Source organism: Streptomyces sp. NBC_00029, assembly GCF_045160505.1.
In the GTDB taxonomy this organism is placed as follows: domain Bacteria; phylum Actinomycetota; class Actinomycetes; order Streptomycetales; family Streptomycetaceae; genus Streptomyces.
On record NZ_CP108292.1, the window covers coordinates 113,453 to 169,127 of the forward strand.

Annotated in this window: 54 protein-coding genes (2 of these 54 cut by a window edge); 21 read left to right on the forward strand and 33 right to left on the reverse strand. The window is 72.1% G+C overall.

Annotated features, from left to right (window positions below):
- Nucleotides 1–3: the final stretch of a GYD domain-containing protein gene (locus OG753_RS00505; RefSeq protein ID WP_327260104.1), read on the forward strand. 330 nt of this gene lie to the left of the window's left edge; 3 of the gene's 333 nt are visible here — the last part of the coding sequence; its start codon lies off the left edge, out of view; the stop codon is at nt 1–3.
- A 142-nt stretch (nt 4–145) separates the two neighbouring features.
- Here the strand turns inward: OG753_RS00505 and OG753_RS00510 are convergent, their stop codons facing one another.
- The 4 genes from OG753_RS00510 to OG753_RS00525 all read right to left on the reverse strand — a co-directional run bounded on the left by OG753_RS00510 (nt 146) and on the right by OG753_RS00525 (nt 3,072).
- Nucleotides 146–463, reverse strand: a complete 318-nt coding sequence (locus OG753_RS00510) for a hypothetical protein (protein WP_327260105.1) — start codon at nt 461–463, stop codon at nt 146–148.
- Between the two features lie 209 nt (nt 464–672).
- Nucleotides 673–1,467, reverse strand: coding sequence for a HisA/HisF-related TIM barrel protein (locus OG753_RS00515; protein WP_327260106.1), 795 nt, complete (start codon nt 1,465–1,467; stop codon nt 673–675).
- A gap of 142 nt (nt 1,468–1,609) precedes the next feature.
- A complete protein-coding gene (locus OG753_RS00520) occupies nt 1,610–2,146 on the reverse strand; it encodes a hypothetical protein (protein ID WP_327260107.1) in 537 nt (178 codons plus the stop codon).
- Complete coding sequence (locus tag OG753_RS00525; protein WP_327260108.1) at nt 2,143–3,072, reverse strand: class I SAM-dependent methyltransferase; 930 nt, start codon at nt 3,070–3,072, stop codon at nt 2,143–2,145. The genes OG753_RS00520 and OG753_RS00525 overlap by 4 nt, the downstream gene beginning before the upstream one ends.
- 192 nt (nt 3,073–3,264) lie before the next feature.
- On the opposite strand from OG753_RS00525, the gene OG753_RS00530 reads away from it, so the two are divergent.
- Nucleotides 3,265–3,804: a hypothetical protein gene (locus OG753_RS00530; RefSeq protein WP_405786624.1), complete on the forward strand. Its 540-nt coding sequence runs from the start codon at nt 3,265–3,267 to the stop codon at nt 3,802–3,804.
- Here OG753_RS00530 and OG753_RS00535 read toward each other — a convergent pair.
- From OG753_RS00535 to OG753_RS00545, 3 genes are all read right to left on the reverse strand, one after another.
- Nucleotides 3,801–4,184, reverse strand: a complete 384-nt coding sequence (locus tag OG753_RS00535; RefSeq protein ID WP_327260110.1) for a toxin Doc — start codon at nt 4,182–4,184, stop codon at nt 3,801–3,803. The two genes, OG753_RS00530 and OG753_RS00535, sit on opposite strands and share 4 nt — an antisense overlap.
- Nucleotides 4,185–4,649: 465 nt before the next feature.
- Nucleotides 4,650–5,198 (reverse strand): nuclear transport factor 2 family protein, encoded by a 549-nt coding sequence (locus OG753_RS00540; RefSeq protein WP_405786626.1) that lies wholly within the window; start codon nt 5,196–5,198, stop codon nt 4,650–4,652.
- Between the two features lie 576 nt (nt 5,199–5,774).
- Nucleotides 5,775–6,230: a transglycosylase SLT domain-containing protein gene (locus OG753_RS00545; protein ID WP_327260112.1), complete on the reverse strand. Its 456-nt coding sequence runs from the start codon at nt 6,228–6,230 to the stop codon at nt 5,775–5,777.
- A 549-nt stretch (nt 6,231–6,779) separates the two neighbouring features.
- Between OG753_RS00545 and OG753_RS00550 the strand changes: the two genes are divergently transcribed.
- Nucleotides 6,780–7,226, forward strand: coding sequence for a hypothetical protein (locus OG753_RS00550; RefSeq protein ID WP_327260113.1), 447 nt, complete (start codon nt 6,780–6,782; stop codon nt 7,224–7,226).
- A gap of 52 nt (nt 7,227–7,278) precedes the next feature.
- Here OG753_RS00550 and OG753_RS00555 read toward each other — a convergent pair whose 3' ends face one another.
- Entirely contained in the window at nt 7,279–7,881 is a 603-nt protein-coding gene (locus OG753_RS00555; RefSeq protein ID WP_405786627.1) for a TIGR03086 family metal-binding protein, read from the reverse strand.
- A gap of 135 nt (nt 7,882–8,016) precedes the next feature.
- Between OG753_RS00555 and OG753_RS00560 the strand changes: the two genes are divergently transcribed.
- Entirely contained in the window at nt 8,017–8,421 is a 405-nt protein-coding gene (locus OG753_RS00560; protein ID WP_405786628.1) for a hypothetical protein, read from the forward strand.
- A gap of 51 nt (nt 8,422–8,472) precedes the next feature.
- Here the strand turns inward: OG753_RS00560 and OG753_RS00565 are convergent, their stop codons facing one another.
- Nucleotides 8,473–9,018, reverse strand: coding sequence for a hypothetical protein (locus tag OG753_RS00565; protein WP_405786629.1), 546 nt, complete (start codon nt 9,016–9,018; stop codon nt 8,473–8,475).
- Between the two features lie 289 nt (nt 9,019–9,307).
- Nucleotides 9,308–10,723, reverse strand: coding sequence for an MFS transporter (locus tag OG753_RS00570; protein ID WP_327260117.1), 1,416 nt, complete (start codon nt 10,721–10,723; stop codon nt 9,308–9,310).
- A 241-nt stretch (nt 10,724–10,964) separates the two neighbouring features.
- Between OG753_RS00570 and OG753_RS00575 the strand changes: the two genes are divergently transcribed.
- The 9 genes from OG753_RS00575 to OG753_RS00615 all read left to right on the forward strand — a co-directional run bounded on the left by OG753_RS00575 (nt 10,965) and on the right by OG753_RS00615 (nt 20,572).
- Entirely contained in the window at nt 10,965–11,549 is a 585-nt protein-coding gene (locus OG753_RS00575; protein WP_405786630.1) for a hypothetical protein, read from the forward strand.
- A gap of 313 nt (nt 11,550–11,862) precedes the next feature.
- Entirely contained in the window at nt 11,863–13,083 is a 1,221-nt protein-coding gene (locus OG753_RS00580; protein WP_405786631.1) for a cytochrome P450, cyclodipeptide synthase-associated, read from the forward strand.
- Nucleotides 13,084–13,206: 123 nt separating this feature from the next.
- Nucleotides 13,207–13,599 carry a nuclear transport factor 2 family protein gene (locus OG753_RS00585; RefSeq protein WP_327260120.1) on the forward strand — a complete coding sequence of 131 codons (393 nt, stop codon included), beginning with the start codon at nt 13,207–13,209 and terminating at the stop codon, nt 13,597–13,599.
- A gap of 41 nt (nt 13,600–13,640) precedes the next feature.
- Nucleotides 13,641–15,638: an ATP-binding protein gene (locus tag OG753_RS00590; protein ID WP_405786632.1), complete on the forward strand. Its 1,998-nt coding sequence runs from the start codon at nt 13,641–13,643 to the stop codon at nt 15,636–15,638.
- Nucleotides 15,639–15,760: 122 nt separating this feature from the next.
- Complete coding sequence (locus OG753_RS00595) at nt 15,761–17,284, forward strand: MFS transporter (RefSeq protein WP_405786633.1); 1,524 nt, start codon at nt 15,761–15,763, stop codon at nt 17,282–17,284.
- Between the two features lie 85 nt (nt 17,285–17,369).
- Entirely contained in the window at nt 17,370–17,810 is a 441-nt protein-coding gene (locus OG753_RS00600; RefSeq protein ID WP_327260123.1) for an SRPBCC family protein, read from the forward strand.
- A 33-nt stretch (nt 17,811–17,843) separates the two neighbouring features.
- Nucleotides 17,844–19,208, forward strand: coding sequence for a carotenoid oxygenase family protein (locus OG753_RS00605; RefSeq protein ID WP_327260124.1), 1,365 nt, complete (start codon nt 17,844–17,846; stop codon nt 19,206–19,208).
- 85 nt (nt 19,209–19,293) lie between these two features.
- Nucleotides 19,294–19,905, forward strand: coding sequence for an ABC transporter permease (locus OG753_RS00610; protein ID WP_327260125.1), 612 nt, complete (start codon nt 19,294–19,296; stop codon nt 19,903–19,905).
- A gap of 169 nt (nt 19,906–20,074) precedes the next feature.
- Complete coding sequence (locus OG753_RS00615; RefSeq protein WP_327260126.1) at nt 20,075–20,572, forward strand: DUF1772 domain-containing protein; 498 nt, start codon at nt 20,075–20,077, stop codon at nt 20,570–20,572.
- Nucleotides 20,573–20,630: 58 nt separating this feature from the next.
- Here OG753_RS00615 and OG753_RS00620 read toward each other — a convergent pair whose 3' ends face one another.
- From OG753_RS00620 to OG753_RS00655, 8 genes are all read right to left on the reverse strand, one after another.
- On the reverse strand, nt 20,631–21,248 hold the full coding sequence (locus OG753_RS00620; RefSeq protein ID WP_405786635.1) for a DUF1772 domain-containing protein: 618 nt from the start codon (nt 21,246–21,248) through the stop codon (nt 20,631–20,633).
- A gap of 141 nt (nt 21,249–21,389) precedes the next feature.
- Nucleotides 21,390–22,808 (reverse strand): adenosylhomocysteinase, encoded by a 1,419-nt coding sequence (gene ahcY, locus OG753_RS00625; protein ID WP_405786636.1) that lies wholly within the window; start codon nt 22,806–22,808, stop codon nt 21,390–21,392.
- Between the two features lie 5 nt (nt 22,809–22,813).
- Nucleotides 22,814–23,776, reverse strand: a complete 963-nt coding sequence (gene metF, locus OG753_RS00630; protein WP_327260129.1) for a methylenetetrahydrofolate reductase [NAD(P)H] — start codon at nt 23,774–23,776, stop codon at nt 22,814–22,816.
- Between the two features lie 28 nt (nt 23,777–23,804).
- Nucleotides 23,805–27,299 (reverse strand): methionine synthase, encoded by a 3,495-nt coding sequence (metH, locus tag OG753_RS00635; protein ID WP_405786638.1) that lies wholly within the window; start codon nt 27,297–27,299, stop codon nt 23,805–23,807.
- Nucleotides 27,296–28,276, reverse strand: a complete 981-nt coding sequence (locus OG753_RS00640) for a carbohydrate kinase family protein (RefSeq protein WP_405786640.1) — start codon at nt 28,274–28,276, stop codon at nt 27,296–27,298. Before OG753_RS00640 ends, metH begins: the two co-directional genes overlap by 4 nt.
- Before the next feature lie 128 nt (nt 28,277–28,404).
- The gene (metK, locus tag OG753_RS00645; protein WP_327260132.1) at nt 28,405–29,613 is read right to left on the reverse strand and encodes a methionine adenosyltransferase; all 1,209 of its coding nucleotides are present in this window, start codon (nt 29,611–29,613) and stop codon (nt 28,405–28,407) included.
- Between the two features lie 47 nt (nt 29,614–29,660).
- Nucleotides 29,661–31,856 (reverse strand): condensation domain-containing protein, encoded by a 2,196-nt coding sequence (locus tag OG753_RS00650; RefSeq protein WP_405786642.1) that lies wholly within the window; start codon nt 31,854–31,856, stop codon nt 29,661–29,663.
- A 147-nt stretch (nt 31,857–32,003) separates the two neighbouring features.
- The gene (locus OG753_RS00655) at nt 32,004–33,467 is read right to left on the reverse strand and encodes a multicopper oxidase family protein (protein WP_405786643.1); all 1,464 of its coding nucleotides are present in this window, start codon (nt 33,465–33,467) and stop codon (nt 32,004–32,006) included.
- 266 nt (nt 33,468–33,733) lie between these two features.
- Between OG753_RS00655 and OG753_RS00660 the strand changes: the two genes are divergently transcribed.
- From OG753_RS00660 to OG753_RS00675, 4 genes are all read left to right on the forward strand, one after another.
- Nucleotides 33,734–35,128, forward strand: a complete 1,395-nt coding sequence (locus tag OG753_RS00660; RefSeq protein ID WP_405786644.1) for a pyridoxal phosphate-dependent decarboxylase family protein — start codon at nt 33,734–33,736, stop codon at nt 35,126–35,128.
- A gap of 93 nt (nt 35,129–35,221) precedes the next feature.
- Complete coding sequence (locus OG753_RS00665) at nt 35,222–35,812, forward strand: hypothetical protein (RefSeq protein ID WP_401282520.1); 591 nt, start codon at nt 35,222–35,224, stop codon at nt 35,810–35,812.
- Nucleotides 35,809–36,444: a DUF6875 domain-containing protein gene (locus tag OG753_RS00670; protein ID WP_327260136.1), complete on the forward strand. Its 636-nt coding sequence runs from the start codon at nt 35,809–35,811 to the stop codon at nt 36,442–36,444. The genes OG753_RS00665 and OG753_RS00670 overlap by 4 nt, the downstream gene beginning before the upstream one ends.
- A gap of 191 nt (nt 36,445–36,635) precedes the next feature.
- Nucleotides 36,636–37,784, forward strand: coding sequence for a polyprenyl synthetase family protein (locus tag OG753_RS00675; protein ID WP_405786646.1), 1,149 nt, complete (start codon nt 36,636–36,638; stop codon nt 37,782–37,784).
- A 69-nt stretch (nt 37,785–37,853) separates the two neighbouring features.
- Here the strand turns inward: OG753_RS00675 and OG753_RS00680 are convergent, their stop codons facing one another.
- The 12 genes from OG753_RS00680 to OG753_RS00735 all read right to left on the reverse strand — a co-directional run bounded on the left by OG753_RS00680 (nt 37,854) and on the right by OG753_RS00735 (nt 48,963).
- Nucleotides 37,854–38,699, reverse strand: a complete 846-nt coding sequence (locus tag OG753_RS00680; protein WP_405786648.1) for an alpha/beta hydrolase — start codon at nt 38,697–38,699, stop codon at nt 37,854–37,856.
- Nucleotides 38,696–39,418: an indole-3-glycerol-phosphate synthase gene (locus tag OG753_RS00685; RefSeq protein WP_327260139.1), complete on the reverse strand. Its 723-nt coding sequence runs from the start codon at nt 39,416–39,418 to the stop codon at nt 38,696–38,698. Before OG753_RS00685 ends, OG753_RS00680 begins: the two co-directional genes overlap by 4 nt.
- Nucleotides 39,415–40,155 carry an N-(5'-phosphoribosyl)anthranilate isomerase gene (locus OG753_RS00690; protein ID WP_405786649.1) on the reverse strand — a complete coding sequence of 247 codons (741 nt, stop codon included), beginning with the start codon at nt 40,153–40,155 and terminating at the stop codon, nt 39,415–39,417. The genes OG753_RS00685 and OG753_RS00690 overlap by 4 nt, the downstream gene beginning before the upstream one ends.
- A complete protein-coding gene (locus OG753_RS00695) occupies nt 40,152–41,297 on the reverse strand; it encodes an acyl-CoA dehydrogenase family protein (RefSeq protein WP_327260141.1) in 1,146 nt (381 codons plus the stop codon). The genes OG753_RS00690 and OG753_RS00695 overlap by 4 nt, the downstream gene beginning before the upstream one ends.
- Before the next feature lie 65 nt (nt 41,298–41,362).
- On the reverse strand, nt 41,363–41,737 hold the full coding sequence (locus OG753_RS00700) for an ectoine synthase (RefSeq protein WP_030721055.1): 375 nt from the start codon (nt 41,735–41,737) through the stop codon (nt 41,363–41,365).
- A gap of 69 nt (nt 41,738–41,806) precedes the next feature.
- Nucleotides 41,807–42,670, reverse strand: a complete 864-nt coding sequence (gene trpA, locus OG753_RS00705) for a tryptophan synthase subunit alpha (RefSeq protein ID WP_327260142.1) — start codon at nt 42,668–42,670, stop codon at nt 41,807–41,809.
- Nucleotides 42,663–43,703: a hypothetical protein gene (locus tag OG753_RS00710; RefSeq protein ID WP_327260143.1), complete on the reverse strand. Its 1,041-nt coding sequence runs from the start codon at nt 43,701–43,703 to the stop codon at nt 42,663–42,665. The genes trpA and OG753_RS00710 overlap by 8 nt, the downstream gene beginning before the upstream one ends.
- Before the next feature lie 50 nt (nt 43,704–43,753).
- Nucleotides 43,754–44,011: a phosphopantetheine-binding protein gene (locus OG753_RS00715; protein ID WP_327260144.1), complete on the reverse strand. Its 258-nt coding sequence runs from the start codon at nt 44,009–44,011 to the stop codon at nt 43,754–43,756.
- Complete coding sequence (locus OG753_RS00720) at nt 44,008–45,591, reverse strand: AMP-binding protein (RefSeq protein ID WP_405786650.1); 1,584 nt, start codon at nt 45,589–45,591, stop codon at nt 44,008–44,010. Before OG753_RS00720 ends, OG753_RS00715 begins: the two co-directional genes overlap by 4 nt.
- On the reverse strand, nt 45,588–46,436 hold the full coding sequence (locus OG753_RS00725; RefSeq protein ID WP_405786652.1) for a MaoC/PaaZ C-terminal domain-containing protein: 849 nt from the start codon (nt 46,434–46,436) through the stop codon (nt 45,588–45,590). Before OG753_RS00725 ends, OG753_RS00720 begins: the two co-directional genes overlap by 4 nt.
- Complete coding sequence (locus tag OG753_RS00730) at nt 46,433–47,686, reverse strand: beta-ketoacyl-[acyl-carrier-protein] synthase family protein (protein ID WP_401282547.1); 1,254 nt, start codon at nt 47,684–47,686, stop codon at nt 46,433–46,435. The genes OG753_RS00725 and OG753_RS00730 overlap by 4 nt, the downstream gene beginning before the upstream one ends.
- A 65-nt stretch (nt 47,687–47,751) precedes the next feature.
- Nucleotides 47,752–48,963: an aminotransferase class I/II-fold pyridoxal phosphate-dependent enzyme gene (locus OG753_RS00735; protein WP_383201703.1), complete on the reverse strand. Its 1,212-nt coding sequence runs from the start codon at nt 48,961–48,963 to the stop codon at nt 47,752–47,754.
- Between the two features lie 326 nt (nt 48,964–49,289).
- Here OG753_RS00735 and OG753_RS00740 point away from each other — a divergent pair, with 326 nt between their 5' ends.
- A complete protein-coding gene (locus OG753_RS00740) occupies nt 49,290–50,192 on the forward strand; it encodes a BTAD domain-containing putative transcriptional regulator (RefSeq protein WP_405786654.1) in 903 nt (300 codons plus the stop codon).
- 235 nt (nt 50,193–50,427) lie between these two features.
- Here the strand turns inward: OG753_RS00740 and OG753_RS00745 are convergent, their stop codons facing one another.
- From OG753_RS00745 to OG753_RS00755, 3 genes are read right to left on the reverse strand one after another with little or no spacing between them, the layout of a single operon-like run.
- Entirely contained in the window at nt 50,428–51,180 is a 753-nt protein-coding gene (locus tag OG753_RS00745; protein ID WP_327260151.1) for an SDR family NAD(P)-dependent oxidoreductase, read from the reverse strand.
- Nucleotides 51,177–52,163 (reverse strand): ketoacyl-ACP synthase III, encoded by a 987-nt coding sequence (locus OG753_RS00750; protein WP_327260152.1) that lies wholly within the window; start codon nt 52,161–52,163, stop codon nt 51,177–51,179. Before OG753_RS00750 ends, OG753_RS00745 begins: the two co-directional genes overlap by 4 nt.
- A gap of 11 nt (nt 52,164–52,174) precedes the next feature.
- Entirely contained in the window at nt 52,175–52,429 is a 255-nt protein-coding gene (locus OG753_RS00755; RefSeq protein WP_030390264.1) for a hypothetical protein, read from the reverse strand.
- A 206-nt stretch (nt 52,430–52,635) separates the two neighbouring features.
- On the opposite strand from OG753_RS00755, the gene OG753_RS00760 reads away from it, so the two are divergent.
- The 3 genes in view from OG753_RS00760 to OG753_RS00770 are tightly spaced (at most 13 nt apart) and all read left to right on the forward strand, a layout consistent with a single transcriptional unit that may run on beyond the window.
- Nucleotides 52,636–53,532: a class I SAM-dependent methyltransferase gene (locus OG753_RS00760; RefSeq protein ID WP_327260153.1), complete on the forward strand. Its 897-nt coding sequence runs from the start codon at nt 52,636–52,638 to the stop codon at nt 53,530–53,532.
- 10 nt (nt 53,533–53,542) lie between these two features.
- Entirely contained in the window at nt 53,543–55,105 is a 1,563-nt protein-coding gene (locus tag OG753_RS00765; RefSeq protein WP_405786657.1) for a flavin-containing monooxygenase, read from the forward strand.
- A gap of 13 nt (nt 55,106–55,118) precedes the next feature.
- Nucleotides 55,119–55,675 carry the 5' portion of an FAD-binding protein gene (locus OG753_RS00770; protein WP_327260155.1) on the forward strand. 970 nt of this gene lie beyond the right edge of the window, so 557 of the gene's 1,527 nt are visible here — the first part of the coding sequence; it begins with the start codon at nt 55,119–55,121; its stop codon lies beyond the right edge, outside the window.

Sequence of the window (55,675 nt, forward strand, 5' to 3'; positions counted from 1 at the left end):
TGACCGGGGCCCCGGGGCGAGCGGCCTCCCCTGACGGGAGCTGATGGGTCCGGGCCGCCGGACGGCGGGGCACGGGAAGGGGGCCGCCGCCCCGTCCGGGGCGGCGGCCCCCTTCCCTGCCTGCATCCGTGTCCGGTAGCGGGGGCTAATTGCCGATGTTGCCGGTCCACTGGCCGGCAGCCCGCATCAGGGCCTCGTTGCTCATGATCTGGGTTCCGGGCAGGCTCGCCATGCCGATGTCCCCGGCCGGGGCCGCGCCGTTGTGGGAGCCGACCGTGTTGTCGCGGCCGGCGTTGAAGACGTCGTCGCCGGCCACCTGGCTCAAGTCACCGAAGACGATCGAGTACGTGTTGGTCACCGGTGCGTAGACGGTGAAGGCGTCGTCGGCGGAGGCCGCGGACGCGCCCGCCAGGATGATGCCACCGGCGGCGAGAGCGGTCAGGGCGCAACGGATCGATCGCACGGGTACTGCCTTTCGTGGAGGGGTGTGGGAGCAGTGCGAAGGTAGGCCGCTTCGCGCGCCGAGACCCCGTACCCGCCGCCGTACGGCCCGAGTCCATCCGTACGGCGCAGCCTCCCGGGCGCGGGTCCGGCCGGACCGCGCCCGGGGTCCGCTGGGGGGTATCTGGTCGATCAGGCCGAGCCCTGCGTGATCGGCAGGACACCCCCTAGCTAGGGGCCGGTGGCCACGCAGGCGAGTGCCTGGGCGAGGGTGAAGGCCCCCGAGTACAGGGCGCGGCCGATGAGGGCGCCGTCGACTCCGTGCGGGGCCAGCGCGGCGACCGTGCGCAGATCGTCGAGGGTGGCGATGCCTCCGGCGGCCAGTACGCCGCCGGTGGTGCGGCGGCACACCTCGGCGACGAGTTCGAGGTTGGGGGTGGAGAGGCTGCCCTCCCGGCTGACGTCGGTGACCACGTAGCGGGTGCAGCCGGCCTCGTCGAGAACGGTGAGCGCCTTCCACAGGTCGCCGGCGTCCGTGCCCCGGCCCGGCCCGGCCAGGCGCGGGCCGTGACCGGTCAGGTGGACGGGCAGGCTGACGCCGATCCGCCTGCCGTGCCGGGCGATGGCCTCGGCGCACCAGGGGAGGTCGGTCAGCGCGCTGCGGCCGAGGTTGAGGCGGGCGCATCCGGTGGCGAGGACCCGTTCGAGGGTGGCCGTGTCGTGGACGCCGGACCGGCACATGAGCTGGACGTCGATGGTGAGGGCCTCGATGATGCGGCGGGCCTGCGGGAGGTCGAAGCCCCCGTCGTCCTCTTCGGCCATCACCAGGTGCAGCCAGGTGGCTCCCTGGTCCTGGAAGGCCAGCGCGGCCGCGACCGGATCGCTGCGGTCGGGTTCCGGCACCTGGCCGTCCCCGACCAGGTGCACCACCCGGCCGCCGGCCACGTGCACCGAGGGGAACAACTCGAACCCGGTACCGGTACCGGCCTGCTGTACTGCGACCGCGTCCTTCGAAAGGCGCGACATCCCACCACCGTCCCTCTCGTACGTCCAGCCGGGAACCCCCGCCTGCTCCGCCCGCACCGTAGGAGCACGCGGGCCGGGCGTATACGGCGCGAACCCGCCACCGCGGCCCGGCCGGTGGCCCGCCCGTCCGCGCGGGGGCGGGTCATCGTTGCGGGGCGGCGTACCAGCGGCGGTGCACGAGCGGTTCGACGCACAGGACGGCAGCGCCCGCGGCCGCGCCGACCAGGAGTGCGGGCGCGCCGCCGCCGGAGGCGAGGGTTCCGGCGCAGGCGGCGGCCAGGACGAGCGGGCGCAGCAGGGTCAGGGGGCCGAGGCCGGCCACCAGGGCCAGGGTGCTGGCGCGGAACGGCAGCACGAGGTACGCGGCGAGCGACAGCAGGACGGCCGTGGTGTAGCAGGCGAGGGGGACGAGGAATCCGATGGCGCCCTCGGCGAGTGCCGCGTACGTCCGGTCGCGGTCGGCGGCGGCCAGCAGGACGGCGCCGGCCGTGAGCACGGGGGCGAGCAGCAGGCCGGCTCCGACGGCCAGGCCGCGCAGGGTCGCCCGTACGACGGCGCGGTGCTTGCGGATCCTGGCGTCCCGCCCGGCGTGGGCGCGGAAGCCGCTGAAGGCCGAGTCGACCAGGCCGAGCGCGGTGAGGGTCACGGCCAGGGCCGGTGCCGCGTCCTGCGGGGTCACCGCGCCGCTCCGGCGAGGTGTTCGGGGCCCACGAGGCGGCGTGCGGAGCGGCCCATGGCCCGGCGCAGCGGTGCCTCCAGCTCGGGCCGGATCCCGATGACGGGGCGCAGGGTGGTGCAGAACGGGTTGGCCAGGCCCCGGGGTTCGTAGAGCAGCGGCCGCATCCCCGGCGCGGCCGCCGCCTGCAGCAGGGTCTCGTCGGTGTGTGCCCGGCGGGCCGAGGCGACACCGTCGTGGCGGCCGAGCGGGTGGCGCATCCGTGACCGGTGGAACACCCAGGCCCCGATGGGCGCGAGCCGGGTGGCGGCGATGTCGAAGTGGCAGAAGGCGAGGGCGGGCGAGGCGGCCTGGGCCCGGAAGAACCCGGCGAGGTCGGGGCCGCGGAAATGGTGCAGCACACCGGTGGACACGTACACGGTGGCGGCCTCCGGCAGGTCGAAGGCGTTGCCGTGGACGAAGCGGCAGTCCAGGCCCTCGGCGCGGGCCAGCCGGGCGGCCTCGCCGACGAGGGCGGCGTCCAGGTCCACGCCGACGAGTTCGACGTCCGGGCCGAGCGAGTGGTGGGCGGCGAGCCAGCGCACGGCGTATCCGAGGCCGGAACCGACGTCGACCAGGCGCAGCCGGCCGGTGGCTGTCGCGCGGACGGCTTCGAAGACCGGGCCGAGGATGTGGACGAGCCGCTTCCCGAGGCGCAGTTCCTCGCTGAGCCGCTGCAGTTCGGTGTGCACGCCGATCATGAGGCGGTCCACGGCGTGGGGGTCGAGCACGTCGTGCCGGTCGGCGGGCAGCCGGGCGACGATGCGGGCGGCGTGCCGGTCGCCGGCCTCGCGGAGGCGGTGCACCACCTCGGCCCTGCGCACGGGCAGGCGCGCTCCGGTGCGCGGGTCCGTGGCGGTGATCAGGTCGGATATCTCGAGGTGCGGCACGATCGTGAACCCTAACCGCTGCCGTTCCGCCCCCACCCCGGCCCGTTCCGCCTCACCCCGGCCCGGTCCGGCCGTGCCCGTTCGGCGCGCGGCCCGGTCCACGCGGTGCCGGGCCCGCGCGGTGCCGGTGCCCTGCCCGTCGTGGCGGTATATGGGTGGAGCCGGTCGGGCGGGCGCCGCAGGATGGGGCGCATGAGTCTGCCGAGCGCCCCGCACCAAGTCGAGTTCCTGCACCACCCCTGCCCCGACTACCCGCACCTGACCGCCTGGGGCATCCGGGTCGACGGCACCGACCTGCGCGTCCTCGTGGCGGAGGCGACGCGCGCGCTGTGGGGCCGGGAGCTCGAGGAGGAGGACGACGACACCCCGCAGGAGCGCGAGGAGTTCCTGCTGCGCCAGCACGCCCCGCTGTACTTCGACGACGCCGACGGCGCCCTGGCCCGGGCCCACTTCCTGGGCGGGGCGCAGCCGGAGCTCCTCGACGGCGACCCCGGCGCCCTGTACCTCCTGGGCTGCCGCTGCGGGATCGACGCCTGCTGGCCCCTGTCCGCCACGGTCCGTGCGACGGCCACGGAGGTCACCTGGTCCGGCTTCCACCAGGTCCACCGGCCGCAGTGGGGCGAACTGCCCATGGGGCCCTATGTGTTCGCGCGCCCGGCCTACGACGCGGCCCTGGCGGCGCCGGTCCCGCTCCCCCAGGACCCTGTCGACGCGCTGCTCGGGGAGGGTTAGGGGTTCGGGTGCAGGGAGCGGAGGCGGTCGGCGACGTCGTGGACGGTCAGGCGCAGGGCGCGGATGTCGGTGATCAGGTCGCGCCAGGGCCCGAAGGCGGTGTCGACGTCCTGGCCGGAGGCTTTGATGTAGGCGACGGCGACGCCGTAGCCGAAGTACTCGTTCCTGGCCGGCAGTGGGCGGGTGAGCACGATCTGCTCCAGCAGCGCGGCCGCCCGCCAGTACGCGTCGGGCTCGTCCGTCCCCCACGACGGGGTGTTGACCCGGTGCCGGGCGACGGCGGCCACCAGACCCGAGTAGTCCAGGACTCCCAGGTTCTTGCCGCCCAGGAGTTCTTCCTGACGGTCCAGCAGCCACCGGATGTCGATGCGCAGTTCCAAGGTCAGGCCGCCCCGCTCGCACCCGGGGACAGGGACCGGGACGGGGGCAGCGGTCCGCCGGGGGCGGCCGTGGAACGGTCCCGCGCCCGGGAGTCGGCCTTCATCGCATCCGCCATGCCCCAAGTATGCATCCGTGCATACCTTTACGAATACCCGCGCCCGGCCGCCCGGCCCGTGATCCGGGGAGCGGGTGGTGCCCGGCGCGGTGGCCGGCGGGCCGGGCAGTGGCGCCGCCCTGTCCCGGACGAGGGGCAGGTGCGTCTTCCGGTCCGCCGGCGGTCCGGCGAGGTCGACGTCCGCCGTGTGCAGGGGCTGTTCGCCGCTCGCGGCCCGGTCCAGGGGGTGCTCCGCGGCGCCCGCGCCGGGGTTCGACTATCGGCTCGGCTGAGCGGGCGGGGGCGCTGGGGGGGGCCGGCCGGAGGTGGCCGCGGTGCGGTAGCCGCCCCCGGCCGGCCCGGGGGTGTGTCAGGTGGTGGGCGGGGTCCAGTCGGCGGGCAGGCCGGACTGGGCGAGGACCGCGGCCAGGCTGTAGTGGTCCTTGTTGGAGACGATCCGGCAGTGGTGCCTGTCGAGGTCGATCACCGTGGTCATCGGTACGGCGAAGGGCTTGGGGGCGCCCTTGAGGTGGCCGGAGTAGACGGACCGGACGGTGATGCGGTTGCCGTCGCTGCGGGTGGTGCGGATGGTGACGTGGACGTTGTCGATCAGGGAGTCGGCGCGGGCCTTCCACCCCGAGATCTCCTTACGGCCGCGGAAGGTGGCCGCCACGGCTTCGTCGGTGTAGGTGCCGTCGGCGGTGAACAGGGCGCCGAGCGCCCGGGGTTCGCTGCCGTTCCAGGCGCGGGCCCAAGCGGTGACGATCCGCGGGACGCGCCGGTCGGCGGCCTGTGCGGAGGACGCGGCGGCGGTGGCGGTGGCAGGGGTGGTGTGTGCGGCGTAGGCGGTGGGGGCGGCGCCGCAGAGGGCTGCGGCAGCGGTCAGCACCGTCATGGCACGGAGGGTGCGGGAGGTCATGGTTGATGCTCCTTCAGGGGCGGATGCGGCCCTGCCGGCGACGGCGCCGGGCAGGTGGGGCGGGGCCTTCGGCCACGGGGCGGGCAGGGAGCCGTTCCGGGCCGCGGGCATGGGCGCTGCCTCGTCCGTCCGAGTACGTGCAACGTTCATGGCGCACAGACTCACGCGGGGCGGTGTCCACTCTCCAGGCCCGGCAGGGGCCTGTGACTGTCCAGCACTGCCCACCGGTGTCCACCCGCAACTGCCGCGGGGGCGCATGCCGTTCGTCCGGCAGGGGTGGTGCGGTGGTGCCGATGGCGGTGCCCGCCGAGGCTGGGCCGCATCCGGTGCCCTCGCGGTGTGCGCGTGTCCGCGCCGGGCGGCTGTCCGCCGTGGTCACGGGGCCGTCCCCGCGGCCGGGCCGGTCGTGGTCCCGGCCGGCGCGGCCGGTACGGATCCCGCATTCGTGCCGGACGGGTCCGTGATGCCCTGCTGGAGCGTCGGCCGGGCGGGCGCGGCGGCCGCGTACACGCACGAGCGCCCGGCCGGGTGGTCCCGGCCGGGCGCTCGTGCGTATGCGTGCTGTCCGCTGGCGGCTTAGTACCAGTGGTTGTTCTGCCAGAAGTTCCAGGCGCCGACGGGGCTGCCGTAGCGGTCGTTCATGTAGTCCAGGCCCCACTTGATCTGGGTGGCGGGGTTGGTCTTCCAGTCCGCGCCGGCCGAGGCCATCTTCGAGGCCGGCAGGGCCTGGGCCAGGCCGTACGCGCCGGAGGAGGCGTTGGTCGCGGTGTGGTTCCAGCCGCTCTCGTGCGAGATGATCTTGTCGAAGGCGGCGAACTGGGCCGGGTCCTTGATCATCTGCTGCGCGATCGCCTTGGCGCTCATCGGGGCCGCCTGGGCGGGAACCGTGGCAAGCATGGAACCGGCGACACCGAGGGCGACGACGGTGCCCGCGAGGGCCTTCTTGGAGGTGGCGATGCGGCGGATGATGGCGTTGGACACGGATGGACCTTCCGACGGGGACAAGGGCGGTCGCACGCATGCCGAAGACATGCGTGAGCCACTCACGCAAAGGAGAGGGGTTCGTCGGCGGCGGGTGAAGTACCTGAAGTACCCCTGCCGCCTTGCGACTCATCCAGTTCTACAGACGCCCCGACGGCCTGGCAACGACCCCGCTTACTAGGGACCTTCGCAGTCGGGGGCCGACGGGCCTTCGGGGGCCCGGGAGGCGCGGCATCGGGCCTGCGGTGGCTACTATCCCGGTTCGTATGTGACGTGGGCCCTATGGGGCGGGTCACCAGCGGGACGCCCGAATCTCACCGATTGTCACCGGCTGTACCCCTTTGAGGGAGCCATCTCGATGCCCGAATTGCCTAGTTATCGAAGGAAATGGGTGGAGTGGAGGCTGTCTCTCCTCCGTGGGGGGGCTCTGAGGCCGGTGGCGGGCGGGTGGCCGCCCGCCGCGTGCGGCCACCCTCCGGCCCGCGCGCGCGTCCATCCGGGCGAAGGTTCCGGGAAACCCTGCCCGTCGCGCCTCATGGCGGGCCATGGTCGCTTCCAGGAAGAACGGCACGGAGAACAAGGATGGGGACATTGCATTTCTTGAGGCGCACCGGAACGGTCCTGGGCGCGGCTGCGCTGACCATGCTGGCCGTCCCGGCCCCCGCTCACGCCGCGGCGGTCGCGTGCGGCGGGGGGACGTCGACCGGCCGGGTGGCCGTCAACGGCTGCATCAGCGCCCAGCGGGGATCCGCCGGCAGGTTCCCCACGCGGGAGATCACGGCGCACATCAGGGCACGGAACACGGGAGCGAAGGGGCTGAACGTCTCCTACGAGGCGTTCTTCCGCGTCGTCGACGGTGGCCACTGGGAGAAAGTGGGCAGCGGCCGCACCCATGTCCGGGCCGGTGAGTCGATCGGCCCCCTCGAGGTGGGAAGCACGACCCGGGTGTGCGGTCCCGTGAAGGTCGAGATCCGGGTACACGCCCGGGCCGACGGCGCCGCCTGGAGCGGCTGGTCCCCCGCGGCCACGAAGCAGTGCCAGACCTGAGAGCCCGGCGTTCGCGTGCCCCCGGGCGGCGGGCCGGGGCACGCCGCCCGCGTCACGGGGATGCGGGCGGCGTCCAGCCCGGGTCGCGGCCGCTCAGTGCGAGCGTCCGGTCCAGCAGCGGGGCGTCGTCCGGTACGGGCACGACGGGTCCGAAGATGCCGTCGCCGCGGTCCCCCTCCTCGGCGGCCGCCAGCAGGAACGCGTGCGAGGAGCGGAGCGCGGCGTGATCGGGCGCGTACTCCTGGCCGGTGGCCCGGGCCAGGTCCCATCCGTGCAGCACCAGCTCGTCGGCCGCCACCGCACCCGCGATCCCGCCGGGCAGGTCCACGCCGCCGGCGCGGGTCATGCCGGTCCAGGCGGCCGGGTCTTCCCAGGCCTCGGCGAGTTCGCCGAGGACCCCGGGCAGTTCCTCGCGCCAGCGGGCGGGCAGGGAGGGCGTGGCCGAGGTGGGGTCCGTGTCCGTCGTGGGGCCCAGGTCCTTGCGGGCGGCGTCGCGGAAGGCGACCGCGAGACCCGCGAGGTGGCCCAGCAGGTCACCGACCGTGTAGGCGGGGCAGGGCGTCCGGTCGGTGAGCCGGGCGTCCGGGACGGCTGCCGCGAGACGGGCCACGATCCGCGCCTGCGGTCCGAGATCGAAAGCGGTCGTACCGGTCATCTGCCGCTCCTCCTGAGAGTGGGTCTGAAGGGTAGACCGGCGGCGGGGCCCGTACTCATCGCGACGCGGCGCGGGATGTGCCGGGCGCGTCCCGCTCGACGGGCACGCCGGCGCGGCGGAGGATGGGGCACTGTGATGACGGTCCTGGTGGTCGGCATACCGGAAGGCGTGGAGCTGGAGGTGCTGCGGTCGCGGATCCAGCGCAATCCCCACTTCCAGGTCATCTCCCATGCCCGCACGCCGGACGTCGCGCTGGCGCACGCCCGGGTCCTGCTCCCCGACATCACCGTGCTCACCCTGTCCGGCAGCTTCCGGGACGACCCGGCCTCGTTCGGCGTCTTCCGGGGGGTGCGCGCCCTGGACCCGCCGAGCGGGGTGGTGCTCCGCACGAGGGCCGACGCGACTCCCGTCGATCTCGACGTCGTCACCGTCGACGGGGCGGTCCACCTGGTGCGCGCGGGCGACGAGGAGGGGCTGATGCGGGCGCTGCGCACGATCGGTCTGCGCCGCGCGACCTGCGACCCGGACGAAATGTCCTGACCGGGCCCGCGGTCTCCCGCCCCGGGCTCGCCGGCGGGTCGGGCGGCGGGGTCAGGCGGCGGGGCAGAGATCGGCCGGGCGGGCCGGGGCCGAGTCACGGGCCACGGTCGCGCACACCGGCCGCGCGGTCGGGACGGCTGCGGCGGCGGCCGTGGCCGTGGCCGTGGCCTGCGAGCGGTTCCGGGTGAAGACGACGAGGCGCAGCACCGCGAACCGTGCGACACCGGCGAGTGCGCCGGCGCAGAGGTAGACGGCCTGTTCGAGGGGAGCGCCGGGAGCCGCCACCAGCTGGTGCAGGAGGAGCATCGCCAGGCAGGTCACCGCGTACGCCGCCGCGGCGGAGCCGGCCGACTGCGCGTGCTGGTGCCAGGTCGCGCGCCCGCCCGCGCCGAAGGTGAAGCGGGCGTGCAGCTCGGTGGCGAGGAGCGTGGAGGCCGCGGTGATCAGGGCGTTGGCCAGGGCCCAGGGTATGCAGGAGGCGAGGGCCGTCACGGCGAAGCTGGAGGCGAGTCCCACTCCGCCGCCGCAGAGCACGAAGCGGGTGAAGGCCGTGAGGGGGCCGGGCTCCGCCCGCTGCCGGCTCCGTGCTGTGTCCATGATCCGCCCCCTGATCGCCCGCCCCGCGCAACGCGCCCCGTGGCCTGCGGCCGGGGCGCGCCACCCCATGACGCCATTATGGCTCACACATGGCGCCATGGCGAGCCATTATTGGCGCCACGTGTGGCTTCGGGGCATCGCGGCCACACGGTCCGCAGGCCGGAAGGGGTTTCCTGTTCTCCGTTCCTGCTCTCCTGCTCTCCTGCTCTCCTGCTGTCCTGCTGTCCGGGCTTCCCGGGCCCGTGTGTGTCCGGGCCCCGTCCGCGCCCGCGGCGTCAGGGCGGGAGTGTCAGGGCCGGCGGTCCGCCTCCCGCATCGACAGGGGCGGGACCCTGCCCAGCACCACGAGCCGGTGGCGTACGGCCATGACGATCACCGCCGTCGCGACGATGACCATCCCGCCCAGCCGAAGGATCGCGTCGTAGGCCTCCTCGGGCGGCCGCTGCGGCGTCATCGCGGAGATCGCCGCCGCGGTCCCGGCGAGGGCGATCGCGCCCAGCGTGACCAGGAACGTCAGCAGCACGCCCGACGCCTCCCCCGCCCGGGCCGGTGCGACGACCTGCTGGGTCGCCACGCTGGAGAAGGTCCAGCCCAGTCCCAGGCCCAGGCCGCACCATGCGAACACCGGCACGTACAGCCACCAGGCATCGGCCTGGGCCAGCGCGTACATCCCGGTGCCCGCGACGGCCCCGGCGAGCGCCATCACCGCGGTCGGCCGCATGTACCGGGCCAGCCGCGCCCCGAGCGGCCCGCTGACCGCCACCAGCAGGGCCGGGGCCAGGAACACCGTGCCCGCCAGGAGCGGCGAGAGGCCGCGGACGCCTTGGAGGTAGAGCGTGGCGAGGAAGACGGTGACGCCGTAGCCCATGTTCGAGAGCGAGCCCATCCCGGTCACCAGGACGTACGGGACGTTGCGGAACAGCCGCAGATCGACCAGCGGGTGCCGGGCGAGGCGCTCGCGCACCAGGAACAGCCCGCCGGCCGTCACGGCCGCGGCGAAGCAGCCGAGAGTACGGGCACTCCCCCAGCCCCAGGCGTCCCCGCGCTCCACGGCCAGGGTCAGTGCCGCCAGCGAGCACACGATCAGGGCGCAGCCGAGGAGGTCGAGCTCGCGGGGCGCCGAGGTGTCGCGCGAGTTAGGTACGCAGGCGAGGGCGGCGAGCAGCGAGATCAGGCTCAGCGGGACCATCAGCCAGAAGATCCAGCGCCAGCCTGGCCCTTCGGTGAACCCTCCGCCCACGAAGGGCCCGAGCGCGGTCCCGATGTTGGCGACGCCGAAGACGGCGCCCAGGGCCTTGGCCCGGGTCTCCTCGGGAAAGGTGTTGGTGATCACGGACACGGACACCGGGAAGACGAACGCCGCGCCCACGCCCTGCGCGATCCGGGCCACCACCAGCAGACCGAGGCCGGGAGCCAGCGCGCAGCCCACGGAACCGGCCGTGAACAGGGCGAGCCCGGCCAGCAGGGTGCCCCGCCGTCCGAAGACGTCCCCCACCCGGCCGCCGACGATGAAGAAGCAGCCGATGGCGAGCATGTAGGCGGACAGGGTCCACTGCGCGGCCGAGTCCGTGATGCCGAGCTCCGCCGCGATGCCGGGAAGGGCGAGGTTGAGGGCGAAGAAGTCGAGCTGGATGCAGAACAGGGCGACGGCGACCGCGACGAAGGCCCCCGTCCTCCGCGCGGCCGGCGAGGACTCAGCGCGCATGGGGGCGTTCCTCTCGGCCGGGGCAGTCGGGACACCGCTGAATGGCCGCACGCAGGCCGTCATCCCATTGTGGGGCGGCCTGACGGGGGACGCAGTGCGGCTGGGGCCCCGGCGGGTGAAATGCGCAGGCCCGGCCGGGCGGGGGCCATCCGGGCGGGGCGCGGGGCCCGTGCGGCACGGCGGCCGGGGCGGCGGGGTGTTGCGGGCGCATGCTGTTGTCCCCCCTCTGTTGGAGAGGCCCGTGAGTGATCCCAGCCCCCGAGTGACCCCGAGGCCGGCGTCCGCCGCACCGGGTGATGCCGCTCCCGCTCCCGGGGTCATCGGCATCGGGCTCGCCGCGGTGCTGACGTTCGCGCTCGCCCAGGGTTCGTGGCAGTGGTTCGCCACGTTCATCGGGGTGACGCTCCTCGCGGTGATGTCCGCCTTCCAGCGGCGGGCGCAGTGGACTCCGGAGATCCGTTCGCCGTACATGCGCGGCCTGGTCGCGTACGCGCTGGTCGTCGGCCTGTGCGTGGCGGTCGCGCTCGCTCCCCTGCTGCAGCGCCGGGCCTGGCTGTTCCCGATGCCGGGCACGCGCGGCGACTGTGCGCTGGCGGGGCGGTACGCGGCCCTTGAGGCGGAGGCGGCGCTGGGGAACCTGGCCGGCAATGACGCTGCGGCGCTGGCGTTCGCGCAGCAGGACCAGGCGCGCAAGGCGGTCGCCGAGTGCCTGGCGGCCACGACGACCCTGTGGCTGCCCCTGTACGGGCTGGGGGTGGCGGTGCTGGTGGGAGCGGTCGCGTGGCTCCGTGACCGGGCCCGGGCCCGGTCGGGCGCCGCCGGCTGAGGAGTTCCGGCTCCAGGGTGTCCTGCCGGCCGGTGCGCAGCCTTTCCAACCGGCGCAACCCGTACCGTCGTTCGCGCGTCTTGCAGGCCGGACCGCGGCCGTGGGCGTGCCCGCTGCGGCGTGGTCGTGACGCAGGTCACGGGAACCCGTCGTGGACGGCGGACAGCCGACAGGAGTGACAACACAGATGTGCATCCGGGTGCGGTCCCGGCCGTGGCCGTGTCCGGCCGCGATGTCCGGGGCCCGTGGCGGCTCCTGACTCCTGCCGGCCCGGCTCTCCTTCCCCCACTGCATTGTTCGAGAGGTCTTCACCATGCCCGCGGTCCCTGCCCGTTTCAGTGTCCTGTCCAAGGACTTCGCCGCCGCCCCCCACCGCTACTTCGCACGGCTGAGGGAGCGGGCTCCGGTGCACTACGAGCCGGCGATCGACAGCTACTTCCTCTCCCGCCACGAGGACGTGAAGCGGGTGCTGACCGACCATGAGGCCTTCAGCACCGAGATGTTGCAGGTGCGTGCCGAGCCGGTGATGCGCGGGCCGGTCCTCGCCCAGATGACCGGCGCCGAGCACACCGCGAAACGGAAGATCGTCGTACGGGCGTTCACCGGACGGGCCCTGGAGAGACAGATACGCGCCGTCCACGCCAACGCCGCCGAGCTCATGGCCCCTTTCCTCGCCCGGGGGCGGATGGACCTGGTCAACGACTTCGGCAAGCCGTTCGCCGTGCACGTCGCGCTCGACGTCCTGGGGCTCGACAAAGGGGACTGGCAGCAGGTGGCCGCCTGGCACGGCGGGGTCGCCGAGTTCGTCACCAGCCTCGCCCTCACCCCCGAGCGCCGCCGGCACTGCATCGACTGCGCCGAGGAGTTGGAGACCTATCTCCTGCCCGTCATCGAGCAGCGGCGCAGCCGTCCCGGCGACGATCTGATATCGAGGCTGTGCACGGCCGAGTTCGGCGGTGTCGTCATGAGCGACCGCGACGTCACCGCGCTGATCATCAACGTCCTGGTCGCCGCCGCCGAGCCGGCGGACAAGACGCTCGCCCTGCTCTTCAAGCACCTGATCGACCGTCCCGAGCAGCTGGCGCAGGTCCGCCGGGACCCGCGGCTGCTGGCCGCCGCGATCGCGGAGACCCTGCGATACAGCCCGCCGGTCCAGCTCATTCCCCGCCGGGCGGAGCAGGACGCGGTGTTCGCCGGCGCCACCGTCCCGGCCGGTGCGACCGTCTTCTGCATGATCGGCGCGGCCAACCGGGATCCCGGCGCCTTCAGTGACCCGGACGTCTTCGACATCCACCGCCCGGACCTGGGCGCCGCCCGTTCCTTCACCGCGGCCGCCCAGCACCTGTCCTTCGGCGCCGGACTGCACCAGTGCGTCGGCGCGGCCTTCGCGCGTGCCGAGATCGAGACGGTCGCCGCGATGCTGCTGCCCCTGCTCGACGAGGTCCGCTACAGCCCCGGTTTCCGCTACCGGGAAGCCGGCCTGTACACGCGGGGGCCGCTCGCGCTGTCGCTGGACTTCACCCCCGTCGGCTGAGAGCGCGGCGCCGGCCGCGACCTGCGGCCGTCTCGCCCGCCGGGCCTGTGCCGGGCCCTGCCTTCCGCGGCTGCGTGAGCCCGGATTTCGCTGTCCCCCACTTTGTTTCAGGAGAAGACGACCATGACGTCGACCGATATCGCCACGGCCATCCACGATCTGCTGTTCGAGCCGGGCCTGGACCTCGCCGAAGCCATCGACCGGCACTTCGCCCCCGACTACCGCCAGCGCACCAACGGCGTGTGGAGCGACAGGACGGGCTTCGCCCGGCACATGACGCGCCTGCGCTCGCTGGTCGGCAGCGGGCACGTCGAGGTCCACGAAGAGCTCCGCGACGGGCTGCTCTACGCCGACCGTCACACCGTCACCCTCGGCCACCGCGACGGCCACACCTCCCGTACCGAGGTGTACCTCTTCGCCCGGATGGCACCCGACGGCCGCTTCCGGCGCGTGGAGGAGACCACTCTGCTGATCACCGGAGACGCCGAGGACAACAACATCGGACTGGTCGGCTGACCGGGCCGGGAGCGAGGGAGAGGGGAGCCGCCATGGTGTCCGTGGGGGAAAGACTGAGCAGGGCGCGCGTACGGGCCTTCGTGGGACGGGACGAGGAACTCGGCCGGTTCGGGGAGGCGTTGGCCGGTGATCCGCAGGCGCCGTTCGCGTTCTACGTGTACGGGCCGGGCGGCATCGGGAAGTCGACGCTGCTGCGGCGGCTGGCGGACCACGCCCGTGCGTCGGGCCGGCTGCTCGTGGAACTCGACGGCCGGTTCGTCAGCCGGGACCCGGCCGATTTCGAGCACGCCGCCGGTCCGTTCCTGGATGTTCCGGGCACGGTCCTGTTCGTGGACTCCTTCGAGCACTGCCAGTGGCTGGAGAGCTGGCTGTGGCACCACTTCCTGCCCCGAGCCGCGGACGACACCCTGGTGGTGCTGGCCGGGCGGCGTGCTCCGCAGCCGCAGTGGACCGCCGACCCCGCCTGGTCCCGGCTGCTGCACGTGAGCGAACTGGAGCCGTTCTCCGAGGAGCAGGCGCGGAGCCTGCTGGTGTCGGCGCAGATCCGGCCCGAACTGCGCGACCGGGTGCTGCGCTTCGCCGGAGGCAACCCGCTGGCGCTGTCGCTGGCGGCCGCGGCGGGATCGGAGGGGTGCGGCAGGCAGGAGATCTGGGCTCCGACGGCGGATGTGCTGCGCACCCTGCTGGCGGGGCTGATCGGGGAGGTGCCCACGGCGGCCCACCGCCGCGCCCTGGAGGTGGCGGCGCAGGCCCGTTCGACGTCGGAGGAACTCCTCGCGGCGGTGCTGCCCGAGGAGGACGTCCATCCGCTCTTCTCCTGGCTGCGGGACCTGCCGTTCATGGAGTCGACCCACCGCGGGCTCCATCCGCACGACGCCGCGCGCGAGACCCTCGCCGCCGACCTGCGCTGGCGGGCGCCGAACGCCTTCGAGTCGATGCGCCGGCGCCTGGCGGACGAGTACCTGCGCCTCCTGCGCGAGGCACCCGAGGAGCGGGTGTGGACCGTCACCGACGATCTCTTCTACCTCTTCCGGGAGGGCGAGACGCTGGCCCGGCTGCGGTGCTGGTCCCGCGAGGACGAGGTGCACGACCGTCCTCTGCACCCGGATGACATCGATGTCGTGCTGCGCATGGCCGAGGAGACCGAGGGGGCGGCCGGCGCGGAGCTGGTCCGCTACTGGGCGCAGCGCCAGCCGCAGGCGTTCAGCGTCTACCGGCTGGTGAGCACGGGCCGGATCGTGGCGTTCACGGCCCGGCTGGTCCTGCCGGCCCCGGCCGACCCCCGGGACGTGGCGGCCGATCCCGTCGTCGCGGCCGCCTGGCGGTACACCGAGGCCACCGCGCCGGTGGGTGCGGGCGAGCACATCGGCATCAGCCGTTTCTCGGTCTATCCCGAGCGGTACCAGGTTCCCTCGCGCGTCATCGACCTGAGCAGTTCCCGGGCCCATGCGGAGGCGGCGCGGGCCCGCGGCCGTGCCTACGGTTTCGCGGTGTTCCAGGACGCCGAGACCTGGGCCGGGCGGGTCAGGGGCACGCTCGACGACACCGGGGCGCGGCCGCGGGTGGGTGCGTACTCCTACGGGCTGTTCGGTGTGGACTGGCGCCGGCTGCCGGTGGAGGCATGGCTGCTGCGTTTCATATCGGCCACGGCCGGGCCGGCGCCGTCCGCGTCCGGGCCGTCGCCCGTCTCACGGGCCGCGTTCGACCAGGCCGTGCGCGAGGCGCTGGCGCACTGGCGCGATACGGACGCGTTCGCCGCCTGCGCTCTGATGCGTACCCGTCTGGCCGCCGACTTCGGTGAACCGGTCGGGGAGTTGCGTGCCCTGCTGCGCGGGGCCGTCGACGATCTCGCGGGTGATCCGCGCGGAGTGCGGGCGCGTGAGGCCCTGACGGCGGGCTACTTCTCCGGTGCGCCCACCCAGGAGGCCGCCGCGCGCCGTCTGGGTCTTCCGTACGGGACCTACCGTCGTCACCTGCGTCAGGGTCTGGACCTGCTCGGCGAGGCGTTGTGGCAGCGGGAGCTGCACGACCCGAGGTAGCGGCGGCGGGCGCGGGGCGGGCTGCGGCGGGGCGCCGGGTGGACAGGCGCGGACAGCAGTGGACAGTGGCCGCGCCCGCCGGGTCTGGATAGTGGACAGCGTCCGCGCCGAGTGTGTGCGTCATGAACGTTGCACTCACGCAGACGGGCCGGTCAGCACGCCGGCCCCCCGGGCCGGGAGCGGTGCTCGCGGCGCTCGCCGCGGCCCAGTTCACCGTCATGCTCGCCACCTCGATCGTCAATGTGGCGCTCCCTCAGATCCGTGACGGGGCGGGCCTGTCGGACGGCGGGACCACCTGGGTGGTCAACGCCTACGGCCTGGCGTTCGGGGCGCTGCTCCTGGCGGGCGGACGGGTCGCCGATCTCCTGGGCCGCCGCCGGGTGCTGGTGGCCGGGCTCGCGCTGTTCGTGCTGGCGTCGGTGGCGGCGGGGCTGGCCACCTCCCCCGGTGTGCTGATCGGTGCCCGTGCGGTGCAGGGGGCCGGCGCCGCCGCGATCGCCCCGGCCGCGCTCGCGCTGGCGATGGACGGGTTCCCGCCCGGGCCGGCGCGTGGCAGGGCGCTGGGGGTGTGGGGTGCGGTCTCCGGTGCGGGGGCCGCGGGCGGCGTTCTGCTGGGCGGTGTGCTCACCCAGGCGTGGGGCTGGCCGTGGATCTTCCATTCGGTGGCGTTCGGGGCGGTGCTGGTGCTGGCCGCGGTGGCCGTGCTGGTGCCCCGGGACGCCGTACGCGAGACGGCCGGGCGGTTCGACCTGCTGGGCACCGTCACCGTGACGCTGGCGCTGACCTGTCTGGTGTGGGGTCTGACCACCGCGCGCGGGGCCGGCTGGGGCGATCCGCCGGTGCTGGGCGCGCTCGGTGGCGCCGTCGTGCTGCTGGCGGCCTTCTGTGTGATCGAGAGGGGCCGGCCGCAGGCGCTGGTGCCGGTGCGGCTGCTCACCGCGGGCCGGGTCGGTGCGGGCAATCTGCTGATGGCCCTGCTGGGGTCCGTGTGGATCGCCCTGTTCTTCTTCCTGCCGCTGTACCAGCAGCAGGTCCTCGGGTCGGGCCCGCTGGTCACGGGAGTGGGGCAACTCCCCCTCGCCGGCGCCCATATGCTCGGCTCCGCCCTCGCCCCGCGCGTGGCCCGGCGGTTCGGTGCCACCGCGACCCTGACCGCGGCGCTGCTGACGGAGGCGGCCGGGCTGCTGTGGCTGTCGCGGATGAGCGCCGACGGCACCTACCCGGTGGACGTCCTCGGCCCGAGCGTCCTGGTCGGCCTGGGGCTCAGCGTCGCCTTCGTCCAGCTCACCGGGCTGGCCGTGGACGGTGTCCCGCGGCAGGACGCGGGTCTTGCCGGCGGGCTGGTGAACACCACCCGGCAGGTCGGCGGGGCGATCGGTCTCGCGGCCCTGGCCACCCTGGCCGGTTCCGTCACCGCCGGCGCGTCCGCGGACCGGCCCTCCCTGGAGGCGCTCACGGCCGGCTACCGGGCCGCCTTCACCGTCTCGGCCGCGGTCCTGGCCGTCACGGCCCTCCTCGCGCTGCTCCTCACCCGCCGCACGGGGGCGCGTACCCCGGCCGCCCCCGCCCCCGCCGGGCCGGCTTCCGATCCGGCTCCCGGCCCGGAGGGCTCTCCGCTCTCCCCCGTCCGGCAGAACACCCCCTGAGGGCTGTCCCGTAATCCCCGGCGGGCACGCCCAGAACGCCCGGCACCACCGGTACATGTCGTCCAGAACAGGAAGAAGCACAGCCATGGTCACCATCGACGAGAGCGCTCCCGTCATCGTCCGCCTGAGCACCGTGATCGACGCCCCGCTCGAGAGCGTGTGGGCGCTGCACACCGACATTGCGGCCTGGCCGCTGTGGAACCCGGACGTGGTCCGGGTGGAGGCCGAGGGGCCGCTGCGGCCCGGCGGGTCGTTCAGCTGGCGCACCCACGGCCTGGACATCACCTCCACCGTGCGGGAGCTGGTTCCCGGGGAGCGGATCGTGTGGGGCGGTCCCGCCGCCGGTATCACCGGCGTACACGTGTGGACGTTCGAGCAGGACGGCGGGCGCACCACCGTCCGCACCGAGGAGTCCTGGAGCGGCGCCCCGGTCGAGGCCGCGGCCGACGACCTCCACAAGGCCCTCCACGACTCCCTGGAGAGCTGGCTCTCCCACCTCAAAAGCCGTGCCGAACAGGCTGCCTGACCACCTCTCACACCGATCGAGGAGATATCTGCCATGACCACTGCGAAGCCGTACCTGACCGGCCACTACACCCCCCTCACCGAGGAGGTCACCGCCACCGGCCTCACCGTCGAGGGTTCCCTGCCCCCCGAGCTGAACGGCCGGCTGCTGCGCAACGGGCACAACCCCAAGCCCGGTGTCACTCCCAGCCACTGGTTCAAGGGCAGCGGCATGGTCCACGGCATCCGCCTGCGTGCGGGCCGCGCCGAGTGGTACCGCAACCGCTGGGTGCACACTCCCGCCCTGGACGGCGCCCCGTACATGACCGAGCGCGGGCCGGACCTGAGCGCCAGCACCGCCGGTACGCACATCATCGAGCACGGCGGACGCCTGCTGGCGCTGTGCGAGGCGAACTTCCCCTTCGAGCTCACCCCGGAGCTGGAAACGGTCGGCGCCCACGACTTCGGCGGCAAGCTGCGCAGTGCGATGACCGCGCACCCCAAGGAGGACCCGGTGACCGGGGAGCTCCACTTCTTCGGGTCCTCGCCGTTCCCGCCGTTCCTGACGTACTACGTCGCGGACGCCAAGGGCGAGATCACCGACAGTGCCGATGTGCCGGGGGCGACCGCCTCGCTCAAGCACGATTTCGCGATCACCCGCCGTCATGTGGTGTTCGTCGAGGGCAATGTCACCTTCGACGCCACGGAGCACTCCGGTATCCCCTACAGCTGGAGCGATCACCAGCCCGCCCGTATCGGTGTCATGCCGCGCGGTGGTGACGGGGCCCGGCACGTCCGCTGGTTCTCCATCGAGCCCGGCAACATGCTGCACGTCTCCAACGCCTACGAGGACGGCCTGGGCCGCATCGTCCTGGAGGGTCCCACCGTGGACCGCGAGGGCTTCCGGCTCTCCTGGAACTGGTGGGTCGGGGCGCCCGGGCGCGGCAGTGAGCCCGGCTCCCGCTCCTACACCCGCCGTTGGGTGATCGACCTGGCGGAGGGGACCGTCGGCGAGCAGATCATCGACGATCTGCCGGTGGAGTTCCCGACCCTCAACGAGGACTTCCTGGGTGTGGAGAACCGCTACCAGTACGCGATCGCCTTCCCCGACGAGAACGGTTTCGGCGGCTACGGTGTCGTCAAGTACGACCGCACCACCGGTGCCCGCCGCATCCACCAGGTGGGCGATGCCCGGATGCCGAGCGAGGCCGTCTTCGTGCCCGCCGCCGATGCCACGAGCGAGGACGACGGCTATCTGCTGACCGTGGTCTCCGACCTCAAGCAGGACTCCTCCCAGCTGCTGGTCCTGGACGCCTCCGGCCTCGACAGGGTCGCCACCGTCCATCTGCCCCACCGGGTGACGGCCGGAATCCACGGCTCCTGGGTCCCCGACAGCGAGCTGGACCACGGCAACGGCTGACGTGCCGTCCCGGGGGCGCGGTATCGCCCGCGCCCCCGGCGAGACCGTCACCACCCCCGCCCGTCCCGGATGGAGATCTGCCACCATGTCCAGCCCCACCACCGCCTTGCCGCCCGCCGCCGTTCGTGAGGCCGGCGGCCGTGGCCGCCCTCGCGAGGTCGACAACCGTGCGGCCTACGTCAGTTTCGGACTGGCCTACCTGCTCGGCCACGGCACGGCCGCGGTCTCCCGGGGGCCCGCTCCCCTGCTCGGCCTGCCCGACTGGCTGCCCATGACGCTCCTCGGCGGCGGACTCGTCGCCGGCATCACCATGGCCACCCTGGCCGCGCTGCGGGCCCAGCACGGGGCCTCCGCACCGGAGGTCCTCTCGGGCAAGCTGCTCGGCGCGGCCTGGATCACGGCCTTCACGGCCCTGTTCCTGGCCATCACCGGCCTGACCTCCGTGCTCGGCCAGCCGGATCTCCAGTCCGTGCTGTGGCCGGCCGGCTCCGGGCTCGTCGTCGGCCTGGTCTACCTCGCCGAAGGCGCCGTACGCCGCAACGTGCTGCACTACAGCCTCGGTGTCTGGCTGGCCCTGGCCTCCACCGCGGCCCTCGCGTTCACCGCCCCCGCCTTCTACTGGGTCCTCACCCTCGCGGGCGGCGGCGCCTACGCCCTGGCCGCGGTCCTCGAACACCGCCGGCTGCACGCGCGCTGAAGGGGGCGGCGGTCCGCGCCGCTCGAGACATGCTGGAGGCTCGCTCGATTCCCCTGCGACGCGGGCCGCCATCGCCCGTATAGTCGCCATGACTTGACGATTCGATGACCCGTTCCCGAAGAATCGATGACCCAGAAGCTCCGTGGACGGGCGAGCAGGGGGACACACGATGGAGACCGCACGCCTGGCCTCGCTCATCGCCGCGACGGTCACGATGGGGCTGGTCAGCGGCCTGTTCTACGGCTTCTCCGTCTCCGTGATGCCGGGCCTGAAGCGCAGCGACGACCGTACGGTCATCGAAGTCATGCAGAACATCAACAAGGCCATTCTCAACGGCTGGTTCGTCCTCGGTTACATCGGTGCGTTCCTCTTCACCGCGCTGGCGCTGGCCCTGCACATTCCCTCGGACGGCCGTGACGTGCTGCCGGCGCTGATCGCGGCGCTGGTCTGCTACATCCTGTCGATGGGGCTGACCAACAAGGTGAACATCCCTTTGAACAACGCCCTGGAGAAGGCCGGCCCGGTCGCCCGGATCGGTGACCCGGCTGCCGTCCGGCGGGCCTTCGAGGGGCCCTGGAGCCGCGCCAACGTCTGGCGCACGCTGCTGTGCACGGCTGCGGTCGGCTTCCTGGCCTGGGCCCTGTACCTGCACGGGCAGACCGGCTGACCGCATGAGGGAGTCCCCCGGCCGGGCGGCGGGGGACTCCATGGCGTGGCGGCAGGTGTCAACGGGTGGCGCGGCCGTAGAGGACCAGGGCCCGCGAGAGGGCCGTCAGGGCCACCGTGCACAGCAGGGTGCGGATGATGTTGGTGGCGACCCAGGTGCTCTTGAACTTGTCGACGATCGAGAAGTCCGCGAGCTTCGCGGCGTCGCCGGCGTCGGCGAGTTCGTTGTTGAGCGGGATGTTCACCGAGAAGGTGATCATCAGGACGACGAAGTAGGCGACGGTGGCCGCACCGACCCAGATGGCGACGGTGCGGCGGCCCTTGCGGAACTCGACGATCGCCGAGGCCGCGGAGGCCAGCAGGGCGAGGACGAACGCCATGCCGAAGAGGCCGTTGCCGTCGATCGCCGCGTTGAAGTTCTGCATCGCGGTGACGTACGTACGCTCGTCACCGGCGGCCAGTCCCGGCATCACCGAGACGTCGAAGGCGAAGAAGAGGCCTGCCATCAGGCCGACGAGGACCGTGGAGAGCAGGAGGAGGACGGTGGCCGCCTTGCCTCGCTCCGCGGTCGCCGGTGCGGGCGGTCCGGGCTGGGCGTAGGAGCCGGGCGGGGCCGTGTAGGGAGCCGGGCCGCCGGCGGGGTACTGCTGGTGGCTACCGGCCGGATTGGGGTTCATGGGACATCCTCATCTGCGGGTGGTGGAGTGGTGCTCGCCCTCGGCGCGGACATCCGATCGTGGCATTCCCCGGGATACCCGGCCATGGGGTTCCACCGGCTCTCGAGTGGTGCTCGAGAGCCGGTGGCGTGATCCGTTCGGTCAGTAGCGGTAGTGGTCCGGCTTGTACGGGCCCTCGACCTGGACGCCGATGTAGGCGGCCTGCTCCGGGCGGAGCGTGGTGAGGCGGACGCCCAGGGCGTCCAGGTGCAGACGCGCGACCTTCTCGTCCAGGTGCTTGGGGAGCACGTAGACCTCGGTCGGGTACTCCTCCGGCTTGGTGAAGAGCTCGATCTGGGCCAGGGTCTGGTCCGCGAAGGAGTTCGACATCACGAACGACGGGTGACCGGTCGCGTTGCCCAGGTTCAGCAGACGGCCCTCGGACAGCACGATCAGGACCTTGCCGTCGGGGAACTTCCAGGTGTGGACCTGCGGCTTGACCTCGTCCTTGACGATGCCCTCGATCTTCGCGAGACCGGCCATGTCGATCTCGTTGTCGAAGTGGCCGATGTTGCCCACGATCGCCTGGTGCTTCATCTTGGCCATGTCCGCGGCCATGATGATGTCCTTGTTGCCCGTGGTCGTGATGAAGATGTCGGCCGTCTCCACGACATCGTCGAGGGTGGCGACCTGGTATCCGTCCATCGCGGCCTGCAGCGCGCAGATCGGGTCGATCTCCGTGACGATGACACGCGCACCCTGGCCGCGCAGGGACTCGGCGCAGCCCTTGCCGACGTCGCCGTAACCGAAGACGACCGCGACCTTGCCGCCGATGAGGACGTCGGTGGCACGGTTGATGCCGTCGATCAGCGAGTGACGGCATCCGTACTTGTTGTCGAACTTCGACTTCGTCACGGCGTCGTTCACATTGATCGCCGGGAACAGCAGGCTGCCCTCGGACATCATCTCGTACAGACGGTGCACACCGGTGGTGGTCTCCTCGGTCACACCGCGGACGCCGGCGGCCAGCGCCGCCCAGTCGATGCCGGTCTTGCCCAACAGGCCGAGGACCAGGGCCATTTCCTCATTGTCGGCGGTGGACGGGTCCGGGACGGAGCCGGCCTTCTGGTATTCGACGCCCTTGTGGACGAGGAGGGTGGCGTCGCCGCCGTCGTCGAGGATCATGTTGGGGCCGGCGTGCCCGGGCCAGGTCAGCGCCTGCTCCGTGCACCACCAGTACTCCTCCAGCGTCTCGCCCTTCCAGGCGAAGACGGGTATGCCCTGCGGGTTATCCGGGGTGCCGTTCGGGCCCACCGCGATGGCGGCGGCCGCGTGGTCCTGGGTGGAGTAGATGTTGCAGGACACCCAGCGGACGTCGGCGCCGAGGGCGACGAGGGTCTCGATGAGCACGGCCGTCTGCACGGTCATGTGCAGCGAGCCGGTGATCCGGGCACCGGCCAGCGGCTGCGCCTGGGCGTACTCGGCGCGGATCGACATCAGGCCCGGCATCTCGTGCTCGGCCAGGGTGATCTCCTTGCGGCCGAACGCGGCGAGAGAGAGGTCTGCGACCTTGAAGTCCATGAGTTCTACTCCGTGATGGTGGTGGCTGGGTCGTGGCTGACGTTCAGGTTCTGATGGATCTCTAGAGTCGCGGTGGACTTGTTGAGGGTGATGTAGTGCAGGCCGGGTGCGCCCTCGGCGAGGAGGCGCTCGGACATGGCGGTCGCGTACTCGACACCGATGCGGTGCCCGGCCGCGGGGTCGTCCTTCGCCGCTTCGAGGCGCTGGGCGAGGGCGTCGGGGAAGCGGGCGTCGCTGAGCTCGGCGAAGCGCCGGATCTGGCGGAAATCGGTCGCCGGCATGATCTCGGGGATGACCGGGGTCAGGCAGCCGACGGCGAGGAGCCGGTCCCGCAGCCGCAGGTAGTCCTCGGCGTGGAAGAACATCTGGGTGATGGCGTAGTCGGCGCCGGCGTGGCATTTGGCGGCGAAGTGGCGGATGTCCTCGGTCCAGGAGGGTGAGCGGGGGTGGCGCTCGGGGAACGCCGCCACGCCCACGGTGAAGTCGCCGAGCCGGCGGATGAGTTCGACCAGTTCGTGGGCGTGGGTCAGGCCGTCCGGGTGGGGCGTCCACTGCCCTTTCGGGTCGCCGGGCGGGTCGCCGCGCAGGGCGAGGATGTCGCGGATGCCGGCGTCGGCGTACTGGCCGATGATGTGGCGCAGTTCGGCGACCGAGTGTCCGACGGCGGTCAGGTGGGCGACCGGGCGCAGGGTGGTCTCGGCGGCGATGCGCTTGGTGACCTCGACGGTGCGGGTGCGGGAGGAGCCGCCGGCGCCGTAGGTGACGGAGACGAAGGAGGGGGCGAGGGCTTCGAGGCGGCGAATGGCCGCCCACAGGGTGCGTTCCCCGGCGTCGGTCTTCGGGGGGAAGAACTCGAAGGAGAAGGTCCGCCGTCCCTGGGCCAGTAGTTCACGGACCCCGAGGGGTGCGGGGGCGGGGGCGCGGGACGTGCGGGGGCGTTCGGCGGTGGCGGCCAGGGCAGCCGGCATGTCGGACTCCTTTCCGGCTTGTGGGGGGTCAGCGTGCGTTGAAGTAGTTGGCTTCGGGGTGGTGGATGACGATGGCGTCGGTGGACTGCTCGGGGTGGAGCTGGAACTCCTCGGAGAGGAGGACGCCGATGCGTTCGGGCTGCAGGAGGGCGGCGATCTTGGCGCGGTCCTCCAGGTCGGGGCAGGCGGGGTAGCCCAGCGAGTAGCGGCAGCCCTGGTATTCGGTGCGGAACATGCCGGCCATGGACTGCGGGTCGGATCCGCCGATGCCGAGGTCGGCGCGGACGCGGGCGTGCCAGTACTCGGCGAGGGCCTCGGCGAGCTGGACGGACAGGCCGTGGAGTTCCATGTATTCGCGGTAGGCGTCGGCGGCGAAGAGCCGGGCGGTCTCCTCGCCGATGCGGTTGCCGACAGTGACGACCTGGAGGCCGACGACGTCGGTCTCGCCGGACTCCTCGGGGCGGAAGAAGTCGGCGAGGCACAGGCGGCGGCCGCGCTGCTGGCGGGGGAAGGTGAAGCGGGTGCGCTCGGAGCCGTTCTCGCCCAGGATGATGAGGTCGTCGCCCTTGGAGACGCAGGGGAAGTAGCCGTGTACGACGGCGGCTTCGAGGAGGCCGTCGGTGTGCAGTTTGTCCAGCCAGCCGCGCAGCCGGGGCCGGCCGTCGGTGGCGATGGTGTCGGCGTCCTTGAGGCCCCACTGGCCCTTGAAGAGGGCAGTCTCGTCGAGCCAGGAGGCGTAGTCCTTGAGGGGAATGCCCTTGACGACGCGGGTGCCCCAGAACGGCGGGGTGGGGACCGGGTTGTCGGCGGCCACGTCGGAGCGGCCGGCTTCGGCCGGTTCGGTGGTCTGGAGGAGGGGGGTGTCGCGTTTGGGTACGCGGCGTTGTTTGAGGGGCGGGAGTTGGGCTCCGGGTACGTTGCGCTTGACTCCCATGAGGGCGTCCATGAGGCGCAGGCCCTCGAAGGCGTCGCGGGCGTAGCGGACTTCGCCCTCGTAGATTTCGTGGAGGTCCTGTTCGACGTAGGCGCGGGTGAGGGCGGCGCCGCCGAGGATGACGGGGTAGTCGGCGGCCAGCTTGCGCTGGTTGAGCTCCTCCAGGTTCTCCTTCATGATCACGGTCGATTTCACGAGGAGACCCGACATGCCGATGACGTCGGCCTTGTGCTCCTGCGCGGCTTCGAGGATCGCGGAGACCGGCTGCTTGATGCCGATGTTGACGACGTTGTAGCCGTTGTTGGTGAGGATGATGTCGACGAGGTTCTTGCCGATGTCGTGGACGTCACCGCGGACGGTCGCCAGCACGATCGTGCCCTTGCCCTCGTCGTCCGTCTTCTCCATGTGCGGCTCGAGAAAGGCCACGGCCGTCTTCATGACCTCGGCCGACTGCAGGACGAACGGAAGCTGCATCTGGCCGGAGCCGAACAGCTCACCGACGACCTTCATGCCCTCCAGGAGGGTGTCGTTGACGATGTCGAGGGCGGGGCGGGTCTGCAGGGCCTCGTCGAGGTCGGCCTCCAGGCCGTTCTTCTCACCGTCGATGATCCGCCGCTGGAGGCGCTCGTCCAGCGGCAGCGCGAGGAGTTCCTCGGCGCGGCCGGCCTTCATCGACTTGGTGTTGACGCCCTCGAAGAGGGCCATCAGCTTCTGCAGCGGGTCGTAGTCGCCCTCACGCCGGTCGTAGATCAGGTCGAGGGCGGTGGTGACCTGCTCCTCGTCGAACCGGGCGATCGGCAGGATCTTGCTCGCGTGGACGATCGCCGAATCCAGACCGGCCTTCACGCACTCGTCGAGGAACACGGAGTTCAGCAGCACGCGCGCCGCCGGGTTCAGGCCGAAGGAGATGTTGGAGAGGCCGAGGGTGGTCTGGACGTCCGGGTGAAGCCGCTTGAGCTCACGGATCGCGTCGATCGTCGCGATGCCGTCCTTGCGGGACTCCTCCTGGCCGGTGCAGATGGTGAAGGTCAGGGTGTCGATGAGGATGTCCGACTCGCGGATCCCCCAGTTGGCGGTCAGGTCCTCGATGAGCCGCTCGGCGATGGCGACCTTGTGCTCGACGGTCCGGGCCTGGCCCTCCTCGTCGATGGTCAGCGCGATCAGAGCGGCCCCGTGCTCCTGGGCGAGGCGGGTGACCAGCGCGAACCGCGACTCCGGACCGTCGCCGTCCTCGTAGTTCACCGAGTTGATCACCGCCCGGCCGCCGAGCTTCTCCAGACCCGCCCGGATGACCGGGACCTCGGTGGAGTCCAGCACGATCGGCAGGGTCGAAGCGGTCGCGAAACGGCCGGCGAGCTCCGCCATGTCCGCGACACCGTCACGGCCCACATAATCCACACACAGATCGAGCATGTGGGCGCCCTCACGGATCTGGTCCCGGGCCATCTCCACACAGTCGTCCCAGCGGGCCTCCAGCATCGCCTCACGGAACTTCTTCGACCCGTTCGCGTTCGTCCGCTCACCGATCGCCATGTACGACGTGTCCTGCCGGAACGGCACCGTCTGATACAGCGACGCCGCACCCGGCTCCGGCTGGGGATCGCGGGTGGTCGGGGTGAGTCCGCGGACCCGCTCGACGACCTGGCGCAGGTGTTCGGGGGTGGTGCCGCAGCAGCCGCCGACCAGGGAGAGGCCGTAGTCGCGGACGAAGGTCTCCTGGGCGTCGGCGAGTTCGGGGGCGGACAGCGGGTAGTGGGCGCCGTCCTTGGTGAGGACGGGGAGGCCGGCGTTCGGCATGCAGGACAGCGGGATGCGCGCGTTGCGCGCCAGGTAGCGCAGGTGCTCGCTCATCTCGGCGGGGCCGGTCGCACAGTTCAGACCGATCATGTCGATGCCGAGCGGCTCCAGCGCGGTCAGGGCCGCGCCGATCTCCGAACCCAGCAGCATCGTGCCGGTGGTCTCGACGGTGACGGAGCAGATCAGCGGGACGGTGATGCCCAGGGCCGCCATGGCGCGGTGCGCGCCGATGATCGAGGACTTGGTCTGCAGGAGGTCCTGGGTGGTCTCCACCAGCAGCGCGTCCGCGCCGCCGGAGATCAGACCCTCCGCGTTGATCTGGTAGGCGTCACGGATCTGCCCGTAGGTGATGTGGCCCAGCGTCGGGAGCTTGGTGCCCGGGCCCATCGAACCCAGCACCCAGCGCTGCTGACCGGTGGAAGCCGTGAACTCGTCCGCGACCTCGCGGGCGATCCGGGCACCGGCCTCGGACAGCTCGAAGTTGCGTTCGGCGATGTCGTACTCCGCGAGCGCCGCGTAGTTCGTGCCGAAGGTGTTCGTCTCCACACAGTCCACACCCACCGAGAAGTAGGCCTCATGGACCGAACGCACGATGTCCGGGCGGGTGACGTTCAGGACCTCGTTGCAGCCCTCCAGCTGCTGGAAGTCCTCCATGGTCGGGTCCTGCGCCTGCAGCATCGTCCCCATGGCCCCGTCGGCGACGACCACACGGGTCGCGAGCGCCTCTCTGAGGGCATCGGCCCGGGTCTGGGTATCCGTCGTGTTCGTCGTGTTCGTCGTGTTCGTCGTCATATCAGCTGCCCCAGCTTCGGCTCCAGCAGCCCGGCCGCGTGCTCCCCGTACACCGTGCGGACGGTGGCGAGGAGCCGGTCGGGCTGGATCTCGTACGACTGCGAGCCCACGGCCGCCAGGACCAGCGCGGACATGGCGCAGCCGAGCTGGGCGGCGGTCTCCTGCGGGAGTCCCCAGCCGACGGCGGCCAGGAAGCCGGAGCGGAAGGCGTCTCCGACGCCGGTCGGGTCCGCGGCGTGGACGTCGGGGACGGCGGGGACGGTGAGGGTGGGTGCGTTCTTGGTGTCGATGCGGACGCCCTGGGCGCCGAGGGTGGTGATCCAGGTGCCGACGCGGTCGAGGACGTCCTCGTGGGTCCATCCGGTGCGTTCGCGCAGCAGCGCGGATTCGTACGCGTTGGTGAAGAGCCAGCGTGCTCCGGTGACGAGGCTGCGCACCTCGTCGCCGGTGAGGCGGGCGAGTTGCTGGGAGGGGTCGGCGGCGAAGGCGATGCCGAGCTCCCGGGCCTGTTCGGTGTGGCGGACCATCGCGCCGGGGTCGTTGGGCGAGACGAGGATCAGGTCGAGGGGGGTGTGGGCGTGCAGGGTGTGCAGGTCGATGCGGGCGGACTCGGCCATCGCGCCGGCGTAGAAGGAGGCGATCTGGTTGGAGTCCTGGTCGGTCATGCACATGAAGCGGGCGGTCTGGTGCTCGGCGGAGACGTGCACGGCGCCGGTGTCGACTCCGTGTTCCTTGAGCCAGACCTCGTACTCGGCGAAGTCGGGTCCCACGGCGCCCGCGAGGAGGGGGGTCATGCGCAGGCCGCCGAGTCCGTAGGCGATGTTGGCGGCCACTCCCCCGCGCCGTACCTCGAGGGTGTCGACGAGGAAGGACAGGGAGATGTGGTGCAGCTGGTCGGGGAGCAGCTGGTCGACGAACCGGCCCGGGAAGGCCATGAGGTGATCTGTGGCGATGGATCCGGTCACCGCGATACGCACGTGGACTCCTGTGAGCTGGTCTGTTGTCGGCGGGGCGGGGTGGTGGGTCGGGACGGCAGGGGCGGGCGGGCCGGGGCGGCGGCCGTCGGTGGGCGACGGCCGCCGGTCCGGACGGGTCCGGGGCGTGCTCAGGCGCCGGCGGCGGCCTTCAGCAGTTCGGCGCGGTCGGTGCGCTCCCAGGTGAAGTCGGGGAGTTCGCGGCCGAAGTGGCCGTAGGCGGCGGTCTGGGCGTAGATGGGGCGCAGCAGGTCGAGGTCGCGGATGATGGCGGCCGGGCGGAGGTCGAAGACCTCGGCGATGGCGTCCTCGATCCTGGTGATGTCGGTCTTCTCGGTGCCGAAGGTTTCGACGAAGAGGCCGACGGGCTCGGCCTTGCCGATGGCGTAGGCGACCTGGACCTCGCAGCGTGAGGCGAGGCCGGCGGCGACGACGTTCTTGGCGACCCAGCGCATGGCGTACGCGGCGGAGCGGTCGACCTTGGAGGGGTCCTTGCCGGAGAAGGCGCCGCCGCCGTGGCGGGCCATGCCGCCGTAGGTGTCGATGATGATCTTGCGGCCGGTGAGGCCGGCGTCGCCCATGGGGCCGCCGATCTCGAAGCGGCCGGTGGGGTTGACCAGGAGGCGGTAGCCGGCGGTCTCCAGTTTGATGCCGTCGTCCGCGAGCTGTGCGAGGACGTGCTCGACCACGTGTGCCTTGATGTCGGGGGCGAGCAGTGCTTCGAGGTCGATGTCGGAGGCGTGCTGGGAGGAGACGACGACGGTGTCGAGGCGGACGGCCTTGTCGCCGTCGTACTCGATGGTGACCTGGGTCTTGCCGTCGGGGCGCAGGTACGGGAGGGTGCCGTTCTTGCGGACCTCGGACAGGCGGCGGGAGAGCCGGTGGGCGAGGTGGATGGGCAGTGGCATGAGCTCGGGGGTCTCGTCGCAGGCGTAGCCGAACATCAGGCCCTGGTCGCCGGCGCCCTGCTTGTCGAGTTCGTCCTCGTCGCCCTCGACCCGGTTCTCGTAGGCGGTGTCGACGCCCTGGGCGATGTCCGGGGACTGTGCGCCGATCGAGACGGACACGCCGCAGGAGGCGCCGTCGAAGCCCTTGACGGAGGAGTCGTAGCCGATTTCGAGGATCTTCTCGCGTACGAGCTGCGCTATCGGCGCGTAGGCCTGGGTCGTCACCTCGCCCGCGATGTGCACAAGACCGGTGGTGATCAGTGTCTCGACGGCGACGCGGGAGGCGGGGTCCTGGGCGAGCAGTGCGTCGAGGATGGTGTCGCTGATCTGGTCGGCGATCTTGTCGGGGTGTCCCTCGGTCACGGACTCCGAGGTGAACAGACGACGGGACATGTCACTCCTGGTGGTGTGGGACGGGGTGTCGGGTCGGGCGGGGAGGGTCAGGGCCGGGCGGTGGTGGTGGCTGCGGCTGCGGCCGTCTCCAGGGTCCTGGCGAGGGCGCGGACCGGGTCGGGGTCGCCTTGGGTGGTCAGGGCGCCGCCGATCGCCACGAGGGGCGGGTGCCAGCCGTGGGAGGCGATGCGTTCGGCCACTTCGCAGGCGAGGGAGCCGGCGCCGGAGAATCCGCCCAGCAGCAGCGGCTCGCCGCGGGCGAGGGCGGGGCGGAGTGCGGCCAGGACGGTCCGTGCGTCGGCGGGCGGCGCCACGGTGGTCAGCGTCTGCGGGCCGGGGTAGGCCGCGGCGAGCGCGTCGTAGCAGCCCGGTGGTGCGTCGGGCGGTGGGACCAGGCAGATCGTGCCGGCGCCGGTACGGGCGGCCGCGCGCAGGATCCGCAGGGTGCGGGCGGCGGGGGCGGGGCGGGCGATGCGGGGTACGGGGCCGGCGTCGAGCAGGGTCAGGGCCTCGGCGACGGTGGTGGTCCCGCCGGTGGTGGCGGGCAGTTCGCGCAGCAGCAGGGTGGTCTGGGCGAGTGTTTCGGCGGCGTCGGAGTCGGTGATGCGGGTCCGGTCGTAGACGCAGGTGAGGACGAGCCCGCCGTCGGTGTCGTGGTGTGCGGTGAGGGTGAGGGGGTGCGCGGTGTGTGCGCCGATGGCCTCGGCGGCGCCGACGCGTACGCCCTCGGTGGCGAGTTCGGTGTGGACGGGGTCGTCGTCGGCGGGGCCGGTGGGCGCGTGTGCTTCGAAGGCGATGAGGGAGTCGGGGATCCGGCGGGCGCCGGCGTCGGGCCGGTGGGGGGTGGGCGGGGACCACTGGGCGGCCTGGCCCGGGGAGACCCATTCGTAGGAGGCGGCCTCCAGGGCCTGGCCGGCCAGTGCGCTCAGCAGGCGGGTCAGGGGGGTGGCGGGGTCGATGCGCACGTGCAGCGGGAGGGCGCCGCGCAGTGGGCCGGGGAGGCGTTCGGCGCCGGGGAGCGGGATGCCCCGGCCGGAGACGGCCGCCGCGAAGGTGACCGCGGGCGCGTGCGGGGTGGCGCGGTGGAGCTGGAGGGCCCAGGCGGTGTGCAGGGCGGTGCTCTCCGTCGCGCCGTGGGCCGCCGCCCAGTTCCGCAGGTGCCGTGCCTCGTGCGGGGTGAGGCGTTGGCGGGTCCGTCCGTGGCCGCGCAGCCGCGGGCGGCCGGCCGTGCGGTGCCCGGGCAGGCCGGCGGCGCCGGGCGGGGCGCCGGTGCGGGCCCAGAACGCGCGGGCCGGTGCCGGGTCCTGCCGGGCCAGCCAGCGCATGTGGTCACGGATGTCGGGGCGCCGTTCGCTGCCGACCGGCCGTCCGTCGGCGAGGTAGGCCCGGTAGAGGGTGCGCTGGAGCAGGCGTGCGCTCCAGCCGTCGAGGAGGGCCTGGTGGTAGGTCAGGAGTACCCGGAACACCGGGCCGGGTTCCTCCAGCAGTGCGATGCGCAGGGCTGTGCCGGGCCGGTACAGGTCGAACTCGCGCATCCGTTCGCTGAGGAGCAGGGCGTGCCAGTCGGCGCTGCCGCGGGGATGGCGTTCCAGTTGCGGGGCGGCGTGCGGGTGGACGGCCAGGAGCGGGGTGGCGCCGGGCGCGGCGGGCCTGGCCAGTGCGGTGCGCAGGACCGCTTCGGTGTCGTACAGCGTCTGCCAGGCGGCGGCGAACCGCGGGGTGTCCAGCGGCCCGTACCAGCGCCAGTGGAGCTGCTCCACGTGCAGGCCGGCGCCGGGGTGGGTCATCGCGTCGAGCAGTACGTCGTGTTGGAGGGGTGTGGTGGGCGGCAGCCGTTCCGGTTCCTGGTCGCCGCATCCGGTGTGTGCGCCGCATCCGGTGTGTGCGGCGCATCCGGTGTGTGCGGCGCATCCGGCGTCCGTGGGATGCGTGGCACAACCGGCGTCTGTGGCGCATCCGGCGTCTGCGGGGTGTGCGGCGGCGTGGTGTCCGCGGGCGGCGCCGGGCCGCCCCTCCCCCGCCGCGGCCCCGGTCAGCAGGTCGGACAGCCGTCCGGCGGGGAACGGTGGCGGGGGCAGGGTGAGCGTGTGGTGGTGGTCGGTGTGCCGGTGCAGTGTCGGTGTGCACGGCGGCAGCGACGCGAGGGCGGCGGTGAGCGCGGCAGGGGTGAGCCTGCCGTGGAGGTCGAGGGAGGTCGGAGGGCCGGGTCTGAGGACCACGGTCATGGCCACGGTGGCGGCCATCGGCTTCCCTCCTCTTCCCTTTCGGCTTCGGACACATGAGGACTCGTGGGGGACACGGCCGGACATGGTCTGTTGTCGAGGATTCTTCCGCCCGGTCCTCGGCCCGTCCTTGAGCGCGCATCGAGCGCGGGTCCCCCTGCCGGGTCCTTACCGGATGCGGAAGTTGGCCATCATGCCCATCGCCGAGTGGTCCAGCAGGTGGCAGTGGTAGACGTACGTGCCCCTGTAGGTGTCGAAGGTGGCGTGGAGTTTGACCGTCTCGCCGGGGAAGAGGCGGACCGTGTCCTTGAGTCCGGCCTCGGCCGGTCCGACCGGGGCGCCGTTGCGCTCCAGCAGCCGGAACTGGACCAGGTGCATGTGGAAGTTGTGCGGGACGAGCTTGTTGGCGTTGGTGACGGTCCAGATCTCCGAGGTGCCGTGCGTGATGGTCTGGTCGATGCGGTCGTGGTCCCAGACCTGGCCGTCCATGAACGCCCGCGGCTCCTGCCGGCCGTCCTCGTCCATGCTGAGGACGACGGTGCGCTGCACGGTCGCCGCCGGCAGGGGTGCGAGTGTGCGCAGGACGTCCGGTACGCGGCTGGGGTCGGGGGCCGTCCGTACGACGTCGAAGCGCAGTACCTTGCCGACCTGGTCGGGGGTGCCCGGGCCGAGGGTGTTCTCCAGGACGATCTTCGTTCCAATGGGGTAGCGGGAGAAGTCGATGACCACGTCCGCCCGTTCGGCCGGGGACAGGCCGATGGTGTCGGTGGTGAAGGGGCGTTCCAGCAGTCCGCCGTCGCTGCCGATCTGGATCATCTGGCCGCCGTCGGACAGGCGCAGCTGGAAGAAGCGCATGTTGGAGGAGTTGAGGAGCCGGAAGCGGTATTTGCGGGCGGCGACCTCGAAGTAGGGGGTGGGGCGGCCGTTGGCGAGGATCGTGGTGCGGCCGAAGACGTCGTCCATGACGTAGACGAGCTGTCCGGCCTCGTCGAAGCGGGCGTCGCGCAGGGCGATCGGGACCTCGTACTGGCCGGCGGGCAGGGGCAGCGAGCGCTCGGTCTCGTCGGAGAGCAGGTAGGTGGCGGACAGGCCGCGGAAGACGTGCTCCGACTCCATGTGGTGGGCGTGGTCGTGGAACCAGAGGCCGGCGCCCGGCTGCTGGTTGGGGTAGGTGTACGTGCGGGAGGTGCCCGGGCCGAAGGTGTCCATCGGGCCGCCGTCGTTCTCCGGGGAGACGTTGCCGCCGTGCAGGTGCACCGCGACCGGCATGGTGAGGGTGTTGCGGTGGCGGATCACCACTTTGCGTCCGCTGCGGGCGCGCAGCACGGGGCCGGGGAAGTGGCCGTCGTAGGTGAGGACTTTGGTCCGGACCCCGGGGATGATCTCCCGGGCCGCTTCCTTGATGGTGACGGCGTAGGTGTCCTGGCCGCCGGACGTGGATATCGGTGAGAGCACGGGCAGGGCCGGCATCCGCACCGTGAAGGGCGGCGGGACGGTGACCGGCTTGGTCCCGGGGGTGGCGGTGGCCTGCGCGGACCCGGCGCCGAGGAGCGGTGTCAGCCCGCCGGCGGTGAGCAGGCCGGCGCCGGTCGCGGCTACGGCTCCGCCGAGCAGGCTGCGTCTGGTGACCATGGGTTGTCCTCCTGGGAAGGGTGGGTGCGCGGGCCGCCGGGGCGGGGGCCGTTCGCGCTGCGGGCGGCCGGCGCGCGGTGCTGCTGGCGCAGGTGGCGCGCCGCGAGTGCACCAGACCCGGCTTGCGCACCGCTCGAGCGCGGATGGTGTGCGGGGTCCGGCGTTGCGCGGGCCTTGCGGGGCCTGGGCAAGGCTCCTCGTGCGTACGTACGACCGCGTACGCGTGACCGTGCCGCCGATCGGGGCGGCCGCTGGGGGAGGCACCCGTGGACCGTCACGACCTGCACGACTTACGCGACTGGCTGCCGCGCGCGCTGGGGGTGGCGGAGCGGTGGGGCGGGCAGTTCGGCCCGTACGAGAGCCACGGCGCGCACCGGGTGGGCCCGGAGGCGTTCACCGAGGCCTTCGACCGCCTCGCCAAGCGGATGGATCACAACTATCCGTTCTTCCACCCGCGTTACGCCGGACAAATGGTCAAGCCGCCGCATCCGGCGGCCGTCACCGGCTATCTCACCGCCATGCTGTTCAACCCCAACAACCATGCCGCCGAGGGCGGGCCGGCGACCACCGAGATGGAACGCGAGGCGGTCGCCGACCTGGCCGGCATGTTCGGGTTCGACGCGCACGTCGGGCATCTCACCACCAGCGGCACGATGGCCAACCTGGAGGCGCTGTACGTCGCCCGGCAGCTGCATCCGGACCGGGGGGTCGCCTACAGCTCCGAGTGCCATTACACGCACGAGCGGATGTGCCACGTGCTGGGGATGGAGGGCCACCGCATCCCTGCCGATGCGCACGGCCGGATCGACCTCGGCGCGCTGGAGGGCGCGCTGCGCGGCGGGCGGATCGGCACCGTCGTCGTCACCACCGGTACGACCGGGCTGGGGGCGGTCGACCCGGTGCACGAGGTGCTGGCGCTGGCCCGCCGGTACGGGGCGCGGGTGCACGTCGACGCGGCGTACGGCGGGTTCTACGCGATCCTGGGCAGGGCGGGCACGGGTGGCGTCGACCCGGCGCCCTGGCGGGCGATCGCCGGGTGCGACTCGGTGGTGGTGGACCCGCACAAGCAGGGGTTGCAGCCGTACGGGTGCGGGGCGGTGCTCTTCCCCGATCCGCGGGCCGGGCGGCACTTCGCGCACGACTCTCCGTACACCTATTTCACCGACGCCGACCTGCACCTGGGTGAGATCAGTCTGGAGTGCTCGCGGGCGGGGGCCGCGGCGGCCGCGCTGTGGCTGACGCTGCAGTTGCTGCCGCTGACCCCGGACGGCTTCGGGCGGATCCTCGCCGCGAACCGGCGGGCCGCGCTGCGGTGGGCGGACCTGCTGGCCGCGTCCGGGGAGCTGGAGCTGTACCAGCGGCCGGACCTCGACATCGTGACGTACTTCCCGGCGGCCGCCGGGGGCTCGCTGTCCTCGATCGACGCGGCGTCGGAGCGGCTGTTGCGCGAGGGCATGACGGCGGAGTCGGACCCGGTGTTCCTGAGTGTGCTGCGTGCGGACGCGGACGCGTTCGTACGGCGCCACCCGCGCGTGGTGCGGGACGCGGAGGCGGCGCGGGTGATCCGCAGTGTCCTGATCAAGCCGGAGTTCGAGCACTACCTGCCGGCCCTGCACGCCCGTGTGGCGCAGCTCGCGGGGGCTGCCCGGTCAACGCCCTGACCTCTTCCCGTCGTTCCCCGTTCGCCGTTCCCCGTTTCTTGTCCCTGTCCGTTCTGCGTTCTGTGTTCTGTCAACCGACCGGAAGGCCCTGTCTTGTCCGCCCTGCCTGTGAACCGGCTGAACCCATCGACCGTCACCGACCTCTCCGCCCTCCTCGCCGCCTCCTTCCAGGAGGACGCGCTGACCCGCTGGATGATCCCCGGCGAGCGGCTGCGCGCCGAGCTGCTGCCCGGGTTCTTCCGGGTGTTCGTGGAACTGTCCGCCGCCCATGACGGGGTGCTCACCGGCCCGGACGGCGACGCGGTGCTGCTGTTCCTGCCGCCCGGCGCGGAGCCGGACGAGAAGGCCCTGGAGGCGGCGCTGTCCGCCGCCCTGGGCGAGCACGCGGACGCGATGCGCACCATCGCGGGCCTGCAGGAGGAACGGCATCCGCACGGCCCGCCGCACTACTACGTCTCCTTCGGGGCGGTCCGGCCCGGCCGGCAGCAGGGCGGCCTGATGTCCGGGCTGCTGGGCCGGGTGGTGGCCCGCGCGGACGCCGAGGGCGTCGCCTGCTACGTGGAGGCCAGCTCCCCGGGCGGTGAGGCCACGAGCCGGCGCGCCGGCTTCGAGCGTCTGGGCGCCGACATCGCCCTGCCCGACGGCGGACCCGTACTGCGACCCATGTGGAGGGACCCCCGATGAGGGGCGACGATCTGATCCAGTCGTGGACCGCCGGCCAGATAGCCCGCGGTGAGGCTCCGGCGGAGCACCTCGGCCCGCTGCTGCGGGTCCTCGCGTGGAGCCGGGAGTTCCTGGTCTCCAGCCACCCCGAACTGGGCCGTACCGGCCCGGTGTGCCCGTACACCCAGCCCTCGCTGCGCAAGGAGCTGTTCCACCTGGCGGTGCCGTCCGCCGGCTGCGAGGACCTGGCGTCGGCGGTGGACTCGCTGCGCACCCGCCACGCGGTCCTCTCGCAGCCGCTGGCGCCGGAGGACCGCGAGCTGCTGACCATCCTCCTGGTCCTGCCGGGGTTCGACCCGACGGACTCGGTGGAGCTGGACGAACTGCAGCGCAAGGCGAAGGACGAGTTCGTGGCGGAGGGGCTGATGATCGGCCAGTTCCACCCGGTGTGCGAGGAGCCGGGCCTCTACAACGAGGCCTTCCGCCCGCTGCGTGCCCCGCTGCCCCTGCTGGCGGTCCGCAAGCTGCTGGTCTTCGATCTGCCGTTCCTGGTGAGCGACGACGCGCACATGGACCACTACCTCCAGCGTTTCGCGCCGGCGCTGCCGTCCCGTATCCGCGACCAGCTGGTGAGCCGGGTGGTGGCCGCCTGACGTGTGCACGTGGACGGCGGGCCGGGGGCTTGTGTGCCCCCGGCCCGCCGTCGTCGTGTCCGAAAGCTGCTGCCGGGCTGCCCGGTATCCGGATGGAGGCTTGTCGCACCCACCGGTAACGATCACGCTTCCCCTGCCGGGCCGGCAGCTGCCGGGCCCGGGTTCGGTGTGGGTTGAGGTTCGGAGGGCATGTGACGCAGACGGTGGACGCGCCGGGGGTCGAGGCGGTGGTGCGGGGTGACGCGGCCCTGCTGGAGCGGGATCTGGACGGGTTCCTGGGCTCGCTGGCCAAGGTGGTGGCGCCGGTGCGCCCGGGGGCGGCCGTGTCGGTGTACGAGGCGGCGCTGCGGCGTTCGCTGTACGGGCCGGTCGCGGACGCCGTCGGGTCCAGGGTGGGGCAGGAGGCGCTGGCGCCGGCGGCCGGGCCGGCGGGGGGCGGCGGGGGTCCGCTGCGCCCTTCGATGGTGTTCTGGGCCTACCGCAACTACCGGGGCTTCCCCGACGAGGCGGGCCACGAGGCGTCCCCGGCGGATCTGGCGGCGGTGCGCCGTGCGGCCGTGGCGGTACGGATCCTGCTGAAGGCCGCGGTCGCGCTCGACGACATCCAGGACGGCAGCGGCATCCGCTACGGAGAGGCCGCGCTGCACGTCACCCATGGGATACCGCTGGCCCTCAATGCCGGCTCCTGGCTGATCACGGCCGCTCTGGGGCATGCGGCCGATCCGGCGGTCGTGGCGAGCCTGGTGCGGGCGGTCGGTCACGGCCTGACGGGCCAGGCCGTGGACCTGTCCACGCGCTCGCCGCGGACCCGGGCCGAGCTGATGGCCGCGGCCCGGGACGCGCGGGTGGAGTTCTGGGAGTCGACGGCCGCGCTGAAGACGGGGACGTTGTTCCGGATGCCGCTCGACGCGGCGGTGGCGGCGCTGGGCGTGGTGGAGGACGAGCGGCGGGCCCTGGACGACGCGATGCGCGGACTGGGGCTGGCGAGCCAGCTGTTCAACGATCTGACGGACTTCGTGCCGGAACTGGGCGGGGCCAACACCCACGAGGACTTCGACGGGCTGGGCAACCGGGTCGTCCTGGAGCTGCTCGGGGAGGGGGTGCCCGCCGAGTCGGCCGGCCCGGGGCTGAAACGGTTCGTCCTGGGTCATCCGAAGCTGCAGGAGACGCTCGTGGAGCTCGCGGCGGAGGCGGCCGGGCTCAAGCGTGCGGCGAAGGAGGCGGTGCACGGTGTGTGCCGCTCGGACCGCAGTGCGGCGTACTTCGACGTGACGATCGAGCGCAAGGGGCACCTCATCGACCGTCTGTACCGGACGGTCCGCGGGCGCAGCGGCGGATGACGGCCGCGGAGGTGTGCGGGGGTGTCCTGCCGGCCGGGTGCGGGGCCGGACCGGCCGGCAGGACGTCCTTCAGGGCTGTGCGGCCAGGAGGCAGTCCTCCAGGAAGGTCAGGACGCGCAGGTGGTAGGCGTGGGCGGTGTGGCCCAGGCTGATGTTGTGTCCGGAGGCGGGGAGGTGGTCGACGGTGACGGACGGGGCGGCGGTCAGGCGTGAGGTCATCGCGGTCAGGGTGGGGGCGTCCAGGTGCCACCAGGCCTCGTGCTGGGCGAAGGTGAGGCGGACGGGGATACGGACGCGGGGGGCCAGTTCCTCGTACTGGGCGGGCCAGCGCAGGGTTTCCGCCGACTCGCGCGGCGGTGTCGGGGACAGCAGGGTGCGGCTGGCCTGGAAGGTGCCGCGCGGGTAGAGGTTCAGGGGGCCCCAGTTGAGTTTGGTGGCGCCGCCGCCCAGGGTGGACGGGAAGTGCAGGGCTTCGGGGTTGTAGTGGTGGCCGACGCCCGAGGCGTCCAGGCCGATCAGTGGTGTGCCGCCGTCGGCGGCCGCGGTGTGGAGGGCGACCTTGCCGCCGTCCGAGTGGCCGAGGAGGAAGATTCCGGCGCCGGTGTCGTGGGCGGCGGTGTGCTCCTTGAGGGCGGCGTGGAGGGTTTCCGCCTGCTCGGCGAGGCTCTGGCCGTCGGGCAGGAGGTCCGCGGAGTCCCCGTAGCCCGGCCGGTCGACCGCCAGGACGGCGTGGCCCAGGGCCGTGGCGAGGGGGGCGAAGGAGTTCCAGTACGCGGCCCGCATGCCGCGGCCGTGGATCGCGAGGATCGTGGAGCGGGGCACGGCCCGGTCCTTCGGCAGGGCCAGGAGTGCCGAGAGGGTGATGCCGGCCGCGTTGAGCGTGTAGGGGCGGGCGCCGTCCGGGTGTGTGGTCATCGGACCGCCAGTCCCTTCCGTGTGCCTTCCATCGCGTGCACCCAGGCGGAGGGTGAGCCGGTGCGCAGCAGTGAGGTGCCGACGAGCAGGCCGCCGAATCCGGCGTCGAGGAGTGCGGCGGCGGTCTCGGGGCTGTCGATGCCGCTCGCGCTGACGGGGCAGGCGGCGCCGGCGGTGCGGACGGCGGGGAGCAGGTCGAGGGAGCGGCCGAGGTCGCCGGCGCCGCGCTCGCGGGTCCGGATGTCCTTGTTGTTGACCGCGATCACGCATTCCTCGGGGTGGTGGATTGCTTCGAGTTCGCTTTCGCGGGTGATCTCGACGAAGGGGGTGAGGCCGGTGAGGAGGCATTCGGTGACCAGGGTGCGCATGCTCGACGCGGGCAGGAGTGCCGCCGTGAGCAGGACGGCGGAGGCTCCGAGTTCTGCGGCGGTGCGGATCTGGTCCTTGCGGGTGATGAAGTCCTTCTGGAGGATCGGGAGTCCGGTCAGGGCCGCCACGTCCCGCAGCAGGGCGGGCGAGCCGCCGAACCAGCGGCCGGTCACCACGGAGACGCAAGGGGCGCCCGCCGTCTCGTACGCCTCCACGATGGCGGCGGGGGTGCGGCCGCCCAGCATGTCGTAGCCGTGGGCGTCCCGGCGTTTCACCTCCATCACCACGGGGGTCGGGGAGGCCAGGAGGGCCTCGAGAAAAGGGAAGCCGGTCCGGTTCTGCTTCGTCATCGCGACAGCTCCAGCGGGGGGTGGTCGGGGAGGGGGGCGGTGCCCGTGCGCCAGGCGCGGGCCAGGGCTGCGATCTGCGGGACGCCGAAGGCGCCGGTGGTGGTGTCGCGTGCCGCGGTGTCGACGTCGATGCCGCGGAATCCGGGGTGGTCGACGACGTCCTGGTAGGCCGGGCGGTTGGCCGGGGTGAGGCCTCCTGCGAGGAGGAAGGGGCGGGTGAGGCGGGGCAGCAGGGCGGTGACGTGCTCGGGGTCCAGGGCGGCGCCGGTGCTGCCGATGCGGCCGTCGCCGGTGGCGGTGTCGAGGAGGAAGAGGTCGGTGCCGGCGCGGTCGTAGGCGCCGGTCAGGGGGCGCTCCACGCAGCTTCCGTTCTCCTGGACGTGCAGCACCTTGACGATGCCGACGTCGGCGGGGAGTGCCTGGCGCAGGGCCCGTACGAGGGCGGGGGGCTGGTAGGCGTGGAGCTGGACCCAGCCGACGCCGGTGCGGGCCGCGATCGCGGCCAGTTCACCGGCGTCAGCGAGGAAGGTCACCAGGACCGGCAGGAGGCCGGCCGAACGGGCCGCCGCCGCGAGGGCGGCGAGCCCGTCCTGGTCCAGTTCGGACGGGCCGCCGGGTACGCCGTGCCAGAGGCCGACGCAGTCCGCCCCGGCGGCCGCCGCCGCCTCGATGTCCTGCGGGGCCGTGGCCCCGCAGACCTTCAGCAGTGTCCGGGACAGCGGGCGGGTGGCGCTCACTTGCCCAGTCCCAGCATCGAGGCGATGCGGTTGTACTGGATTTCGTTGGTGCCGGAGTAGATCGTGCCGCCGACGGCGTTGCGCACGTCCAGTTCCAGGCCGAACTCGGCCATGTAGCCGTGGCCGCCGAAGATCTGTACGGCGGTGAGGCTGGTGGCGAGGTTGGACTCGCTGGTGACGAGTTTGGAGATGGCGAGGTCGGTGGTGATGTTCTCGCCGGCCTCCAGTTTCTCGCCCGTGTCGTAGAGCCACTTGCGGGCGGTCTCCAGCTGGATCTTCGTGTCCACGATCTTGTTGGCGATCGTCTGGTACGAACCGATCGCCTTTCCGAAGGACTTGCGTGTCTTCGCGTAGTCGACACACCGCTCCAGCCGGTGCTGCATCTCCCCCACGTTGACGATGAAGGAGAAGAGGATCTCCCGTTTCATCACGTGGTCCAGGACCAGGAACCCGCCTCCGACCCGGCCGAGTACCGCGCTCCTGGGTACCCGTACGTCGTCGAAGAACAGCTCGCTGAGCGGCGAGGTGCGCAGGCCCATCTTCTTGATGGGTTTGCCGGCGGTCAGTCCGGGGGTGTTGCGGTCCACGAGGAACGCGGTCGTTCCCAGCGGGCCGCCGTCCGGGTGGGTGCGGGCGTAGACCACGATCACGTCGGCGATGGGGCCGTTGCTGACGAAGGCCTTGCTGCCGTTGATGACGAAGTCGTCCCCGTCGCGTACGGCCCGGGTGGTCATGGCCATGGCGTCGGAGCCGCCTTCGGACTCGGTGATGGCGTGGGCGCCGATCGCCTCGCCCGAGCAGATCTGAGGCAGGTAGCGCTCCTTCTGCTCGACGGTGCCGAACTGCTGGATGGGGATTCCGGTGGAGCAGATGGAGGTGGTGATGCAGAAGCTGAGGCCCGCGTCGCGGTTGTACTCGCCGAGGCCCTCCAGGACGTACATGGTGGTCAGGAGGGACTGTCCGAGGCCTCCGTGGTCCTCGTCGAAGGGCAGTCCCAGGATTCCGGTCTTCTGGACGAGCTTCCACTTGTCCTCCGGGAAGGCGGACTGCTCGTCGAGTTCGATGTGGTCTGCGCTGAGTGCGTCTCCCCACCTCTCCAGGCCTTCGCGCAGATCGGCCTGGTCGGTGTTCCAACGGATCACGACGGACCCCTTTTTTTGTTCGGTGACGGTGCGGGCGGGCGGGCGGCCGGGCGGGGGCGTGTGTCTCAGTAGGCGGAGGAGCTGTGCGCGTCGAGGCTGTGGACCTCGTCGCCGCGCAGGGCGGGCGAGAAGACGCAGACCAGGCGCAGGTCCTCGTGGGGGCTGGCGACGAGGAAGTGGGCGTCGTGCTGGTCGAGTGCGTACATCCGGCCGGGGACTATCTCGTGCGAGGTGCCGTCGAGTTCGATGACCTCGCCGGAGCCCTCGATGCAGTAGCAGGCCTCGAGGTGGTTGACGTACTCCAGGCGGGACTTGGTGCCGGCCAGGACGGTGGTGTCGGTGAGCGAGTAGCCCAGGCCGTCCTCGGCGAGGAGGAAGCGGCGGCTGAGGCCGTTGCCCCACTCGACGGTCTTCACGGACTCGATGTCGCGAACGATCATGGCGATCTCCCGGTGTGAGGGTGGTGCTCGGATGGTCCGGATGAGGGGTGGAGCCTTCTTTCCCGCCGGTCAGGCGGTTCGGTGCGGTGTTGCGGGCAGGACCTGGCGGACGAAGTCGCGGAAGGCTGCGGTGACATCGGCGGCGGTGTCCTGCGCCCGTTCGAGGGCGGCCACCGCGGCGGAGCCGATGATCGCGGCGTCGGCGCCGGCGGCTCCGACGGCTTCGACGTCCTGCCGTGTGCTGACCCCGAAGCCGACGGCGATCGGGGACGTCGTGTGCGCCCGGAGTGCGGTGACCGTCTGTGCCAGCGCGGCGTGGCCGGCGGCGGGTGCGGTTCCGCTGCGTCCGTAGTGGGCGACGAGGTAGAGGTAGGCGGAGGCCTGTGCGGCGGCCTGGGCCTGGGTGGGGGGCGGGCTCTTGGTGTAGCAGGTGGTGACGACCGGGAGGCCGGCCGCGGCGGCCGACTCCAGGTGCGTTGCGCGCAGCCGTGGGGGGAGGGCGTGGACGAGGAGTCCGTCGGCGCCGGCGGCGGCGATCTCGCGGGTGGTGGCGGCCAGGTCCCGGTGTTTGAGGGAGTGGCTCCAGTCGGCGAGGAGGGCGATCCGCAGGTGGTTCAGGTGGGGCCGTACGTCGGCGATGAAGGCGAGTACGTCGTCCAGGCCGGCGCCGCCGCGCTCCAGTGCCCGGCGGGCGGAGCGGCGGATGACGGGGCCGTCGGTGACCGAGTCGGGGAAGGGGACGGCCAGTTCGAGGCAGTCCACGCCTTCGTCGTCGAGCATCAGGACGAGGTCGCGCAGGACGGGCAGGGGCGGATCGCCGGCGTTGAGGAAGAGGGCGAGTCCGGGCGGTCCGCCGGGGGTGCGGCGGGTGAAGAAGGGGGCGGGGGCGGGCTTTGTCCCTGTGGTGCGGGGCGTCGTCGTGGGGCTAGGCACCGGACACCGCCAGGGTGCGGGGGGCGGGTGCGGCTGCCAGGCGCCGGGCGAGGTCGTGGGCGGCGCCGGTGCGGACCGCTTCCTCGGCGACGGAGACCGCCGAGAGCCAGTCGCGGCGGTTTCCGCAGGCCACGATGAGGGCGGCGGCGCCCAGGCAGACGGTGCGGGTGGCGACGCGGCCCGCCTCGCCGGAGAGGACGGAGAGGAAGTGTGCGACGGCCGTGTCCGCATCGGCGGGCCGCAGGTCGGCGAAGGAGCCGTCGCCGGGGGTGAGTTCGCCCGGCCGGATGATCCGGGTGAGGGCGTGTCCTGCGTGGATGGTGTTGGTCGCGAAGGGCAGCAGCTCGTCGGCGCCGGTGTCGTTGGTGGTGAGCCAGATGCGGCGGCCGGTGGTGGTCTCGGCGAGCCGGCGCAGGGTGTCCAGGGGTGCGGCCGCTGAGACCCCGGTGACCTGGGCGGCCACCGGGAGGTCGGCGAGGAAGGGGCCCAGGGCGTTCAGGAACCGGCCGAAGGTCTTCATGCTGTACGGGGCCACGGTGCGGGCCAGCCGGGTCAGCTGCGCCGGGTAGACGAACGGTCCGGCGAAGGCGATCCCGTGGGCGGCGAGGGTGTCCTCGGTCTGGGTGTGGGAGGAGGTGAGACGGACACCGAGCCGCTCCAGCAGGTCGACGGAGCCGAGCGAGCTGGTGTAGGCGCGGGAGCCCGTTTTGACGACCTTGACCCCGGCTGCCGCGGCGACGAACGCCGAGGCGGTGGAGATGTTGAAGGTCCGGGGGCCGCCGCCGGTGCCGACGACGTTCACGGTGCCTTCCCAGGCGGTGGTCGCCGGTGCTGCCGGCCGGCGCTCGGCGAGCGAGTCCAGCAGGTGGCGCAGGGTCTCGTGGTCCGGGAGCCGGCTGGTCAGGGCGGCCAGCAGGGCGAGGGCCTCGGCCTTGTCGAGGCTGCCGTTGCCGAGCTGGTCCCACCAGGACCGCCAGGTCTCGCGGCCGACCGGGGCTCGCTGTTCGAGCAGGCCGGTGAGTGCGTCGTGCACGGTCGGTCTCCGTCTCGTGTGCGTCAGGGGTGGGGACGGTGCCTGGCGGGTCAGGCGGCGGCGGTGCGGCGGGACTCGGTGATGAAGGTGTCGATCGCCTCGACGCTGCGGAAGTTGTTGGGGTCCAGGTCGGCGTCGCCGATGGCGAGCTCGAAGCGGTCCTCGACCCAGGCGATGAGCTTGAGGACGCCCAGGCTGTCGATGACCCCGTCGTTGAGCAGGTCGTGGTCGGCGGCGAGTTCGCCGGCGGCGGTGCCCGGGAGGAACTCGGTGATGACGAAGTTCTTGATGGTGTCGACGTTGCTCATGACGGGATTCCTTCGGCGAGAGGTGTGGCTACGGGTGCGGTGGTGGGGCTGGGCTGTTCGAGGCGGTCGAGTGCCTTGCGGTCGACCTTGCCGGTGGCCGTCTTGGGCAACGGGGCCTCGGTGACGGTGAGTTGGTGGGGTACGGCGGCTCTGGGCAGGTGCCGGGCGCAGTGGGTGCGCAGTTGCAGGCCGGTCAGGGTGGAGCCGGGGGCGCGGCGGACGGCGGCGACGAGTCTTTTGCCGGCGATCGGGTCGGGCAGGGCGGCGACGCCGGCTTCCAGGACTGCGGGGTGTTCCTGCAGGACCCGTTCGATCTCGGCGGTGTTGACGGCGACGCCGCGGACCTTGACCTGGAAGTCGGTGCGTCCGGTCAGGTGCAGGGTGCCGGCGGCGTCGCGGCGTACGAGGTCGCCGGTGCGGAACCAGCGGCGGTCGTCGAGGCCGAGGGGGTGGCCGGTGAACTTGTCGGTGTGGCGGGTGCGGTCGAGGTAGCCGCGGGTCTGGAAGGGCGTGGAGACGAAGAGTTCTCCGCTGCCGGGGCCTTCGACGGGGGTGTGGGTGTCGGGGTCGATGATCAGGGCGCGTACGCCGGGCAGTGGGCGGCCGATGGGGACGGGCGCGGCGGCGGTCGGGGCGGGTCCGAGTTCGTGGATGAAGCTGTCGTTGGTCTCGGTGCAGCCGTAGATGTTGTGGATGCGGGCGTGGGGGAAGAGCTGGGGCAGGGCGGCGAGGGTGCGGTCGGGGATGGCGTCGCCGGTGAACATGACGTGCTCGACGCCGGGGAAGGTGTCGCCGGTCTTGGCGGCCGCGTCCTGGAGGAGGCCGAAGGCCATCGGGACGGCCTGGACGATGTCGACGCCGTGGGTGAGGACCAGGTCGCGCAGGTGGCGTCCGTGGGCGGCCAGGGCCGGGTCGACGAGGACGACGCGTCCGCCGCGGGCGAGGGTGGTCCATACGTCGAGGAGGCAGAGGTCGAAGTTGAGGGGGGCGTAGTTGAGGACGGTGCGGCCGGGTCCGATGCCGAAGGTGTGGCCGGCCCAGCGGGTGAACCGGTCGATGGCGTCCAGGCCGAGCGGGACGATCTTGGGGAGGCTGGTGGAGCCGGAGGTGGTGAGCATGAGGGCCACCTCGGCGGCCTCGTCGGCGGGCAGCGGCCGGGCGGTGACCTCGGGGTTGGGTGCGACGCGGGCGCTCTCGCCGCCGGGGGCCAGGACCCGGGCGCAGCCGGCCTGGGCGAAGAGGTCGGCCAGGAGGGTGTCGGCGAGGGCCGGGGACGGCAGGAGCAGCGGCCGGCGGGCCAGGAGGCAGGCGAGGACGAGGGCCACCGTGGCGGGTGACTTGTCGGCGAGGACGCCGACCGGTTCCGCGGGGGCGAGGTCCAGGAGGGCGAGGCGGTCGCGTTCGCGGCCGGCGAGGTCGTACAGCTCGCGGTAGGTGGTCTCCTGCCCGTTGAAGAGGAGCGCGGTGGCGTGGGGGCGGTCGCGGACCTGGGTCAGGAATCCTCCGAGGAGGCCGAGTTCGACGGTGTCCGGGGTCTGTTCCTGTGCTGCGGCGGTGCGCGGGGTACGGGGTGCGGTCATCGTGGGCCTCCTTCCTGGGGGGCGGCGAACTCGATCCAGCCGGACTTCACGGCGGCGCCCCCCGGGGTCTTGCAGGTGAAGCGGACGACGCGGGCGTCGGCGTCGGGCTGGAGGGTGATCTCCAGCGGGATGCCGGGGGGTACGGGGGCGGAGAAGCGGCAGCCCAGGCCGCGGACGCGGGCGGAGTCGCCGGCGGCGAAGCGGTCGGTGGCCTCCTCCACGGCGAGGGCGACGACGCTCATGCCGTGGGCGATGACGGTGTCGAAGCCGGCCGAGCGGGCGGCGTCCTCGTCGAGGTGGATGGGGTTGAGGTCGCCGGAGGCGTGGGCGTAGGTGGTGATCCAGTCGGTGGTCAGGTGGTGGACGGCGCTGTGGGGTTCGCCGGCTCCCAGCGGGGCGGGGGCGGGGGCGCCCGCGGCGATGTCGCCGAAGGGCTCCAGTGTGCTCGCGCCGACCAGGAGGGCGGAGATGACCAGTTCGGCGAAGGGCTCCGGTCCGTCCTCGCCGGTCAGCCGGACGCGCAGGGCGATGCGGGCGCCGCGCGGTTCCTTGCGGATGCCGAGCACGTCCAGGGCGACGGTGACCTGCTCGCCGGGGCGGACCGGGCGCAGGGTGCGGATGTCCTGGCCGAGGTGGACCACGGAGACGGGGCCGGGTTCGGCCGCGGTCAGTGCGGCGACGGTCTGTTCGGCGACGGTGTGGGCGAGGACGAAGGTGTGGACGGGCGAGGCCTGGCCGGGGCGGGCGGTGGGCAGGCCCCGGCGGGCGGCGCCGCGGTAGTCGGTGATCTCGGGTTCGGTGACGGTGAGCGTGCGGACCGGGGAGGGGAGCGAGAGGGTCGTCATACCGGCGTCACCACCACGGAGGAGTTGTGGCCGCCGAATCCGAAGGAGTTCGTGATCGCGGGTCCGGGGCGCACGGTGCGGGGTGCGCCGTGCACGACGTCGATGTCCATTCCTGGCTCCTGCTGTTCGTGGTTGGCGGTGGGCGGCACCTCGCAGTGGCGCATGGCCTGCACGGTGGCGATGAGCTCGACGGCGCCGGCGGCGCCGATGAGGTGGCCGATGACCGACTTGGGTGCGGTGACGGGCGGCTGGGCGGTGCCGAACACCTTGGTGAGGGCGGCGGCCTCGGACCGGTCGTTGTAGGGGGTGGAGGTGCCGTGCGCGTTGACGTGCACGATGTCGGCGGGTTCGAGGCCGGCGTCGGCGATGGCGCCGGCCATGGCGGCCGCGGCGCCCGCGCCGTCGGGCAGGGGCATCGCGAGGTGGTGGGCGTCGGCGGTGGCGGCGTACCCGGCGACGAGGCCGTAGGTCTTCGCGCCGCGTGCTTGCGCGTCCTCGAGGCGTTCCAGGACGACGAAGCCTGCTCCCTCCCCCATGACGAAGCCGTCGCGGTCCTTGTCGAAGGGCCGGGAGGCGTGTTCGGGGTCGTCGTTGCGGAAGGAGACGGCGCTGAGGTTGCCGAAGCCGGCGAGGGTGACGGGGGTGAGGGTGTGTTCGGTGCCGCCGGCGATGACCAGGTCGGCGCGGCCGGTCTGGAGCAGCATCAGGGCGTGGCCGATGGCGTCGGCGCCGCTGGCGCAGGTGTTGGCGACGGTCAGGGCGGGGCCGGTCCAGCCGAGGCGGATGGCTATCTGGGCGGCGGCCGCGTTGGGCATCGTCATGAGCGGCATGAGCGGGTTGACGCGGGCCGGTCCGCCTTCGGTGAAGTGGGCGGATTCCAGGTCGCTGGTGGCGCGTCCGCCGACGGCGTTGCCGACGACGATGGCGGTGCGGCCGGCTTCGGCGGTGGGTGATCCGGCGTCGCGGTGGGCGGCGAGGGCGGCGGCGGTGCCGTAGTGGGCGAAGGGGTCCATGCGGCGGGCGTCCTTGGCCGGGACGAGCCCGGCGAGGGAGTCGAGGCCGCGGACCCGGCAGCCGATGCGTACCCGGTGGCGGCTGAGGTCGATGTGGGTGAGGGCGGCGGCGGTGGAGCGGCCGGCGCGCAGTGTGTGCCACAGCTCGTCCGGGGTGCACCCGCCGGGGGTGACCACGCCCATGCCGGTGATGGCTACGGGCGGCTGCGCGGTACTGCCCCTGGACGGTGAAGGCATGTCTGCTCCCTGAGGCGGACTGAGAGGTACGGAAAAAGGGGTGGGAGGGGTGGCCGTGGGGGCGGTCAGATGATGTGGCACTCGCGGGCGGAGGTGATGAGGGCCTCGGCGGCGAAGTCGATGTCGGAGGTGGTGTGGGCGGCGGTGATGGCGATGCGCAGCCGGGCCAGGTCGTTGGGGACGGCCGGGGTGACGACGGGGAGTCCGATCACGCCGTTCTTGCGGCAGGCGGTGGCGAGGTCGTAGGCGGCCTCGTCGGAGCCGGCGATGACCGGGACGACGGCGGTCTCGCTGTCGACGGTGCTGATGCCGGCCTGGTTGAGGATGCCGCGGAAGCGTGCGGATTCGCGCTGGATGAACTGCACGCGCTGGGGCTCGCGCTGCATGATGCGCAGGGATTCCAGGGCGGCGCCGGTCTGTGCTCCGCCGAGGGCGGCGGAGAAGAGGAAGGGGCGGGCGGCGTAGCGCAGGTGGTGGACGAGTTCGGCGGAGCCGGCGACCCATCCGCCCATGGAGGGGATGGCCTTGGAGAGGGTGCCGAGCTTGATGTCGACCTTGGCCTCGTAGTTGAAGTGCTCCTCGATGCCTTTGCCGGTGGCGCCGATGACGCCGAGGGCGTGGGCCTCGTCGACCATCAGGAGTGCGTTGTGGGCGTCGCAGACCTTGCGCAGGTCGACCAGGGGGGCGATGTCGCCGTCCATGGAATAGACGCTGTCGACGATGACGAGGCGGACGCCGGTGTCGGGGGCGGCGGCGAGGCGGCGTTCGAGGTGGGTGACGTCGTTGTGGCGGAAGCGGGTGACGGTGGCGCCGGAGAGCTTGCAGCCGTCGACGATGCTGGCGTGGTCGTACTTGTCGATGAAGACGGTGTCGCCGGGTCCGACGATGGCGCCGACGGTGCCGACGTTGGCGGCGTAGCCGGAGCCGAAGACCAGGGCCCGCTCGCGGCCGGCGACCTTGGCGACCTCGGCCTCCAGTTCCTCGTGCAGCGGGGTGGTTCCGGCCAGGGCGCGTACGCCGTGGTTGCCGGTGCCGTAGCGGTCGACGGCGGCCTTGGCGGCGGAGACGACCCGCTCGTCGCCGGCGAGTCCGAGGTAGGAGTAGCCGGACATCATCAGCAGGCGGCGGCCGTCCTGGTCCGCGTACGCGGAGTCCCGCTCGGCCGTGTAGGCCACGAAGCTGTTCTTGCGGTTGGGCTCGTACTCCAGGGACCGGACGCGGTCGCGGAAGTAGGCCAGCTTCGGCTCGAGGCGGTCCCAGGCAGCGGATGCGTTCACGTGCTTCTCCTCGTCGCGATCGTCCGGCGGACCCGGAACTCCATCGACGCCCTGCCGTTTCTCCGGCCGGGCTCTAGTGGAATTCCATTAAGGCTCGGGGGGCGCAATAGCAGCGCAAGAGCGGGACTGCAGCCGGACCACAGCCGCGCCACAGCCGGACTGCAGTGGCGCTCAAAAAGCGAAAGGGAAAGCCCGGACCTCGGGTTTTATTCGGTCGGAAATGTTTGCCGACCGCTGTTGACATGCGGAGAAGGCCCGCCGGTATCCTCTGAATCGCACGAACTTGGGGGACACGGCCGGAAGCCGACCGTTTCGGAGAGTGCATAGTGCTGATCAGACTCATAGGTCTTGTCACGATCGAGCCGGACGGAGCACCGCCTCAACACCTCTCGAGCGCGCAGGCGCAGGTCGCGTTCGCCCGGCTGCTCCTGGAGCGGGCCGGCGGCACGGACCGTGACCAGCTGGCCGAGACGATATGGCCCGAGGGCCTGCCGGACACCTGGGCCTCGGCCCTGCGCAGCCTGGTGAGCCGGGTGCGTACGTTCGTCACGACGCCGCAGGACGGGCCGGGGGCCACTCCCCTGGTCTCGCAGGGCGGCCGCTACCTTCTGCGGGTGCCGCGGGACGCGGTCGTGGACGTGGAGGTCGCGGAGACCGCGCTGGCCGAGGCCGCCGAGGCGTACGCCGAGGGGGCCTACGCGGTGGCGGCGCAGCTCGCGGCGGGCGCGGTGTCGAACCTGCGCGGCTCGTTCCTGCCCTCGCACGAGGGCGAGTGGGTCAACGCGATGCGCGAGCAGCTGGAGGAGCTGCGGCTGAAGGCGCTGGAGACGGCGAGCCTGTCCTCCTCGGCGCTGGGCGACGAGCATCATGCGCTGCGGTATGCGGAGGAGGCCGTGCGGCGTGCCCCGTTCCGGGAGAGCGCCTACCGGTGCCGGATGGCGGCCCATACCCGGGCGGGCAACCGGGCGGAGGCGCTGCGCAGTTACCAGCAGTTGCGGGAGGTGCTGGCGGAGGAGCTGGGCATCGATCCGGCGCCGGAGACGGAGGCCGCGTACCTGGAGCTGCTGCGCACGCCCGAACCGCGGCCGACCGTGCGTTCGCTGACCTGCCTGGACCCGGTGCTGATGGGGGTGTTCGAGGTGGATCACCGCATGCCGGTGCCCCGGCCGTGCTCGCTGGCCGAGCACGGGTGCGTCACGCACCGCATGTCGTCCTCCCCCGCCGCCTGATCCGCTCATGCGAAAGGGCCGCCGCTGCGCTGGTGCGCGGCGGCGGCCCTCGTGTGCCCGCGGGCGGGTGCGTACGTCCTCGTGCTTGTGGGTCCTTGTGTGCGTAGGTCCTCTGGTGCGTGGGTCCTCGTGCGCGTAGGTCCTCCGGTGGGTCCGGGCCCGGTCGGCGGGGACGACGGGAGCCCCGGCCTCCCTGTGGGGGTGGGGAGGCCGGGGCCGGGGAGCGGCGGGGGGATCAGGTGATGGAGACGCCGCTGTCGATGCTGATGACCTGGCCCGTCATGCAGTCCTGGTCGAGGAAGAGGCCGGCGCTGCGGGCGACTTCTTCGACCGTGACGAACCGCGGGATCGGGGCCTTGTCCTCCATGCCTTCGATGACCCGGTCCGGCAGGGTGTTGGTCATGCCGGTGATCATGAAGCCGGGGGACAGTGCGTTCACCGTCACCCCGCGCCGGCCGCATTCGGCGGCGAGGGTGCGGGTGAAGCCGATCAGTCCCGCCTTGGAGGCCGAGTAGGCGGTCTGGCCGGCCGTGGCGATGATGCCCGACGGGGACACGATGTTGATGACCCGGCCCCACCGCTTGCGCAGCATGTACGGGACCGAGACGCGGGCGGTGTGGAAGGAGCCGATCAGGTTGGTCTGGATGACCTGGGCCCAGTCGGCCGGGTTCTGCATCGCCATCAGGCTGTCCTTGCGGATGGCCCCGTTGTTGACGAGTACGTCCACCGGGCCGAGTTCGGCCGATATCCGCTCGTAGAGGGCCTGGGTGGCCTCCCACGAACCGACGTCGCCGGTGACCAGGACCGAGGGGTTGGTCAGTTTCTCCCGGACGGCCTCCGCGCCCTGGCGGGAGCTGTTGTAGTGGACCGCGACCCGGCAGCCCAGCGCGTCCAGTTCCAGCGCCAGGGCCTGGCCGAGGCCGCCCGAGGCGCCGGTCACGAGCGCGACCGGGGACTCGGGCCTCACGCCCGCACCGTTCTTGCTCATGCCGCGACACCGCCCCACTCCATCAGGATCGAACCCCAGGTCATGCCTGCTCCGAAGCCGGCCAGCAGGACCTTGTCACCGGATTTGATCCGGCCCTCCTCGAGGGCCTCGGTCAGTGCGATCGGGATCGACGCCGAGGCGGTGTTCCCGTACTTCTGGAGGTTGGTGATCAAAGCCTCCTGCCGCAGGCCGGTGTGGGACAGGATCGAGTTGATGATCCGGATGTTGGCCTGGTGCGGTACGACGTGGTCGATGTCCGCGGCGTCCACCTTGGCGCTCTCCAGCGTCTCGCGGACCGTGCGGACGGTGTAGCGGACGGCGTTGAGGTAGATCTCGTTGCCGTTGATCTGCGCGTAGTGCAGGCCCGCGTCCAGGGTCTCCTGGGTGGTGGGCATCCGGCTGCCGCCGGCGAGGACCTTGAGGGAGCCGGTGCAGGCCCCGTCGGCGCCCAGGTTCCAGGCCTTGACCCGGTTCTCGGGGCCCGGCTGGAGGACGACGGCGCCCGCGCCGTCGCCGACGAGGATGGACAGGTCCCGGTCGGCCGGGTTGGCCGTCAGGGTGTGGGTGTCGGAGCCGATCAGCAGGATCGGCCGGGGGTCGATGGCGATCAGCGCCATGGCGGACACGAGCCCGTAGACGAAGCCCGCGCACTCGGAGTTGACGTCGTGCGCGCTGCCCGCGATCCCCAGTTCGTGGTGGACGAACGCGGAGGTCGCCGGGGACGGCTGCTCGGGCGTGGCCGTCGCGACGATGAGGTGGGCGATGTCCGCGCCGGTCAGGCCCGCCTTCTCGAGCGCGCGCCGGCCGGCCTCGACGGCCAGGGAGGCGGTGGTCTGCCCCGGGTCGACCGCCCGCCGCTCGCGGATGCCGCAGCGGCTGACGACCCAGTGCTCGTCGACGCCGAAGCGTGTCGCGAGTTCGGCGCTGGTGACGATGCGTTCGGGTACGGACATGCCCCACCCGGTGATGTCGAAGCCGGTCACGTCACCCCTCGCTACGCCTGAGCCGGGACGAGATCGACGATCTTCGCGTACACGTCACGCAGGGTGGTCGTGTCGTCGAGGTCGGCGAAGAGCGACTCGTCGGCCGGAATGTGCGGGTACTGGTTCTGGAAGCCGTACAGCCACTCCATCAGGTCCAGCGAGTCGACGTCCGCGATGTGCTGGAGCGGGGCGTCGGGGCTGACCTCCGCGGCACCCGAGACGGCCTCGAGCTGGCTCGCCAGTTCTTCGATGGTGGGCAGCGACATGGGGTCGGTCCTCTCTCGGCAATGCAACTCGGCAGTGCGTGTCTGGTTTTCGAGAGTGATGAAAGCCGCGCCCCCGCAAGGAACGCGCAACACGGCGCCGGATTGTGTCCGGAGGCCGTCTTGCGCACGCCTTGCGGGGCATCCGGTTTTCTCGACGCGAATTCGGAAATTCACGGCCCGCCGGACACGCAGGAAAGAGGATCAGGATGACAACGGTCGCCCCCAAGTCGGTGGACCCCGAGGTCGATGCGATCAGGCACCACTACGAGGTCAGCAACGATTTCTACCGGCTGCTGCTGGGCCCCACGATGATGTACTCCGGCGGCTACTGGGAAGACGGCGAGGACCTGGTCGCCACCCTCGACGAGGCGCAGGAGCGCAAGCTCGACAAGTTCGCCGAGCTCGCCAATGTCTCCGCCGGCCGTACCGGGCGCGTCCTGGACATCGGCTGCGGCTGGGGCACCATGCTCAACCGCCTCACCACCGTGCACGGTGCGGAGCAGGCCGTCGGCCTGACCCTGTCGCGCACGCAGGAGGCGTTCATCGCCGGCCTGGACAACCCGCGGATCACCACGCTGGTCCAGAGCTGGGCCGACTACAAGGTCGCGGACGACAGCGAGAAGTACGACGCGGCGTTCTGCATCAACGCGCTGGAGCACTTCGTCTCCTCCAACCTGCCGCCGAAGGAGCGCACGAAGCGCTACCGGTACTTCTTCCAGCAGGTCGCGAACGCCCTGAACCCGGGTGCGAAGTTCGTGCTGCACACCATGACCGCCGAGGCGCTGCCGATGAACCGGGCGCTCCTGGACGACCTGAAGTTCCTGCAGCGCTCGGAGTTCGAGGGCTGCCACATCCCGCACCTGAGCGAGCTGAGCGCCGCGGCGGAGGGTCTCTTCGAGATCGACGAGATCGTCAACGAGCGCGAGTCGTTCGCGATGGCCTGCCGTGCCTGGCTGGTCCTGCTGGCCGAGCGCCGGGACGAGGCCGTGGCCATGGAGGGCGAGGAGGTCGTCTCGCGGTTCGAGCGCTACCTCGACATCTTCGCGTACACCCTCGAGGACAAGTTCTTCAACAACTTCCGCGTCACCATCACGCGCCGTTAAGGAGGTTGACGTGACGAGCATTCTCGAACCGGCCAAGGACGGCGGGGCACGTACGGGCACCGAGAAGCGTCCCGGCGGCCACGGCCCGACCCGGCACCTGCGGGTCGCGGTCATCGGCACCGGGTTCTCGGGTCTGGGCACCGCCGTCCGGCTGCTGCAGTCGGGCATCGACGACTTCCTGGTGTTCGAGCGGGCCGACGAGGTCGGCGGCACCTGGCGCGACAACAGCTATCCGGGGTGTGCGTGCGACGTCATGTCCCACCTCTACTCGTTCTCCTTCGCCCGGAACCCGAACTGGAAGTCGACGTTCGCCTCGCGGGACGAGCTGTTCGCGTATCTGCGCGATACGGCCGACCGTTTCGGCGTGCGCCCGCACATCCGGTTCGGGCACGAGCTTCAGGCCGCCCGCTGGGACGAGGGCGAGCGGCACTGGAGGATCGAGACCTCGCAGGGCCAGTACACCGCGCAGTTCCTGGTGACCGGCACGGGCTACCTCAGTGAGGCGGCCGTGCCGGACATCAAGGGCCTTGCCGAGTTCGAGGGCAAGGTCTTCCACTCCTCGAACTGGGACCACGACCACGAGCTGGCGGGCCGGCGCGTCGCCGTCATCGGCACGGGCGCCTCGGCGATCCAGTTCGTCCCGAAGATCCAGCCCGAGGTCGGGCAGCTGGACCTGTACCAGCGCACCCCGGCGTGGATCGGCCCCAAGCCCGACAAGGCCAACAGCCCGCTGCACACCACGATGCTGCGTTCGCTGCCCGGCTACCAGCAGTTCCGGCGGGGCTTCAACATGTGGGGCCGGGAGATCCTCGCGTTCTTCTGGAAGCGCCCCAAGCTCGCCGAGAAGGTCCAGAAGATGGCGAGCGACCACCTGGAGAAGTCGGTGGCGGACGAGGCGCTGCGCAAGCGGCTGACCCCCGACTATCTGGTGGCCTGCAAGCGGCTGCTGTTCTCCAACACGTGGTACCCGGCGATCCAGCAGCCGAACGTGGAGGTCGTCACCGACGGCATCGCCGAGGTCCGTGCGAAGTCGATCGTGGGCACGGACGGCGTCGAGCGCGAGGTCGACACCATCATCCTGGGCACCGGTTTCCAGGCCACCGACCGGCCGGTCGCGCGCCGGATCTGGGGCCGGGACGGTGTGCAGCTGCGTGAGGCGTGGAAGGACGGGATGGCCGCGCACCGCGGTACCACCATCGCGGGCTTCCCGAACCTGTTCATGCTGCTGGGCCCGAACACGGCCCTGGGCCACTCCTCGCAGACCGTGATGATCGAGGCGCAGGTCCAGTACGTCGTGGACTCCCTGCGGCAGGCTGCCGAGCGCGGTCTGTCGAGCATCGAGGTCCGCCGGGAGGCGCAGGACGCCTACAACCGGAAGCTCGACAAGCACCTGGAGGGCACGGTCTGGATGTCGGGCGGCTGCAAGAGCTGGTACCTCGACTCCGCCGGCCGCAACACCTCGATCTTCCCGACGTACACCTGGCGCTTCCGCCGGGGCACCAAGCGCCTCGACCTGAGCGAGTACCAGCTCGCTTCCCAGGTACGCAGCACCAAGCCGGTACCTCACCAGTAGGAGACGTACGAAGATGAGCAGCACCCACAGAACTGCCGAGGGCACCGCCGCCCAGCCGTCCCGCCGCCGGATCCTGGGCGGGATCGCGACCACTGCCGTCGCGGTCGTCGGCTGGAATGCCGTGAGCCAGACCTGGGCGACGGCCGCCGAGGCGGCCGGGAACTCCGACGTCGTCCCGGTGCCGGGCCTGGTCGGCACCCTGGAGACGACGCCCGGTGTGGTCGACGCCTTCGCCAACGACTTCGGTCATCTCTTCGACGGCGCCCCGAGCAAGCCGTGGGCCGTGCTGCGGCCGGGCGGCGTGGACGACATCGTCAAGATCGTCAACTACGCCCGTGCCAACGGCATCAAGGTCGCCGTCAACGGTCAGGGCGGCACCGGCGACGACATCGAGTCGCACTCGGTGTACGGGCAGGCGCGTGTTCCGGGCGGTATCTCCATCGACGCCAAGGGCATGTCGAGGATCCTGTCGATCGGCAGCGACCACGCGGTGGTCGAAGCCGGTGTGACGTGGGGTCAGCTGACGGACGCGACGCTCGCGGTGGGCAAGACCCCGCCGGCGCTGCCGGA

What these genes read in the sequence shown, in the direction of transcription:
- OG753_RS00670 (WP_327260136.1), top strand. Translation starts at nt 35,809, where the DNA reads ATGAGGGGCGACGATCTGATCCAGTCGTGGACCGCCGGCCAGATAGCC.
- OG753_RS00720 (WP_405786650.1), bottom strand. Translation starts at nt 45,591, where the DNA reads ATGACCGCACCCCGTACCCCGCGCACCGCCGCAGCACAGGAACAGACC.
- OG753_RS00715 (WP_327260144.1), bottom strand. Translation starts at nt 44,011, where the DNA reads ATGAGCAACGTCGACACCATCAAGAACTTCGTCATCACCGAGTTCCTC.
- metH (WP_405786638.1), bottom strand. Translation starts at nt 27,299, where the DNA reads ATGACGACGAACACGACGAACACGACGAACACGACGGATACCCAGACC.
- OG753_RS00565 (WP_405786629.1), bottom strand. Translation starts at nt 9,018, where the DNA reads ATGGACACAGCACGGAGCCGGCAGCGGGCGGAGCCCGGCCCCCTCACG.
- metK (WP_327260132.1), bottom strand. Translation starts at nt 29,613, where the DNA reads ATGTCCCGTCGTCTGTTCACCTCGGAGTCCGTGACCGAGGGACACCCC.
- OG753_RS00745 (WP_327260151.1), bottom strand. Translation starts at nt 51,180, where the DNA reads ATGAGCAAGAACGGTGCGGGCGTGAGGCCCGAGTCCCCGGTCGCGCTC.
- OG753_RS00585 (WP_327260120.1), top strand. Translation starts at nt 13,207, where the DNA reads ATGACGTCGACCGATATCGCCACGGCCATCCACGATCTGCTGTTCGAG.
- OG753_RS00600 (WP_327260123.1), top strand. Translation starts at nt 17,370, where the DNA reads ATGGTCACCATCGACGAGAGCGCTCCCGTCATCGTCCGCCTGAGCACC.
- OG753_RS00680 (WP_405786648.1), bottom strand. Translation starts at nt 38,699, where the DNA reads ATGACCACACACCCGGACGGCGCCCGCCCCTACACGCTCAACGCGGCC.
- OG753_RS00545 (WP_327260112.1), bottom strand. Translation starts at nt 6,230, where the DNA reads ATGTCTTCGGCATGCGTGCGACCGCCCTTGTCCCCGTCGGAAGGTCCA.
- OG753_RS00760 (WP_327260153.1), top strand. Translation starts at nt 52,636, where the DNA reads ATGACAACGGTCGCCCCCAAGTCGGTGGACCCCGAGGTCGATGCGATC.
- OG753_RS00560 (WP_405786628.1), top strand. Translation starts at nt 8,017, where the DNA reads ATGACGGTCCTGGTGGTCGGCATACCGGAAGGCGTGGAGCTGGAGGTG.
- ahcY (WP_405786636.1), bottom strand. Translation starts at nt 22,808, where the DNA reads ATGGACTTCAAGGTCGCAGACCTCTCTCTCGCCGCGTTCGGCCGCAAG.
- OG753_RS00595 (WP_405786633.1), top strand. Translation starts at nt 15,761, where the DNA reads ATGAACGTTGCACTCACGCAGACGGGCCGGTCAGCACGCCGGCCCCCC.
- OG753_RS00755 (WP_030390264.1), bottom strand. Translation starts at nt 52,429, where the DNA reads ATGTCGCTGCCCACCATCGAAGAACTGGCGAGCCAGCTCGAGGCCGTC.
- metF (WP_327260129.1), bottom strand. Translation starts at nt 23,776, where the DNA reads ATGCCGGCTGCCCTGGCCGCCACCGCCGAACGCCCCCGCACGTCCCGC.
- OG753_RS00685 (WP_327260139.1), bottom strand. Translation starts at nt 39,418, where the DNA reads ATGACGAAGCAGAACCGGACCGGCTTCCCTTTTCTCGAGGCCCTCCTG.
- OG753_RS00725 (WP_405786652.1), bottom strand. Translation starts at nt 46,436, where the DNA reads ATGACGACCCTCTCGCTCCCCTCCCCGGTCCGCACGCTCACCGTCACC.
- OG753_RS00580 (WP_405786631.1), top strand. Translation starts at nt 11,863, where the DNA reads ATGCCCGCGGTCCCTGCCCGTTTCAGTGTCCTGTCCAAGGACTTCGCC.
- OG753_RS00605 (WP_327260124.1), top strand. Translation starts at nt 17,844, where the DNA reads ATGACCACTGCGAAGCCGTACCTGACCGGCCACTACACCCCCCTCACC.
- OG753_RS00610 (WP_327260125.1), top strand. Translation starts at nt 19,294, where the DNA reads ATGTCCAGCCCCACCACCGCCTTGCCGCCCGCCGCCGTTCGTGAGGCC.
- OG753_RS00570 (WP_327260117.1), bottom strand. Translation starts at nt 10,723, where the DNA reads ATGCGCGCTGAGTCCTCGCCGGCCGCGCGGAGGACGGGGGCCTTCGTC.
- OG753_RS00620 (WP_405786635.1), bottom strand. Translation starts at nt 21,248, where the DNA reads ATGAACCCCAATCCGGCCGGTAGCCACCAGCAGTACCCCGCCGGCGGC.
- OG753_RS00655 (WP_405786643.1), bottom strand. Translation starts at nt 33,467, where the DNA reads ATGGTCACCAGACGCAGCCTGCTCGGCGGAGCCGTAGCCGCGACCGGC.
- OG753_RS00515 (WP_327260106.1), bottom strand. Translation starts at nt 1,467, where the DNA reads ATGTCGCGCCTTTCGAAGGACGCGGTCGCAGTACAGCAGGCCGGTACC.
- OG753_RS00730 (WP_401282547.1), bottom strand. Translation starts at nt 47,686, where the DNA reads ATGCCTTCACCGTCCAGGGGCAGTACCGCGCAGCCGCCCGTAGCCATC.
- OG753_RS00540 (WP_405786626.1), bottom strand. Translation starts at nt 5,198, where the DNA reads ATGACCTCCCGCACCCTCCGTGCCATGACGGTGCTGACCGCTGCCGCA.
- OG753_RS00615 (WP_327260126.1), top strand. Translation starts at nt 20,075, where the DNA reads ATGGAGACCGCACGCCTGGCCTCGCTCATCGCCGCGACGGTCACGATG.
- OG753_RS00650 (WP_405786642.1), bottom strand. Translation starts at nt 31,856, where the DNA reads ATGGCCGCCACCGTGGCCATGACCGTGGTCCTCAGACCCGGCCCTCCG.
- OG753_RS00555 (WP_405786627.1), bottom strand. Translation starts at nt 7,881, where the DNA reads ATGACCGGTACGACCGCTTTCGATCTCGGACCGCAGGCGCGGATCGTG.
- OG753_RS00530 (WP_405786624.1), top strand. Translation starts at nt 3,265, where the DNA reads ATGAGTCTGCCGAGCGCCCCGCACCAAGTCGAGTTCCTGCACCACCCC.
- OG753_RS00700 (WP_030721055.1), bottom strand. Translation starts at nt 41,737, where the DNA reads ATGATCGTTCGCGACATCGAGTCCGTGAAGACCGTCGAGTGGGGCAAC.